Source organism: Falsochrobactrum shanghaiense (genome assembly GCF_003149535.1).
GTDB lineage: Bacteria > Pseudomonadota > Alphaproteobacteria > Rhizobiales > Rhizobiaceae > Brucella > Brucella shanghaiense.
Map to the genome: position 1 here is coordinate 55,483 of NZ_QGDB01000008.1, position 49,247 is coordinate 104,729.

Sequence of the window (49,247 nt, forward strand, 5' to 3'; positions counted from 1 at the left end):
GAAGATTGGCCGGTTATTTGGTTTCGGGATTGGTTTCGTCCCAAGAAACGGGTAACGGCCATCATCACTGAGGATTCCGCGTTTTCACATCGGTCACGCTGGAAGCGATGAAGGAAGTCATCGACGAGGTTGAGATTCTTGGGTTCCTCAATGGCATGCTGCCTGAACCGATCGGATAGCGCCGTTCCAATTCCCGCATCCTTGGGCAGATCGCCTTGGGATAGCTTGTCCCAGGTAAATTGCCTTGTGAAAGGCATCGCCGCAATTTGCAGCGGTCGATAAGCAGTATAGATGTCAATACCGCAGATATCCAGAATACTATTTCAAATCGTGTGGAAGAAAACAAATGGCCGGTGTGATCCGCTTGTCTTTGCTGTAACGGATAAGTCCGTGAGCGGATGGGGCGTGGGGTATTCGGATTGCGGGCGGTTGAGTTGTTTTGCGGGGCAGGGGGCATGTCCCTTGGGTTGAAACGTGCAGGTATCGAACTGGTCGGAGCATATGATGCCTGGGATCCCGCCGTTGAGACCTACCGTCATAATGTCGGGCGATATGTTCACAAACATGATCTGAAAGATATTTTCGCTGTTGCGCCTGTGATCGGCGGAATGGCCCCGGATCTGATCACTGGCGGACCGCCATGCCAGGATTATTCGGTTGCGGGCAAGCGTGTGGAAGGAGAAAACGCGTCGTTGACCCGGGCTTTTGCAATGCTCGTCTGTCTCGCCAGACCGCAATGGTTTGCAATGGAAAACGTTCCACAGGCAGCCCGCTCCGAAGCGTGGGCGGATGGGCGTAAAATGCTGGTGCGGGCTGGATACGGATTGAGCGAATGCAAGCTGGACGCTTCCTGGTATGGCGTTCCGCAGCTCCGAAAGCGTCTGTTCGTTATTGGGCGTCTAGGAGAACGGCATGGGTTCCTCGATTCAAGCCTTGTTAAGGCGCGGTCGGAACGCCAGACCGTCATCCGCGACGTACTGGATATTCCGGAAGGCTGGGTCTATGCGCGGCCTTTCCGTGCCGGGCGCGGGGTTCGTGGTATCCACGAACCATTTCCAACCGTGACGCGCACAGCCTGGGAACGGCTGACGGATCGTTATCTGAACAATCCCCATCCAGCAGATCCGGTTCCAGCCTCGCAGGCAGCGATGCTGACGACCCGACAACTGGCGATGCTACAGGGTTTTCCGGAAGGCTGGCAGTGGAAGGGCGCGACGCGACAGGACATTCATCAAATGATTGCCAACGCCGTGCCTTCCCCACTGGCCGAAGTGATTGGTCGTGTCATTCTCGCGCGAGAGAACGGTCGAACCATTCCCGAAGTCGAAGGCCGTTTCATGAACTGGCTGATGGAAACGGGACGTTCGCCCCAATCGGCACGCAATGTCAAGTCACAGGTCAACCGTGCGCGCCGTCTTTTAGGAGGAAGAACATTTTCTGACACGGGCTTGGAATTGGCCCGCTTGGAACTGACTGCCGAATTCGAAACACTGACGGTCCGGACGAAATCGGATCTGCGTACCGCTCTTCGTCTTTATGCAGAGTATCTCGATCGTAAAGGCAAAGCTGCCCATTCCCGCATTGCGAAGATTTCAAGAATGGCTGCATAAAGATCGCATCCATCGAACGTCGGGAGGTAAGAGAAGTTAGGAGACTTCTTCATAACCGCGTTTGCGACGAACCGCGACAAGTCTGCGAAGAAGGGCACTGGCGGATGCTTCGTCGAGAACAGTCTGCTGCAGGGATTGTCCGAGTGTCCCGATCCGCCCCCAGGAACGCATGACGCACCATTCACCGAACAAATTCGGTTGAACCGATAAGGTGTAGAAACGTCGCATATTGCTGTGCGGCTCGATTTTGTGAAAATGTATCGGAAACGAATGCTGGTTCGACATGCCAGCAGAATCCGGCATTCCGACGGGAGCGTCCAACGCATTCTATGAATCGATCCTCGCTGATCGATTCATGCCGTTGATGAAATCGCAGGGGTCTATGGCGATATAAAAATCCGGCGCAATTTTACATGCTATGACGGAAGGGTTCCCGGAAATGGTGCGATCGGTGCAGAAGCGTTTCTTGTCACGCTCCTGTCGCTTGTCTGGCGGTAAAGGCTGGGCATTTCGGGTCGTGATGCCTTGGGATACGCTGATATGATTTGCCGGTGGGGCAACTTGATGTGCTGCTACCGTATTTCAGGGTACCCACATAGCATATCAAATCAGGCTGATTTGCAGTCTTGCGATTCCAGCTTTTGGATTAACGTTGCGGGCATCCGGAAAACTGTTACGAAGCCGAATATATCCGATTCATCGACAAACGGCGTTTGAGAGTGGGGAACCGATGCAGGACGGTCCCACCGTATTCGAGGGAGCGTCAGGGGCGTAGAGCAAAAGAATCTGGTCGACAGGCGTTTTCCCAGGGAGGTCCTCCAGATTCAAACGCCGTTTGACGCCATATTCATTCCCGTAGGGATGAATGGATTTTATAGAATTTTACGTCTTGGGCATGTCGTCATGAGTTGCCCGCAACGTACCACAACGTGTCTGCACGTCATTCCAATTTGCCAGCAACGCATTTCAAATCGAGATAATTTGCATTAACCCGATTCAAAACCTCAGAAAAGCGTTGCACGTTTCCGCACAAACGTTGCCAGATTTGAGATTTCCGTTTCAGCTGCAAACGGCGACAGACTGGTAGAAGACGGAATGGTTGCGTAAATAATGGGAGTGATAGGGGGGTGCCGACGTGCTTGAAGACAGCCGCCCCTACTAGTTCGGTGGGATGTGATATGGTGCCTATACGAGCAGGACTAAGGTGCAAGCCAAAACTGGGCGCAATGAACAGATCACCCGGCGCGAGGCGCTGGAGCTATCGACTGACCGCTTACAGTCTAAATATACAGGCTGAATGAGAAGCTGTGGAAGAGGGCTATACCAAGATCCGGCATTGCTATTCTCCCCGCAGCTCACCATAGGTCGATAGCGTAGACGTTCTGCTTTTTTCATTTGGCGAGATTAAATGCATTCAGCCCATTCTTCGAATCAATTGACGCCGGGCGATACCGCCGTCTGAGCGGTGTTTGAACGTGGCATCATGGCCGAATCCAGTGCCTGCTGGCAAAATTCGTCGTCGCGCAGGATAGCGTGGCGATTCAGAGCATCCAGAAGCAAGGAATCGAATTGACCACTACGAGCGCTGAACCGCTCCTGCACATAAGAGGTCTTAAACTTCATTCCAAAATAGACGCATTGCTCCGCGTCCGACCAGGTTGGATCAAAAACCTTACCTTCACTGTTAACGAGCCATGCATGGTGCAGCGGGATCGGCAATTCGAGATCGCAAGCGTAGCCTTCGACATAGCAGAACTGCTCTTGACGATGGTTGCGAGGCGAAATCACTTCGGCCTGCGCATTCGCGAAACAGGCCTTAGGAATTGAGAAACGGGCGTTTTCGGATTGTGCCGACACACGCCAGAACTTGCCATGAGACAGGAGAGTGGTTGCCACGCCCCAACCCGGTTCTGTATTGGCAGAATCTGTTATGTATTTTTTGAGAAGCGTGGCGATAGCCACCAGCTCCCCGCTATAAATCTGCATGAAATATTCCTTTTAAATAATATAGGCCCGATGAGTAACACGTCATCGTATGTAGAATGACACCATCAAAAGGAAGGGTAGGCAACCCCTGATTCAAGCAAACTGCGATACGAGCGGGATATTGGCCGCATCATGTTTTTATGAACGGCGATGTGATTGCGTGCCGAACCATTCGTAGAGCCAAGCAGTCGCTGACCCGTTTACCGATCCTGCCTCCACGATCAGTTCCGGTGCCATAGTCAGGTGGGCTCCAGGGCCGACTGGTTGTCCGTTTCTCTTCTGCTGAAGCCCGCGATTTCCGCATGGTAATGTTCAAGGGTCGCAACCTGCATTGATCACGGCCTGCGGCCCTATAATCGAAGAACCGTGAACGAGCTTTAGCCGCTGTATCTGTTGTGAACAGTGCCATTGTTTTCCGTAACTGAAGAATGCTGCAGAAAAAGTCACCTGTGTTCCGGAAACATCAGGTGTTCAAATCGATCATGGCGACGCGAACGGCGTTTGCGGTGGCTAGCCCTGCGAGCGATACAGATTGCAATGATTTTCCGGCACAGCATCTGGAATTGCGGATAGGGCATCGCAACGCATCGGCAAGTCATTCCAATTTGCCCGCAACGCACTTCAAATCGAGATAATTTGCATTAATCCGATTCGAAGACTGGGAAGAGCGTTGCTGAACCCGAGATTTCCGATTCAGGGGCAAACGACGTTTGCGGGCAGGCGCGGGGCTTGGCAGAAAACGCTTTGCGCCGACGGTGTTCGGGCACATGCTTTGATTGTGGGCACGTAATCTGGAGAAGTGATGGCATCGAGCAGGCAGCAGTCCGAGCGTTTGCGCAAGCAGCGCGAACGGCAGAAGGACTATCGCGATCGTTTGAGAGCAGAGCGCAAACCGACGCGTGACGACATCGCACGAGTGTTGCTACATTTCATGATCGTTAAAGCGGTGAAGTCTGGCAACCAAGACGGGACGGAGAAGCTGATTGATATGCTTCTTGATGCGCTGGCGGATCAGGGCTTCGATAAAGATGCTTCATTAGAAGTCATTGATGACCTGATTGTCAGATACACAAAAAGCGGCTGGGATTTCCGCCGCAAGGTACATCTGAAGTCCGGCAGAGCTTCTGATGGGACCAAACATTGAAGATCGTTTTCCAAACCATATTGTTTCGATTTCAACCTGACGATTTTACAAACGCAGTTTGTGTTTTTTGTCTGTCGTCCCCCCATTACTTCATGAAACGCCGTTTACCGATGAATCGGATTTTTCAAGATTGGCAGGGAAACGGATGGGGTTGATCCCCAGCACGTTTCTCCCAATGTCATGAAACGGTGCATGGAAGAGAAAAAGAGCGAGCCATTCTGCGACCTTTGATGATTTATCTGTGTTGACAACAAAGAAAACCCCGGCAGTGGGGGCTGTGCCGAGGCTACGCTGGATTGAAGCGGGGGCTTCAACCGCGCCTCTCAATCATCTCATAAAATAGCGAATAAGCAATCGGTTGGATGTGTGGGTGTCAGAGTGTCATCCATATAAGGTGAGAACGGCTATCAACGGAACCAAACACTGACCATCCGCTTCCACCGGTCTGCGGCTCAGCCTGTGGATAACTTTTTGCCTTGCTTTCAACCGCGCGGATCAGTCGCCGACCAAAGCAGAAGCCTTACGGCGACTGGGTTTTGAAGCAATTGGGGCTAATCCAAAAAAGCCGGTGATATCCGGGACTTAGATAAAAATACCGACTTGGGATCTTTTTTTTGTTCTGGATCCTTGCAGCGCAATTCAGATCCTGCAATAGTCACCTTGCCTGATTGATCAGGCGTCTCCATCCAGGTGCTGGTAACACCAGAATGGAGACTAACTTAGCCTGCCAACACAGGAGCCAAGCTATGCTGGTTATTATCGACATTCGTCTCGGATTAAAAGATCTGCGGCCTGATAATCTTATCAGCTTGCGGCTCCGCAGCGGAAATAATTTCCGCTTCTGACGCGTTCGGCGCTCTTCAAAGCCTGAACTCCCAAATTCCCATTCTGGCAGCCTGGTCGTGTGCGTTTGCGCGTAGCGTCATACGCTTTGCTATCTTCAGGCTGGCTTCGCTCTGACGCGACGTCGAAGGGATAACGCTTGTCTTCATCTTCATTCAAAACAAAACCGGCACGGAATGGCACGTGCGGGAAGGGAGAAACTATGTTTGCAGAAACGGTCATCGGTTATATCGATCTCATTGAACACCAGTTCCCGCAACGAAGCTACACACGTGAATTAAACGCGGCGCTGCAACTGTCGTTATATTTTCATCTGATCGACCGCGCTCATGACAGAGCAAGCCAGAAGCGAGCTTTGTCAGAGCAGATATTCCGTTGCGCATTGTGGAACAAGGGCGAAAAGATTATCGGTTTGATTGAAGAAGCTGTAGCAAAAGCGGCTGTGAAGGTTCAAAAAGATTTCCGTTCGTCTCATTCTATGCCGCTGACACGCGATACGTTCAATAACGTCATAGAAACTATCGCATCGAAATCCATCCCAGATGAAAACGATATAGACCGGAAAGCCTTGGAACTCCCGGCAGGCCCTTACACATTCGAATTGATGTTTTACGAGGAGGAGAGCAGGCGCATCCGTGTGTTCAGTCTGATTTATGGCATCAGCGCCCATGAAGGAGCTCTTGATCAATGGCGGGTTGAAGCATCAAATACCTCGGCATTGTGGGGGCGGCTGGCGCAACAGTATTATGGCATTGATATTGATCACTGCGAATTTGCGTTGATCGACCCGTTGCTTGCTGAAAGCCGGGTTGAAGACGGGATTTGGGCGCTTGCTGATCTTGATAGTTTGATCGGTACTCCCGGGATCGCAGAGAAAGCCCTCAATGTGCAGGAAGCGCTCAGAGAAGAACTGATCATCTGGCTCGGGGACACATTTGCCAAGACCGAAGCAGAGCAAGCGCAGCTGATCGATGAAGAGATAGCGAAGATTGCAATTGAAGCACTCGACAGCAAGACTACGCCGGAGCTTCAGATTTTGACGCCGAATAACGTGTCGTGTTGACGAGACGCAGCTGGAGCGGTTCCGGTTAGTACGGAGTTGCTGGAGCCGCGCTATCTCCTTGCTGTACGCATGTCTCGATCCCAAAACCGGTCCCTGCGTTTCGGGATGTGCTCTGGAATTCACTCTCTTTATATCCATGAGGTCACTACATGACCACTTCACCACCCGGCGCGAGCCGGATCGGGCTACATCTGCTTGCTCGTCTGAAACATGCGACCTATCGCGATCTGCGACAGGTGTTCTGCGAACTCGATCTTCTGTCTCACACCGAAGTCGACGTCGATGGTTTTTTCGCGATGCGCTTCGATATGCCGGAACCGACGCCTGATCCCGACGATGAAAGCCGACCGGTACTCCCTTTGACCGGTCATCCTGTTCACGATCTGCGTTCATTGAACGCCCATCTGGGCGCTGGCTTCACTCTGAATGTTGCCGGCGTGAAACACCAGTTTGGTCTCTCGATGCCGTTTCCAGTGTTCCTGGCCGATATGCCCCACCATCCGGTCGAGCGGCCATATCTTTTGAAACTCTTACGTTGTTTTCGTGCAGAGCCTGACATCGGTGATGTCGCGGTCTGTTATCTGCTGGCGCGTGCCCTGGAGAATAGGGATTCTGGACGGAACCAGCTGATGGAGCTCGCGCGCGGACGGCCTGGACTTGTTATCGTGCGCACCGATATCGAAGGTTTTGAAGATATCCTGTTACGGATGTTACGAGAACAGCGGCTTTATCGCGGGCAGGTTGTAGCGCGACCTCTCGATCATTGGGGGACGACAACGGTCCGACAGTTGAAGCGAACTAGGAGCCGCATCCGTCAGCCAGACCTGATCATCAATACTGTCGATGCTGACGCATTCGAGAAACTCGCATTGATCGACGAAGATAGCATTGGGGATGCCCTGTCACGCGGCGAATGGCTCCTCGGTATCCTTGATATGCAATACGAGATTCCGGCCAAACTCAAGGTGGCAGCAGACATTGTTCTCGACACGGGCCTGCTTGATGGCGTTCTTCTCAACAGGCTACTTGATACGGTGACAACACACGATGCCGACACCGTCTTTCCAGAGGATTTCGCACTCGGTTCATTGCGAGAGCTGAGACGTTCGTTCCGCGAGGCAAACACACGACAGGAAACCTTTGCTTATTTGCTGGCACAATGGGAACTGGAGGGGAGAAAGCAGGCACGTCCGGTAAAGAAGCAGAAGCAGGAAGAGGCTGACAAAAAGAAGAACAAGTCTGATGACAAGAAATCGTTCTCGACTGAAGAACGCGGCCGTCATGGCAGAAAGATTGTTTCCGACAGCCGATTGATTGAACCAGAACCGCTCGATGATGGCTTCAGTGACGTTGGTACGGCGGGGATCGTCATTCGTCGGACACCAGCTCTATACATTGAGACCTTGTCTGGCTACGGCGTGGCGGCTGATTGGGCGCTGGCGCTTAAGGAAGACCTTGCGCTGTGGAACACAGCATCGCTCGCCTGGGCTGACATCAGCGCGCGGCTACTTCTATCTGGCCCGCCCGGTACCGGCAAGACCACTTTTGCACGGGCGCTTTGTAATAGCCTGCGCGTTCCTGTCCTCGCGACTTCTATCGCGACATGGCTGCGGATGGGGCATCTTGGTGATGTGTTGCTGCGCATGAAGACTGCTTTTGAGGAAGCGGCGTCTCATGCCCCCGTCATCCTGTTTATTGACGAGATCGACAGCATCGGGCGACGCCAGGATCCGTCCCGCGATTATGCGGATTACTGGAACGCTGTCGTCAATCAGTTCCTGGAATTGATGGATGGTGCGGTCAAACAGGAAGGCATCATCATCGTGGGTGCCACCAACCGGCCCGACGATATTGATGAGGCATTGTTACGGTCAGGACGACTGGAAACCCATGTCCGGATACCGAAACCTGACACGGATGCCCTGATAGGTATTCTCGCGCATCATCTGGGCGCTGATCTCGATGCTGTGCTGGAAACACGACAGGCGGAGCAACAGCGATGACAGACACCAAACCAGATGAACGTATGAGAAGTTCAAGCGACCTGCGTCCGCTGGCGCTGAAGGCACAGGGCATGACCGGAGCCGATATCGAGCGTATTATGCGTCAGGCTCGCCAGCTCGCACGCCGTGAGAAGCGTCGGCTTACCTGGAAGGATATTGAAAAGGGCATTATCGGCAATCGTCGGCCGGTCCTGCCGGAAGAACGCTGGCGTATGGCGGTGCATGAGGCGGGCCATGCCGTCATTCGACATATATTGCAAGTCGGCCATCCACTGACGCTGAGCATTGAAGAACAGGTGGGGTTCGGCTTTGCAACGGAACGTCGCAAGCTTATTCCGCTGGAAAAGGATTGCGAAGACAATCTTGCCGTGATGCTGGCGGGAAGGGCGGCGGAAGAGCTTGTCCTTGGGGATGTCTCTGTCGGCTCCGGCATACGGCCCGGCAGCGATCTCGCGAATGCAACCGATCTGGCGCTCGCAATGGAAACAACATTCGGCTTTTCCAGAAAACGGCCACTACTGTTTTGCGACGGTCTGACACGAGGGGAACTGGTCCATGCAAACCATCCCGTAACCAACCGTGTCAATGAGCGGATGCAAAAAGCTTATAACATTGCCCGTCACGGACTTGTCCGTTACGCGGCAGCGCACAGGACGCTTTCCAAAACACTGCTCGAACATGGCGTTCTGGAAGGCGACGCTGTCACCGCCATTCTTGACGATGCCATCCGGCGACAGGATCAGCAGGGCAGTCATGTTTCGGTGAGCGTAGCGGATAACAGCTCTCTGGAGACGAACGCACCCGGCCCGACCTGAACGACCGTTCCAGACCGACCAACAATTCGAATTCATTCCAAAAACGCGCTCGTCAGCACGGGCACGAACGATCCCATATATCCAGACGAAAGGAATATCCCATGGCAATCATCGCAAACGATGGCACATTCAACCGGCAAAGACTGGCAACAGAGATCGAGACCCTCAAAGCCCTTGTTCGTGATCTCGAGCGTCTGCTCAACGGTGAGGACCCGCACCAAAGCGAACTGGCGGATGCACCATTGATCAACAACTGGGATTTTGATCGTCGGGACGCCGTATGCCTCGTCGGCACGTTCCTGGATCATCCGCGTCTGGGACGCATGGTGCCCAACGGCATTACCTCCGAACTCTGGTATATAAACCCGGACGCAGGATATGCGCGTACATTCAGCCGCTTCTACCGTCTCGGTAAACCGGCCCGGTTTCGGAACGGCAATCGTTGAGGCTGACCGGCAAGAACAGAACGCAAGCCTATCGGGAGAGTAACCAGGGTCTGGATCGCGTAGACAGGCGGGGAGGAGAAAACCGACCCGCCTGACGGCCATATTTTTTTTGTCAGTTGCGAACCGCGGTTTTTGAGCTGCCGCTTGCTGGAACGACAATCGTCGTGTTTTCCAGCAACGATGGCTGTACGGTTATGCGTTCTGAAGAAGCCAAATCACCCGGATAAAAATGGTCGGCCAGTCGTGAAAACGTGGCATAGGCTGAACAACCTTGAGGGCCGCCCTGTCAAAGCAGTTGCAAGTTCACAATTTGGGAACTCGCGAAATTCCCAAATTGATAATTTGCTGACATTTGGGGCTGTCAGTGTGACGTTTTCATTTTGCGGGACGAAGCGAAGCGTTGAGCCTCCCGGTCGATTGATTTTGCTCCTCGCTTTTCGGCTTGGACAATCTTCCTGGCAACATACTTCTTGGCACGCTCGGTCATAGTACGAGGGACGGGAATACCGTGTTCTCTCATTTTGCTATGCGCCCATTTTTCAGCCTGAAATTCCTCTACGTGACGTGGCAACCTCGTTCCGCCGAAGTGAAGATGAGCATGGGCGCACTCGTGTAAAAAGATGTAAAGGCTTTTGCGTGTTATTGGTCGCGGGGCCTCTATCCGGCGTATCTTACCGCCATATGCAACCCCCGACAGGCTTTTCCTGAATTTTACAGTGTAACCGTCCGGAACATAAGACATGCCGATTTGGTAGAACCTGTCGGCAGCAGCGCGACGCGCAGCTTGTAATTCCAGGCCTGTCATAGGTTTCATGCGAGCCTGGGTGGGTTTATTATCAATCATCAAATACTCCTTGTTTTAAAATGACTGAGCATCAGCTTAAAAATGCTGACTATTAAATTAAAGCATAAAATACTAACAATATCAAATAGTTGGATGTATATAGGCCGCTGAAATGCCCTGAAACAGGTATAAATTACCCTGTTTTTACCCCCTTAAAAATGCAAATAAATGACATATTGTCGCACTTCCTCTGAAGAAGGAATACGAAACATTCAAAGGTCGATTTGACGAACAAAATGGATCGATGAGCCGGCAACGGCTCGGATGCAATGACGAAGGAGAGATAACCTGGACTGAACCGCCCAGCGAGAACGTGCCAGACGAAGCTTGTGGGTACCATTGCCTCAATTCAGGGTAAACTTCAGCGGCGACAACAGGATATGCCGTGATCCTGAGTGCGCTTTATCTGCCGCTGATGATGATGCTCGCGGGGCTGATCTGGCGCGGCGTTGCCTTCGAGTTCCGCTTCAAGGCGGATGAAGCGCATAAGCCGTTCTGGGACAAGGCGTTCATGTGGGGGTCCTATATCGCGACCTTCTCGCAGGGGCTGGCGCTCGGCGCTTTCATCAACGGGTTCAAAGTCAGCGATGGCACTTATGCCGGCGGGTTCTTCGACTGGCTCTCGCCATTCAGCCTGTTTACCGGCTTTGCGCTGCTGATCGGCTATGCGCTGCTGGGCGTAACCTGGCTTATCATGAAAACCGAAGGCGCGTTGCAGCAGCGCATGCGTGCGCTCGGAAGGCCGATCACCCTGGTCGTCCTCGCAGCAATCATTATCGTCAGCCTGTGGACGCCATTTGCCCATGCCGACATTGCGGCCCGCTGGTTCTCCCTGCCCAATCTGTACTTCCTTGCTCCGGTTCCGGTGCTGGTCGTTCTGGCGACATGGGCGCTTTTCAAGTGTATGGATGGCGAGAACCATGCCGCGCCATTCTTCCTCGCGCTGTTCCTGCTGTTCCTCGGATATACCGGGTTCGGGATCAGCCTGTGGCCCAACATCATCCCACCGGCAATCTCGATATGGGATGCCGCTGCCCCGCCGCAAAGCATGGGCTTCACACTGGTTGGCGCATTGTTCATCATTCCCTTCATTCTCGCCTATCCGATCCAGGGATACGCGGGCAATGTCGTCGTCGGTGACGAGGTTCATCTCCGCGCGGATGTGAGTTCTTGCTGAAGCGCGACTTTTGTGGTTCTGACATGCCACGGAACTTTCATCCAGCGGTAGCTAGAGCCTCGGCAGTTTTACATAGGCCAAATGGCGGGGTGGGAGCAACCGGCGGCCGGAAATGGTTGTGATCGTCCGCCCGTTCGGCGATGGTATTGCGGACATAATTGAGACCGAAAAGCAGGCTCTTGTTTAGTAGCTCCTCGCGCATCCGCACACGGAAGTCGTCGGATTTCAGAATTGAAAATGCTAAGATGAGCGACCCGAAAGCCTTCATGAACTTCGCTGCTCTTGTAGCCATTGCGGCTGTCACGGTCACCCAGATACTGCGTGCCCGCGACAATCCGTCAGGACAGGTACTGGCCGATACCTTTGATCCCGATGAGAGACCCTTGCTTCTCGCCATCTGCAAGGGCTACGAAGGCGAGGTTCCAACCTCGTGCCCCAGAAAAACCCTCATCCGCCGGACCCTTTTATATTCAAAGTCGAACGTCAAAGAATGGGTTTGCCGCCGGTAACCGCGATGGTCGCGCCCGAAGTGTAGCTCGATAGCGGATCGGCCAGCATAACATAAGCAGAGGCCAGCTCAGCGGGTTGCGCTGGACGTTTCATTGGCGTTTGCTGGCCAAACGATGCCACAGCTTCTTCCGGCAGTGTGGAGGGGATCAAAGGCGTCCACACGGGGCCCGGTGCAACTGCATTGGCACGAATGCCTTTCTCCGCCAGCAATTGTGCAAGACCTGCCGTAAAATTTTGAACGGCGCCTTTGGTCGTCGCATAGGCGAGCAAAGTCGGATTAGGCATATCCGAATTAATCGAAGCCGTATTTATAATGGCTGCACCTGGCTTCATGTGCGGCAACGCAGCTTTCGTCAAATAAAACATTGCGTGGATATTCACGCGAAAGGTCATGTCCCATTCCTCATCGCTGATATCCTCCAGCTCAAAAAAACTTGCCTGATGCGCCGCGTTATTGACCAGAATGTCGATCTGTCCAAATTCATCTACCGCGCGTTGCACGATTTCCCGGCAATTCTCGGCACGCTGGATATCACATTTCATCAAGATGGCTTTGCGGCCCTCTGCCTCAATCAATGAACGGGTTTCGAGTGCATCGGCCTCTTCCTGAAGGTATGCAATAAGCACATCAGCACCTTCGCGCGCGAACGCAATTGCAACCGCTCTACCGATGCCGCTATCGCCGCCCGTTATGATCGCTTTGCGGCCCTCAAGCTTGCCGGATCCTTTATAAGATTTCTCACCGTGATCGGGCTTCGGAGTCATACGCTCGGTCAAGCCCGGCATAGATTGATGAGGCGTGTCAAATGGCGGCACGGGGTATTGTTTATTCATGACAGTCTTCCTTCCTTAGCGAGACTTGCTGAGGATCTAACCATCAGACACTGACTGGGTTCCCTCGGAGCTAATAAAGCATGGGGTATTGACGAAAAAGTGCTTCCGCGATGACAGCAAGATGGTGGCCGTGTTGGCTCAGTACAAAACCGGCAAAGCCTATATTGCTCGCTGAGGAATTGGCGGGCAGCGCGAAAACAAATGGCGGTCCACTCTTTTCAAACGCTTCGACAAGCGGCAGCACCGCTGCCGGTTCAATCGTGACGTCCAATATAGCTGCGTCGACCATACCACTTTCGAGGTAGTAAAGCTCATGCTTCGTCGAATGAACAGGGCCGATGATGACGGGAGAATAAAGCTTTTGTGAGATTTGTCAGACACGAAAAAAAGCCGTCTTCAAAAACCAGGATATGTTTGTCAGTAAATGAATGCATCCTAGGAAGTGGTTTCCTAACATAATCAAAGCCGTTCGACCGACCTCACGCCGCTTCTGGATCAGGCTGATTGATGCCTTCAGTACCGGAGGGACTGTTTGCAGCTTGGATATGGTCAGGTAGACCCGATAGCAGCAGTTGCAACCACGACCGGGTCCTTATCAGGCTTACTACGCAGTGTAGCCCTCGGTATCGGTGATCGTCGCATAGGCAAAGCCGAGCGCCGACATCATGGCGGCATGGACGGAGGCCGCTGGAACGATAACGCCCTCATGTTCCAGATCGCGCGTGGCGCAGGCATCCTGAACGACGGTCGTCTTGTACCCGAAATCACTGGCGGCGCGCGTGGTCGCGTCGATGCACATATGGCTCATCGCGCCGACAACCACGACATCCTCGATCCCGTCAGCGTCCAGGATTTCCTTCAGCTCTGTCTTAAGGAAGGAGTTCGGGTAGTTTTTGACCACGACCGTTTCGCCCTCACGCGGCGCCACGACCGGATTGATCGTGATGCCCTCGGAGTCAGGCGTGAAGAACGGTGCATCCGGGCTCGGGAAGATGTGCTGGACGTGGATGACGCGGTCGCCCTTCTTGCGGGCTGACTCGATCACCCGGGCTGCATTCTCAGCGGCCTTGTTGATGCCGACAAGTTCATACTTCCCACCGGGAAAATAGTCCTTCTGGAGATCGACGACGACAATAGCGCGTTTGCTCATGGCTTGACCTTTCTCTGGGTTGTTCAAGTTGCAATGACTGGACAATAGGCATTGGTCTGATCTATGCCCATTGGCGATATCGACATAATCAAGGGTAATAGTGACAAATGACTGCTGAACAGGAGACAGAAGTCGGTCTGCTGATCTATCCGGGAGCGCAGATGTCGGCAGTGCTTTCGATGGCCGATCTCTTTCTGGTCTCCAACCGGTTCTCATCGCCGCACGCCAAATCCGAACCGAACCGGATCGCCGTCAGCCATTGGCGCACCGAGGCGGAAGGAAGCCTGCCGCAGCGGGTCCATAACACCGGCTCATCTACCCGCGCGGGCCCCGATGTTCTGATCCTGCCGCCCAGTCTGGGGGTGCCCGTAACGGCCGGGATCGCCGCTCCCTATCTCGATTGGCTGCGTGATCGCTATGCGATGGGCGCCATTCTGGCCTCGGTGTGCGCCGGCGCGTTCCTGCTCGGAGAGACCGGCCTTCTCGACGGTCGGCCATCGACGACGCACTGGATTCTTGAAGGCCAGTTTCGCGACCGCTTTCCGCGCGTGCCGGTCGACGTGGACCGACTGCTGATCGATGGCGGCCAGATCCTGACGGCTGGAGGTGTCATGTCCTGGACCGATCTATGCCTGCGACTGGTGGAACGCCTGCGCGGCGCGGAGGTAATGACCCAGACGGCGCGGTTTCTGCTGGTCGATCCGCCGGGGCGCGAGCAACGCTATTATAGTATCTTCTCGCCACGCATGGGCCACGGCGATGCCGCAGTGCTGGAGGTCCAACGCTGGCTTCAGGAAACCGAAGCGAAAGATATTTCATTAAAAACGCTGGCGGCGAGGGCAGGGCTCGAACGGCGCACGTTCCTGCGCCGCTTCCGCAAGGCGACGGGCATGACCACGTCGGAATACGGGCAGCGGCTGCGTGTCAGCAAGGCCTGTGAACTGTTGCAGTTCAGCGTCCTCACGGTCGACCAGATTGCCTGGGAGGCGGGCTACGCCGATCAGGGAGCCTTCCGCAAGGTCTTTGCCAAGTTCATCGGGCTGACACCAGGCGAGTATCGCCAACGTTTTGGTCACGCCGTCTGAGGCGCGGGCAGCCTATCGCCGCGCCAGTGGCATGTTTTCATGCGGCCGTAGGATGATGTTTGCGCTCGGCCGGATAGCCTACTTCGCTGAGCGCGGCGAGAAGCGCCTGCTCGTCCGCCTTTGTGGTGACCATTACGTTACGAGCAGGTGGATCGGTGACGATCTGCACGTCCTGCGTTTCTGGGGTCAGCTCGAAGATGATCCGCCAAGAACAGACCTGCCTGATCCCGCAAGCGGCGCGACGTGACAGCGGCTATCGCGATTATGACGATGCCGACGTCCATCGCCTGTGCTTCATCCGTAGCGCGCGATCCGGGCTTCACCCTTGAGCAGATTAGCGACCTGCTGGCCCTGTGGAGCGACCGCACGCGCCAGCGCCGACGTGAAGGCATTGGCCCTCGGTCATGTCGATGCGCTGAAACAGAAGCAGGCCGAGATCGCGGCAATGATCGCGACGCTGGAAAACTTCGCCAAACGCTGTCATGGCGATGATCGGCCTGACTGCCCGATCATCGAAGGGCTGACCGAAAACGATAGTGGCCTGCCTGCCAAGTCCAAGCCTCGCCGCTTCGGCAAGGTGGGTGAATTGCGAGCCTGATCCGGCCTGGCTTGCGAGTGATTTCGGTTCCAGTCGCCGACACGCGACAATTGTGGTTCAGCTTATAAAGCTTGGCCAAAAACTCACCGACGATGCGGTAGCCAATGAGCCACGTCATCTTGACTATGTACGAAGTTTTTATCGTGACTCATTCAATCTTGCTGATATCGACGAAAGACTACCTCTTGAACCTTCCATGATGCGAACTGCAAAATGCCGCAGATGATGATCGCGAAGACTTTTAATGAGAACGCCATCGTTCAGAATATATTTTCCTCATAAGATAGACCCGGTTCGGGGGAGGGTGTAAAGCACGAGCAGTATTTTTGCTTTTGTGGTGGGAGGAGGTGGAATGAACGCGATAGTATCAAGTTCCGCCCGGATACGTCCGAAGTCGTATATCGTCGTTATGCTCGTTCTGGGCTTTACGCATCTTCTGAACGACTTGATGCAGTCCCTGATTTCCGCATCCTATCCCATCCTCAAAGATGCCTATGCTCTCGATTTTGTGCAAATCGGGATGATCACCCTCACCTTCCAGATTGCAGGGTCTTTGCTTCAGCCCGTCATCGGGATGATTACTGACAAGCGTCCGGCCCCTTTCTCGCCTGTAGCGGGAATGATGTTTACGCTATCTGGACTGGTCAGCCTTGCATTCGCGCATAGTTATGCAGTCATTCTTGTCTCTGTTGCGCTGATCGGCATTGGATCGTCGATTTTCCATCCGGAAGCTACACGCATGGCTCGATATGCGGCTGGCGGACGCCAGGGTCTTGCGCAGGGTATTTTTCAGGTAGGAGGACAAGCAGGCGGTGCACTTGGACCTGTTCTGGCCGCCTTGATCATTGTACCTTTGGGACAGCAAAGCCTTGCCTGGTTTGCCGTCGTGGCCTTGCTCGCGATGTCGCTTCTTCTCTGGACAGGCAGCAAGCAAAACGAAATTCGGGCGGCATTCATTGCTATGCGTACTGGCGGCAGCACAAGCAGCGAACATATCCGTCATGCCCCTGCCACTATCGCAGTCGGACTCGTCGTATTGACTTTCCTGATGTTTACGAAGAACGCATATGGGGAGAGTTTTCGCTCGTTCTATACGTTCTATCTGATGGATAAATTCGGGCTATCAATCCCGTCTGCACAAATGATGCTGTTTATCTTTCTGATGGCCTCTGCGGCGGGAGCTTTGATCGGCGGTATCGTTGGAGATAGGATTGGTCGTTATAAGATCATCTGGATTTCTGTGCTGGGGCCACTCCCGTTGACCTTGATGCTTCCCTATGTCGATCTTTTCTGGACCGGGGTGCTGACCGTTTTCATCAATCTGATCATGGCAAGTGCATTTGCATCGATCCTCATCTACGCGATGGAACTTCTGCCCAATCGCATAGGGCTTATCGGGGGTCTCTTCTATGGCCTGAATTTCGGGCTTGGTGGCATTGCGGCAGCTATCCTTGGAATACTCGCTGACCAATATGGTGTAGAGACAGTATATCGATTGTGCTCCTATTTGCCATTATTTGGGCTTTTGACCTGGTTCTTGCCCAGAATAAATGAAAACCCGTCGACGCATTGAAAAATGTCGGATTCATTGAGTGCTGTCAGAGCCCTGATTTTATCGGACCAGATCGCGCAGCATTTTCATCATACCTCTTCCATTACCGGACCAAGTCAAAGCTTCTTCCAGCATGGGGAATGACCCGCACGAAAGATGGTAATCTCTGCTTAGAGCCCGACTCAAAATTCTAACCTTGCGATACGGCGTGTCATTCGTCTGATGGATGATATGAACATCCAAGCCTCTGACGATGCAATGGAGGCCTCCCAATCTTTTGCCAACCGACGGTAGCGGTTAAGCCACGCAAAGGTCCGCTCAACGATCCATCTTTTGGGCAGGATTACAAAGCCTTTGGCCTGATCAGAGCGCTTGACGATTTCGATCGCGAGCGCTTCGATATGTGCTACAGCGGTTGTCAGCTTTTCGCCAGCATATCCGCCATCGGCGAAGAGTCTCTTCACGGAGGGATAGTTCGCGCGGGTTCGCTCGATCAGATCCGGCGCGCCGTCCCGGTCTTGAACATCGGCACCATGCACGATGCCTTCCAGCATATTGCCGGTCATATCAGCTACGATATGGCGCTTGCGCCCTTTTATCTTTTTACCTGCATCATAGCCTCGTGGACCGCCAGCTTCCGTCGTCTTGACCGACTGGCTATCAATAATAGCGGCTGTCGGCTCCGCCTTGCGACCTTCCGCCAGGCGTGTCACCGCAACCAGCATCTCATTGATAAGATCAAGCAATCCGCTGTCTCGCATCCGGTAAAAATGGTACTGCACCGTCGTAAACGGCGGAAATTCCTTCGGCAATTGCGCCCATTGGCAACCCGTCGTCGCGATGTATTGGATTGCGTTCCACAACGTGCGGGAATCGTGCTCGCGCGGACGACCGACTTTGCTCATCGGCTGTAAAAGCGGCGCAATGATAGTCCACTCATCGTCCGTGCAATCGCTTGCGTAACGCAAGCCTCGTCTGGCAAAGTCACGCCGAGTGGTTTCAGTCCAGGCCATGTGATCCTCCGTAGTCTTGGTAAACCACAGAGAATCATAAGCTACTGAAATCGCTCAACTTAATTTTTGGTTCGGCTCTTAGGCTTGATTTTGATCTTGGTGCCTGATCCAAAATGAATGCAAGCAAATTAAACTCTTGCGATGCGCAGGGCAAGTAGGCGGATGTTTGCGATGCCTTCAAGGCAGTGTAACTAGCTTATTTATCACATCCTGATCCGTTTCAGCATTGGGCAACTCGGAGTTAAGTTCAACCGCTCCTCAATAAAGCCAATAAATTGGTGTGCATGCAAATGCGCGGGATGTGGCGATGTCAAATAATATAATAATAACATTTTTTTGGAGAAGCCAGCCCAAGTGCATCATACCGTTGGTGAGGTTATCTGATTATGTTGCTTCCTGCAAAAGTCTGGCAAAGACCTCTGCTGGTGTTTGAATCCGAGACATTTGCGCGGGGTCGCATTGAGATTATGGGCGAGAGCGGTCAACAGCGCCTGATTGACCGGCGCCAGATCAGTGTTGGCGGGCAAATACCTCGAATGCGCTTCTGCCACGGTACGTTTGGATCGCAAAATCAGCTTCTGTGACGCTGACCTTGTTGTGGCAGGAGTATCGCGCCGCTTTCCGCAGGACTAACCCGAAACTATTGTCGACCGCCTCTTCGACCTGTGGGAAAAGGACTGGGTAAGGTCTCTGGCAAGTCCAAAACCGCCGAGGCGATCCGCTAGGCGCTCACCCCGCGCGAGGCCATGGAGCACTTCCTCACTAATGGCCGGGTCGAAATCGACTCCAACATTATTAAGTGCGCGATCAAGCCCCAGACAATCACGAGGAAAAACAGTCTGTTTGCCGGAAGCGAGGGCGGCGGACGGACGTGGGCCGCCCTGGCGACGCTTCTCCAGATATGCAAAAGGACCTCAATTTCGAGGCCCTGACGGCGCTACGTCGATAATGCCTTGTCGTGATCATATTCACCATCACATCACTGGCCACGGGAATTGGTAGCAGTCTGCAAATCAGCTCGATCCCGAACACCGAGCGGTGTACATCGATGAAGGGATCATCGCTGCAGTGGGCGGTCGTGCTTCTCCGATAAAGTCGGGATGGTTCAGATTGACATCCCGACTATTTCGAACTGATCGCAATTACTGTTTGATCAAGCCAGGAAGAGAGTGCCTGCATCTCTGCAGGCACTTTCCAGCCCGGATCAATGCCCTCCATATTCGGAAGCTCATGAGCGATACCTTTATGGCAATCGATACACGTGGCCTGCCCCGACAAGAGGTAGCGCGTATGGATCATCGCCGCGCGTGAAGTCTGCTTCGACAAATCCATCGCTACTGAGGAGTGGCAATTGCGGCATTCGAGACTGTCATTGGCTTTCAGCCGGTGCCATTCATGCTGGGCAAGTTCCAGACGCTTGTCCAGAAACTTCCGGCGCGTATTGATCGTGCCGAATATTTTGCCCCAGACCTCCTTTGAGGCCTGCATCTTGCGGGCGATCTTGTCGGTCCATTCGTGTGGAACATGGCAATCGGGACAAGACGCCCGTACGCCGGAGCGGTTCGAGAAATGCACCGTGCGCGTCAGCTCCTGATAAACATTGTCCTGCATTTCATGGCAGGAAATGCAAAACCGTTCGGTATTGGTCACCTCGAGGGCCGTATTAAAAGCACCCCAGAAGATAACCCCGCCTACAAATCCGCCCAGTGTCAGAAAGGCGAGGCTGAGCGTCGCCGCGGGACGCCTGAGAAAATCCCATAGCCAGGCGACAAGCTGTTTGATCCTGTGCATCGCCTAGTTTTCCCCCGCATGCTTCACGCCCATCTCGCTCATGTCGCGAAATGTATTGCCTATAAGCGGCACGGTATCCGCTTGCGGCACATGGCAGGCGGTGCAGAAGTAGCGGCGGGGCGACACATCCGCCAGCATTTGCCCTTCGCGCGTAATGTAATGCGTCACGCTGACCATCGGCGCGCCGGAACTTTCGGTAAATTCGCGCCGGTGGCAAGACAGGCAGCGATTGGTGTTCACCGAAAGCTGGTAGCCTTCGATCGAATGAGGGATAACAGGAGGCTGGTCAGGATAGGCGCGCATCTTGCGAATGTCATCAACAACCCATTTGGGAACAGGTTTGGCGGGGGGGTGCTCCGAAAAGTTCACATTCCCCATGGTTTCGATACGCATCTGCGCCAGAGCGACGGACGCGCTCGTTGCCGCCAGGGCAAACGCCACGAGAACGAGGCGCGATTTCAGATGCGGACAATCTTGACTGCGCATTTTTTGAAATCCGTCTGCTTCGAGATTGGATCGGTTGCGTCGAGGGTTACTTTATTGATCAGCTTGCTGACATCGAACCATGGAACGAAAATGACGCCTTTGGGCATTCGATTGCGTCCGCGCGTCTCAATGCGGGCACGCATTGCGCCGCGCCGCGACTCGATCGTCACTTCGGCACCCTGATTAATACCCCGCATGCGGGCATCGTCCGCATTCATGAAACAGACCGCGCCGGGAAATGCCTTGTAAAGCTCCGGTACACGCATCGTCATTGAACCGGAATGCCAGTGCTCCAGAACCCGGCCCGTCACGAGCCACAGGTCATATTCCTCGTCGGGGCTTTCTGCAGGCGGCTCATAGGGCACGGCGATGATCTTCGCCTTTCCGTCCGGATTGCCGTAAAATTTCACGCCTTCCCCGGCTTTGACATAGGGGTCATAACCCTCCCGGTAGCGCCACAGGGTTTCCTTGCCATCAACCACCGGCCAGCGAAGGCCGCGCTCCTGATGATAGGTATCGTAAGGAGCAAGGTCATGGCCATGCCCGCGACCGAAAGCGGCATATTCCTCAAACAGCCCCTTCTGAAGATAGAAACCGAAGTCTTTTGCTTCCTGATTGTCGTATTCGGCATCCATTTCCGACAGGGGGAACTGGTCGACATTCCCGTTTCTGAAAAGAACATCGTAAAGTGATTTGTTTTTATAGTCTGGATTTTGCGCAAGAATTTCCGCCGGCCAGACTTCATCTGTTTTGAAACGCTTGGAGAACTCCACCAATTGCCACAGGTCGGAGCGCGCCTCGCCCTGAGCCTGCACCAGCTGATGCCAGACATGGGTGCGGCGCTCGGCATTTCCGTAAGCGCCTTCTTTTTCCACCCACATCGCAGCGGGAAGGATCAGATCGGCATTGACCGCTGTGATGGTTGGATAGACATCGGATACGACGATGAAATTTTCGGGATTACGATAGCCGGGATAGGTCTCATTGGCCGTATTGGGCGCCGCCTGAAGATTATTATTGACCTGTATCCAGTACCAGTTGAGCTTGCCGTCCCTGAGCATCCGGTCCTGAAGGACGGCATGATAGCCCGGCACGGCAGGCAGAAGCCCGAAGGGCAGTCTCCAGATTTCTTCCGCAGCCTTGCGATGGCCGGGATTGGTGACCACCATGTCGGCGGGCAGGCGATGGGCGAAAGTACCCACTTCACGGGCGGTTCCGCAAGCCGATGGCTGGCCGGTCAGGGAGAAGGGACTATTGCCCGGCTCGGAAATCTTGCCGGTCAGAAGATGGATATTATAGACCATCTGGTTGGCCCAGACGCCGCGGACATGCTGGTTGAAACCCATGGTCCACAGCGACATCACCTTGACGGAAGGATCGGCATAAAGCTCGGCCAGCTCCTTAAGAAATTCCGGTTCCACCCCGGAAAGCTCGGAGACCTTTTCCAGCGTATATTCCGACACCATTTCCTTGAAGGCTTCAAAATCGATCGGCTCCGTCTTGCCGGGATCGGCGGCGTTGGCCGCTGCCTGTTCCAGTTCGTGTTCGGGACGCAGGCCATAGCCGATATCGGTTACACCCCTGACGAAGACCGTATGCCTGTCGACGAAATCCCTGTTTACCCGGTCGGTCGTGATGATATGGTTGGCGATATAGTTGAGGATCGCCAGATCGGTGCCGGGCTTGAATACGACGGGTATATCGGCGAGGTCCATGGAGCGGTGGGTAAAGGTCGAAAGCACCGCGCAGCGCACATGCGGATGGCCAAGACGCCGGTCTGCAACCCGTGTCCACAGGATGGGATGCATTTCGGCCATGTTGGAGCCCCACAGCACGAATGCGTCAGCGGCTTCAAAATCGTCGTAGCAGCCCATCGGTTCGTCCATGCCGAAAGTGCGCATGAAAGCGAAGGCTGCGGACGCCATGCAATGGCGGGCATTGGGATCAAGATTATTGGAGCGGAACCCCGCACGCATCAGTTTGGTTGCGGCATAGCCCTCAAAAATCGTCCATTGTCCGGAGCCGAACATGCCCACGGCTTCCGGTCCCTTGTTCTTCAGCGTCGCCTTGAGCTTTTCCGCCATCACGTCGAAAGCTTCATCCCAGCTGACGGGTTCGAACTCGCCATTCTTGTCGAATTTGCCGTTGACCTTGCGCAACAAAGGCTGGGTCAGGCGGTCTGCGCCGTACATGATCTTGGAAAGGAAATAGCCCTTCACGCAATTGAGGCCGCGATTGACCTCGGCCTGCATGTCGCCATGGGTGGCGACGACCTTGCCCTCCTTCACCCCGACCATGACGCCGCAGCCGGTGCCACAGAAGCGGCAGGGTGCCTTCGACCATTTGATCTCGAGCGCGCTGACGCCGCCCGGAATAGACTGGGCCGCGGCGGGCGCCGCAATGCCAGCGGCGGCGGCGGCGAGGGCGGCGGCATTGGCTTTAAGGATTTCGCGGCGCGTCATCAAACTGGTCATGATGCACTTTCTTCCTCGTCGCAGATTTGTTCATATACGAGATTGGCGCTCAACACTCCCTCAAGGAGATTGATCCGCATCAGCCTTTCACCCAGCACGCCCGCGCTCGGCCCTTCGATGACGGCAACGATCTTGCTGCCTTCTGCCGCGTGGACCTCCACCCCCTCCATATCGTCAATATGGACGCACACTTGCTCCCTGTGCCGTGGCAGCACGGAAATGACGGCGCTTGAAATATGATGTCTGAGGGGAAGCCTGTCGGCGAGGCCATTGCCGCGGAGCAATTCACGACGGGTTATGCCTGAACGCTGTTTCATGGCACCTCCTAGTGAAATCCGCCCGAAGGCGGGCCCGGAGGGCCGAAAATGATCTGCCACATCCACACCAGAAAGCCATAGCCGCCGACAACCCCAACGGCGAGGATGGGCCAGATTCCAAAAGCAAGGACGAGAAAAGCGATTAGCTCGCGCCGTCGCTGCGCGGGAGGCCGGGGGGAAGAAGCTTTGTCTACATGGACCTGGGTCATGATTTCCTCATGGGCCTGGGGATGTGATATTCAGCTTATATTCAAGTATAGGCGATAGTTTTGCGAAATTGCAAGGCTAATACCATTTTCTTTCGAGACTGATTCTGCGATCTGCTTGCCGTGGCAGCAGGAATTGTTGAAAACTTGCAACAAAAACTCGCCGCTCGCTCTGTTCGCTAAAACCGGCACGTTTTAGTTGGCGTTTTCGGCGCTACTTTCCTTGCGGCGCCTGTTTGCAGCGCGTGAAGCAGCTCACAAGGCCCTGGCTCTCTCTACCCAACCCGCTAAAAATTATGAGCTCTTTGTGTCAGCGCAAAGAAGAACTCTCCCATCCGGATAATATCTGACCGAGAGATATGCCTGCTTGGTGCATCAAACAATGTGACAGCACCGTGCCTGGTAAGGCTCGCTTCGTGCTGAGCTGATTTTTGCAACGCAACCTTAAGAGATTCCTTGTTCGCAAAGGGAAAGCCCGAAGTAACTTTCACCCGCTGGATTGGCTCGCAGAAACACCTTGTGTCAGATCATCGTGTTCATATCGACGTCAGCTAAATATCATTACGTGTTTGAGGAGCCGGCTAAAGGCCATGTTTGCGTTTTGGCGCGAGCGTTTGGTTGATCTGTACGGTACCACGTTCAAAAGCCAGCGCGCAGCCGGAAAGGCGAAATTTTCGCGCAGGTTGTCGACATCATATATCTTGACGCCGTGCCCTTCGCGATTTTCGATAGTCATGCCCAGATGATCGAGTTCGCCGCCGGGGAAGATATACTTTACCAATGCAAAATGCTCATCGTTTTTTCGCTTGAATGCTTTTTTATTTTTCTTCATTCGCCGTTTGAGCGCGGGATGCGATTATAGAAAATAAGTAAATAAAAACAATATGTTATTAAAAATCAGATAAGACCAATTATGGAACTTACATTATAACGCAGATACAGCCCACCACACCAACTGATTGCCAGTCGGAATCTCGTCAGCCTCAAAGCTCGCTACCTCCCGAGAGAAAAATTGATCGAAACACCGTCAGATAATTGAGTTTATCGTAGTCAAATGCGTGCACAATAATGATTGGATCCAATGGGTCGACCTGTAAACACGCGTTATAAAAATGGCCGACCGTCTAAGTAAAAATCCCTTCACCGTCTGCACAGGAAGGGACTTTTCGCTTAGCACAGACTGAATCTATCTACGGTAGGCTAAACCGCTCCAAATTCTACCCTCGTCTCGGTGACGACCGCCGTGCACTGCACCGATATAGGCGGCCCCTGCGGCAACCAAGGCTGAAGCAGCCAAAAGGAAGGCGCTCAGAATGCCAGCTATTTTGGTCTTCTCAGCAGTCTCCAATGCTTGTGCTTTTGCTTCCTCAAGCGCCTTGCTGGCTTGTTCTTTTGCATCATCAATTTGCTTTCGCGCTTCATCGAGCTTCTTCTGCGCTTCCGCTCTCACGGTCTGGACCCGCTCGATTGTCTGATTGACGCGATTTTGGGCGTCGGTCTCACTCATTTCCGTTTGAGCCGTAACCTGACGGACGAGCCAAGCTTTATCTTCGTCGGTTATCTGGCCTGTCGAGAGCAGGTTGGAGAAAATGCTGCCTGCCTGTCGGGTGAAATCAGCAGCATTTTGACCCTCCGCACCAGATGTGGGTGCTCTATCATTTCGCAGCAACGTATCTGTAAAGTAGTCGACGGGATTAGCCTTCAATCCCTGGGGAAGCATTTGCTCAATGGAGGGTGCTGCTGCTTGCCCAGTGCCTTGGATAATGCCGCCGGCCGCACTGCCAGCCCCAGATATTAGTCCTCCAGCCAATTGGCCCGCTCCTTGCGCCGTTCCTCCAATGACGGTTCCTGCTGTTTCTGCGACAGTTTGGGCAGCGCCTCCAACTGCTTTAACGCCGCCAGATAAAATTGAAAGTGCAAATAGCGCAGAGATTAATGTTCCCAAGCCCCAAACAGCCAGACCGTTCAAGCCATCACGAACGGTCAGTTCGTCCCGAGTAGCGGTACCCGCAGGTCTTCGCATGCGGCCGGCGATATAGCCTCCCAGCATATAAGAACCAACCATCGAGATGATGACAAACAGCGCAGTAATGACCAACCACGCTATGCTTATATCGCCTCCGTTATCCAACGATATCGAACTAAGACCAAGTCCGCTCGCGAAAGTTGTCAAGACTGTCATAGTAGCCGATGCAACAACTGTTCCTGCAAAAATTGCCGGCCAGTCTACATATCCGCGATCACCGTCGTTCTGTACTGAAGTTTGATCAACCATTAGCGTAACCCCAGAAATGACAGGATAAACAAAACAATCACAACCAGTCCTACAAGATAGATTATTGAGTTCATTATCGTCTCTCCTTTGTAACGGATCGTACTAATGAACAATTCTTGAGGATAAAAAGTTCCAGGTTTTTAAAGATGCTAACTAAATAAGCTGCGCGGCCCAGTTTCAGTTTTTAGGGAACATATCTTCCGCGAAATAGTTCGATTGGCTTCGGTTAAGAAGGAAAACGACTATGAAGTTAATATTGCTTGCTTTTTCGACCTTATTGCTAGCGCCAACACCAGTTTATGCACAGTCGACCGCTGAAAAAACTGGCGTCAACTCGCTGATTGGAACAGCACCCACCACGCAGGACTTCGTGACGCTTAGCGGAAGCAGTGACATGTTCGAGATCGAATCGAGCAAGCTCGCGCTGGATAAGGGTGATCCTGCGACCAAGAGCTTCGCCCAGCAAATGGTTACCGATCACGAGAAAACGTCCGCCGAACTCAAGGATTTAATCGCTACGAAGGTGAAGTCAGTTAAAGCTCCCGCGGCACCGACGGAAGATCACCAAAAAATGCTAGACGATTTGAAAAAACTTCAAGGCGATGAATTTACCACGCAGTATCGAAGCGATCAGGAATCGGTGCACGAAAATGCTGTCGATCTATTTAAGCGATATGGAGAAAACGGCGATGATGCTGACTTGAAGGCCTGGGCAAATGCTACTCGCCCGACCCTTGAGCATCATCTGAAGATGGCTAAGGAACTGAATGAATAGAAATATTGTGATGCGGCTGCGCCCGGGAAAGGGGAGCTCCTTGGCGGCGCACGGAGGTTAAAAGTAAGCGCCGTCTGCGTCCCATTGGGTCCGCTGCTTTTTGAGCATGGTTTCTCATGCGAGAAGGCTTCCAGACGTATCTGGAAGTTGAATGATGGATAATGGATTTGTTGGTCGCTATGAGGTCGTTGAGCCGCGCCGCGGTAACCGGCGATGGCCGGATGACGTGAAGGCTCGCATTGTCGCGGAAAGCCTTGAGCCTGGTGCGCGCGTTGTGGATGTCGCGCGTCGTCACGGTGTTGTAGCAAACCAACTTTCCGATTGGCGACGTCAGGTGCGCGACGGCATTCTGGCCCTGCCGTTTGCGGCGGCAACGACGCCGTCGTCGCACGATGGTGCCGAGCCCGCATTCGTGCCTCTGGCAATCGCTGCGGAGCCGCCTGAGCCTGGCAATCCTTTGTCGCTGCCAAAGCTGGCCTGCGACAGGCCGCAGGCGGGATCAGCGGTGTTGACGTTGGAAATTGGCTCAGACGTCGTGATGCGGATTCCTGGCGATGTGCCGGTGGAACGGGTCGCTGCTGTGGTTCGCGCTGTACGAGGAGCGTCATGATCGTCGCTGGCCAACGCTTGCCGATCCTGATCGCGACGCGGCCGGTTGACTTCCGCTGTGGGCATCACGCGCTGGCTCTGATGGTGCAGACCGAGTTGAAGCTCGATCCGCATTCCGGGGTGACGGTGATCTTCCGGTCGAAGCGCGGGGATCGCCTGAAGATCCTGGTGTGGGATGGCACAGGGCTGGTGCTCATCTACAAAATTCTTGAGCATGGAAACTTTGCCTGGCCCAAGGTTCAGGATGGGACGATGCGTCTTTCCAGGGGTCAATATGAGGCTTTGTTCGAAGGTCTTGACTGGCGACGGGTCATGGCGCAACGGGTGAGCGCGCCGTCGGCGGCAGGGTGAATATCCGGCGGTCTTTGCATTGTTTTATTTGGCTTTTTTGTACTGCCTTGCTATAAAGCCGCATGTCGTCGCCACTTGATCTCAGCCTGTTTCCGGACCTTCCGCCAGAGGTTGTCAAAGCCTTTGCGGCGATGCAGTTCGAGCTGTCGGTGGAGCGTGCCGCACGTCAGCATGAGCAGGCTGTGGTTGCCGAAAAGGACGCCTTCATCGCCGAGCTGAAGGAACTGATCGAGAAGCTTGAGGGGCAGGTTCACGACTATCGGCGCACGAAGTTCGGGCCGAAATCGGAAAAGCTCGATCCGGCGCAGATGGAACTGGCGCTGGAAGACCTTGAAACGGCGATCGCCGAAACACAGGCACGGATAGCTGCCGTCGAGAAGAAGATCGAAGCCAGCGCATCCGATCCGGAAAAAGTCGCTCCTCGCCAGGAGCGTAAGGCCCGTGCACTGCCCGAACACCTGCCGCGGGTCGAGCGGGTGATCGAGCCCGGGAGCATCGTTTGTCCCTGCGGTTGTGGCAACATGGTGTGGATCGGCGAGGATCGGACGGAACGGCTCGACCGGGTCCCGGCGCGCTATGAGGTGATCGTCACGATCCGCCCGAAATACGCATGCCCCAAGGGTCGAACGGGCGTCATTCAGGCCAGAGCGCCGGCGCATCTTTTGGAAGGGAGCTGGCCGACGGAAGCCCTTCTGGCTGAGATTGCCGTCTCCAAGCATTCCGAACATATGCCGCTCAACCGGCAGGCCGAAGTCATGGCGCGACATGGGGTACCGATAGACCGCACGGTCCTTTCCGATTGGATGGGGCGCACGGGCAGCGAAATCGCACCGGTGGTCGACCACATGGCAAAACGGCTGCTGTGGGAAAGCACGCGGCTCTATGTCGACGAGACCACCGCCCCGGTTCTGGATCCGGGACGAGGCAAGACGAAGACGGGTTATCTCTGGGCCGTGCTGCGCGACGATCGTGGATGGAATGGCTCTGCGCCGCCGGGCGTGGTGTTCCATTATCGGCCTGGACGTAAAGGCGAATATGCCGCTGAAATCCTCAGCGGGTTCAATGGCACGATCCAGGTCGATGCCTACGGTGGTTACTCTCACCTCGCCACGTCGGACCGGGTGGGTGGCGACCCGTTGAAGCTGGCTTTCTGTTGGGCGCACGGGCGCAGAAAGCTGATCAAGGCCACGCCAAAGAGTGGATCGCCCATCGTCGACGAGGCGCTGTTGCGGATCGCCGCGCTCTACAAGATCGAAGACAGTATCCGGGGCTCAGATCCCGAACATCGTCGTGCAGTCCGACAGGACCTGTCCCTCCCGTTGGTGGACGCGTTCTTTACCTGGATCGCAGCCCAGGCTTCGCGTGTCTCACGCAAGTCTGACCTCGGAAAAGCCCTGGCCTATATGCTGACGCGGCAGGACGGCTTCCGGCTGTTCCTGGACGACGGCCACGTCGATATCGACTCCAACCTCGTGGAAAACGCGATCCGCCGACCGGCGATGAACCGCCGCAATGCGCTCTTTGCCGGGCACAACGAAGGGGGCCGTAATTGGGCCCGGTTTGCCAGCCTGATCGGCACTTGTAAAATGAACGGCGTCGAGCCCTATGCCTACCTGTGCGACCTCTTCACCCGTCTCGCAAACGGCCACCTCGCCAAAGACATCGATGCCCTGATGCCATGGGCATACGCCGCCCGCATCAAAGCCTCACAATGAGCTCGCCAGATACTATCCGGTGAGCTCACATCCGGCACGCTGGTAGCTTTGCACCGTAGCCAAAATTGTAAAATCAATGGGGCGTAGACGGCGCATACGGTTAAAATGGAATACCGGGATAAAAACGTCTTTAATAAGTGGAAAGAAACACCAGATAACGGCGTCAAGGTTGAAACCGATTTTCGGTGCTACGCCTTTCTGCTTGTTCCATCGTCGGGAGATGACAATGAATTGGCTCTCAAACGTGGAACGGTTCTGGTATCTGCCCGCTCAGAAGCTGACGCAAGGGTAGTAGCCACTCAATATGAGACGGCTGCTCTCCCTGGACAAGTGGCGATTGGAGACGTTGACCTTACAACCAACGAATCAAGTGCCTTTCGCGACGTAAAGTCCTATCAGGTCCACCGTGTCAGCGACGAACCGATCAATGTGCCGAGAGGCTTGATCGATATGAAAGAAGGCGACTTCGAGAGTTGATTGCGTCCGGTGCGGCTCGCACAGAAGTCAGTTTTTACGTCTGTCGCCCTTCGTCTAACTGCTGCGCATGCTCTTGTTCAATGCGCTCCAGGATCGCAAGAGCCTCTTTAGCCACATCTTCTGTAAGCGAAACTTGAAGCCGACCTTTAAATGTTAAGGGCTGTCTCGTTGCCTTGTCTACGATAGACCAGGTGCCGTCGCCTTTGTGTAGCATCTCATAAGTGGTCACCATTTCTATCTCCCAAAAAGATCAATGCAATGCCCTGATTTCAATTTTCACTGCCTCACCGATCCGAATACGAATCCAACAACAATTAGTGCTAGGATAAACAAGCAGAACAAAAAGGCTGGGCGTTTTCGCATGCTTCCGTTTCGCCCGGAGGAATGAGTGGATTCCTCGGAATCCCACCCCCGGAGGCCGGACGCGTGACTGGAGGCGTTACTTTCAGTGGCTTTTGTTGGATTTCCGTCTGATCGCGGTATTGCATCGTTATCCGGAAATGAGGATCCTCCAGCTTCTGCGTCGGTTTCCATCGGTGCCGCTGCCGGATCAAAGCCAGGAACTTTATCCCCGGTCTCGCCTTTTTGGACAGATCCCCTTATACGAGCGCCAGCGCTTTTCTTTGGTGAATTAGTTTTCATCACTAAGATCCTCCGTGGTCCAACTTCTCGCCGGATCAAATGTTCCCCCGAAAAGCAAAAAGTATAAGCATACGGAATTGGTTACGTGCTGGTCAGGGAACAAATGCCCATTCGCAAATGTGGCACCGTTACCTTAATCAAAGCGTAAACATCAGCAGCGATAATAGGGTATGACAGAACCTCGTGCCTCGCTTTATCGTCGCCATCGCTATCCAGCTGAGATTATTGCTGAGGCGGTGTGGTTGTATTTCCGCTTTCCACTGAGCTTTCGTATGGTCGAAGATATGCTGGCTTATCGCGGGATATTCGTCACACATAAGTCAGTTTACGAATGGGCGGAGAAATTCGGACGGGCTTATGCCAGTAATATCCGTCGTCGCACACCGCGCCTTGGCGATAAATGGCACTTGGATGAGTGCGTAATATCTATCAAAGGTGAGCATCACATTCTTTGGCGAGCGGTCGATCAGGACGGTTTTGTGTTAGATGTTTTGGTCCAGAAACGCCGCAATACCAAGGCCGCCAAGCGTTTTATGTGCAAGCTTCTCTCTGCTCAGGGCTGTGCACCGCGGGTTATGGTCACCGATAAACTGCGCTCGTATGGCGCTGCGAAACGAGTGATAGGCCTTAGCGTTTGCGATCATCGCCAGCATAAGGGTTTGAACAATCGGGCAGAGAATTCGCATCAGCCGATCCGACGACGCGAGCGGGTTATGAAGCGCTTTAAATCGGCGCGACATGTGCAAAACTTCACGTCGATACATGACCCGATTTACAATCTTCATTATTTCCCACGCAACCAAATCAGTTCAGCCAATCACCGAGAGCTACGACAAGCCGCCACTGACATGTGGCGTGAAATCTCGTGCCTGAAATCTGCATGACAGAGGCCACAAAGAATGAGCCATGTCTGCACTCTCGTTAAAGTAACAGTGCCTGACCCGCTGGTGATGTGACACGCGGGTCAACCTGAAGTTCATCCCACAAGCAGATGGCTCATCGCCGGGTCGGGAATGACGACGATGCGGCTGCCATCTCTTGCCTCGTCGTGAAGATGGATCACATCCTGATTGATGAGCCGAATGCAACCTGAGGAAACGGCCTTCCCGATGCTGAACGCCTCAGGCGTGCCGTGTATCCGATACAGCGTGTCCTTCCCGTTTTCATGGATATAGAGGGCGCGAGCACCGAGTGGATTTTTGAGTCCGGGATCCATGCCTCCATTTGCAATGCTGTAGGGCTCCAGCCCTGGCTGCCGCGCAACCATTGAATCAGGCGGTGTCCAGCGCGGCCATTCCCGCCTGTAAGCCATTATGGCCTCCCCAGCCCAGGCGAACCCCTCCCGTCCTACTCCGATTCCATAGCGGGTCGCGCGGCCACCTGCCTTAACGTGGTAGAGATATTTGGCTGGCGTATCGACGACGAGGGTGCCTGGCTTCTCGTTCGTCGGATAGTCCACCTCGGTTCGCCAGAACTGCGGCGGTAGCTGGCTGATGTCGACCTCCGGGATCGGAAACCTCTCATTGGGCATTGCATAGTACATCGGCGGCACCACCGGCGCAGGCGCTGGCGGAGGTTCGGCGATCGTCACGACGGGCGGCGGTTGGGTCGATACACAGCCAGAGACGGCGATCGCCCCTACACCAAGGATGAAGGAGCGCCTTGGCAAGCCTGCACCCACCCACCGTCCATTTGAGCTGCTCGTTCTCTCTTCAGTCTGACTGTCATAGGCCATGTCGGTACTCTCTGTTAATCTCGCGGGCTGCTTCCAAGCCTGCCCGCCTTAGGGCAACCTTAAGTGACGAATGGCGGAGGCCAGTGCGCCGTGGAGCCACCCGCTCAGGCCGCGCGGGCCTCTGCGATCGCCTTCTTCAGCCCCTTCTCATCCAGCACACCTGCGAACGTGGTCCGGCCGATGACGAAGGAAGGCGTACCTGCGAAGTTGAAGGCGAGCGCCTGGCTGTAGTTGCGGTCGAGCAGCCCCGAGATCTTGGTGCTGTGCTTGTTCACGGCGGCAGCAATTTCCTTCATCGTGAGGCCGGTGCTCGTGAGCGCCTTCTCCACGGCTTCTTCAGTCAGTTTGCCCGTCGTCTTCATCAGCGCCTCCATTGCAGGCTCGTACTTGCCGATCTGGGCGGCTCCGAGAACTGCCTGGGCAGCAAAGATCGAGGCACCGCCGAAGACGGGCCAGTCCTTCAGCACCAGCCGGACATTGCCGTCCTCGCGAACGACCTTCTCGAGCATGGGATGGATCTTCTTGCAGTAGGGGCACTGGTAATCGAAGAATTCGACGACCGTGACGTCCCCTTTGGGATTGCCGAGAACTGGTGCGTCCGGATCATGGAAGACGGTCTTTTCGGTGATCTCCTGGCCGAACGCCAGGCGCGGGAGGACGGCAGCCACTGCGGCAGTGCCCGCGGTGACGGCGAGCAGGTTTCTGCGGGTAATCATTCATACTTCTCCTTTTCGCGATTCTTCAGGTCCGAGCACGACGACCTTGGAGCCCTTCGGCACGCGGCGATGCAGGTCGATGATGTCGTGGTTCAGCAGCCGGATGCAGCCGGACGAGACCGACTTGCCGATGCTCCAGGGTTCATTGGTCCCGTGGATTCGATAGAGCGTGTCCTTGCCGCCCTGGTAGAGGTACAGGGCACGTGCTCCCAGAGGGTTCTTGATGCCACCCTCCAGGCCCGATGCTAAAGGGCCGTAGCGCTCCGGATTGCGCTTGATCATGTTCTGGGTGGGCACCCAGCCCGGCCACTGCGCCTTACGGGCGATATCGGCCTCGCCCTCGAATTCCATGCCGGCCTTGGCGACGCCGACGCCGTAGCGCATCGCCTTGCCACCCTCCATGACGAGGTAAAGAAAACGGGAGTGGGGATCGACCACGATAGTGCCTGCCGGATAGCCGGTCTTGTAGTCCACAACCTGGCGGACATTCTTCGGATCCATCTTGGAGACGTCGACGCCGGGGATGGTTTCGTCTCCATCCTTGATCGGCGCATACATACTGGCCAACGACGGGTCCGCTTTCGGGGCTTCGACCTTTGCGGGCTCCGCGGCGGTCTGCGCGCAGGCCGACAACCCCATGACGAAAAGCGAGGCGGTCAACGGTCGCCACAGATCGGCCGCTCGGGCAGGGATCATTCGGATATTCCTTCTTCAGATTTGAGTTCCTGGATCTTCTGCGCGAGAACCTCGCGGGAAATCTCGCCGAGGTGAGAGCCGGCCAGCGTGCCGTCGGCTGCTAAGAAGAGTGTTGCGGGCAGACCGACCGCCGAATAGTGGCGGCTGAGCAGAAGCTGCGGATCGAGCACCGCCTGCGGCAGATCGAGGTTCGCACTCCGGAGGTAGTCAGCGATCTTGGCCGCCTGCTCGCCCTGGTTTGCAAAGACGAAGTCGACATCGGCCATGTTGGCAGCGAGTTCCGCCATCATCGGCAGTTCGCGGCGGCAAGGCGGGCACCACGTCGCCCACATGTTCAGAACCGTAGGACGACCGTTGGCACCGATCCCTCTTTCGGCACCATCAAGTGTCCGGAAGCTGGAGGTGACGGGCGCTAGCTGCGGGTCAGAATAGGTCAACGCCAGCGTCGCCGCTGTCGCAACCATGCCAGCGGCAAGGCTAGCCACGGCCCATCCGACAAGCTTTCGGCTCTTCAGGAACAGCAGGACCAGCACCACGGCGACGCCTGCGGCCCCTCCGCTCCAGGAGAACCCGCCTTGCCACACCGCAAGGATCCGCCAAGGCTCCGAAGCGAAGCTCCCGGCATGCTGCAGAACATGCCCCAGGCGCGCCGCCGCCAGTCCGACCAGAGCCGTCCAAGACGACCAGCGTCCGAGCCTGTCGTCGACCCGGTGGGCAAGAACGGACGCTGCAGCGAGAAACACGACCATGCCCACGATGGCAGCGAAGCGCTCGGCGTCGAACGCGAAGGGACCGAAGGAGACGGCGTTCATCGAAGGGCGCTCTTGGCTGCTGATGCAGACGTCGTAACGGTGTCTGCACTGATCTCTCCCACCAGCCTGCTGTCGGCAATCTCATCGTTGTTGCCGTCGAGGAACAGCATTGTCGGGGGCCCGACGACCTGAAGGTCCTTCATCAGCGACTGGTTGGCCTCGGTGATCTCACTGAGATCCACCGAGATCAGGCGGATGCCGTCCAGCGCGTTCACCACCGTCGGGTCCGGAAAAACGGATCGCTCGATCACCCGGCAGGTGACGCACCAGTCGGCCGTGAAGTAGACAAGCGAGGGGGTGTCTCCCGCGTCGGCTGCCAGCAGCGAGGACAGTTCGGAGGAGGAGGCAGCGAACTGGAAGGAATCCTTGTCAATCGCTTTCGTTGGTGTTGCGTCTCCGGAGCGCGCGACAGTGATGGGCGCGAGAGGCTTCAGAGGATCGGTTGCGCCCGAAAGGCCGCCAATCGCTAGCATGACGCCGTAGAGAGCGGCCAACATGCCAGCAGATTTGGCAAATCGTGCAGCGCTGCCGGCCTCAGGTCTCATCTGATCGAAGGCTCCGATGAAAACCCCGAAGGTGATCGCCAGGATAGACCACAACAGAAGACCAGTTCCGGCAGGCAGCAGACGGTCCACGAGCCAGACCGCGGTGGCGAGGAACAGGAAGCCGAAGACCTGCCGGACCCGTTCCATCCATTGTCCTGCACGCGGAAGCAGGCCCGACCCGAAGGTCCCCATCAGGATCAAGGGGATGCCCTTGCCGATGCCGAGCGCGAACAAGGCCGTCGCGCCGAGGACGACGTCTCCGGTCTGCGCAATGTAGAGAAGCGCGCCGGCGAGCGGAGCCGTAACGCAAGGTCCGATCACCAGAGCGGATGAGAATCCGAGCGCTGCCGAAGACGCCAGTGAACCTCCTGAATCGCGGCGTGGGGCGAGCCGGTTCCTGAGAAAGGAGGGAAGCTGGAGTTCGAATATCCCGAAGCTTGAAAGTGCCAGAGCCACGAAGATGGCTGCAACGACGAGTGTGGCAGCGGAAGACTGGAGCGCGATCTGGAAGCTCTGACCCCACCATGCAGCGACCACGCCGAAGAGACTGAAGGCAGCCGCCAAAGAAAGGACGTAGGTTGACGACAATACAAATCCACGTCCAGCCGACAGGCTCTCGCCCTCCCTCGAAAGGGTCGCGGCGAGGATAGGGTACATGGGAAACACGCATGGCGTGAAGGCCAGCAGGACGCCGAGCCCCATGAAGCCGGCGACCAGCAACAGCACTCCACCGCGATCGAGCAGAGATCCCACGAGTCCGTTGGAGGACTGGTCAGAGATACGGATTGCAGCCGTGTCGGCGGGTTCCGGCGCGGCTTTGGACACCAGAGGAAAGGCTGCCTGTGACTGAAGCGCAGTCTGAAGACCAGCCGGTTTTTTGCTGGCTACAGGCGTCAACGCAGCAGGGTCGAGATCGACCGTGGTCGGAGGATAGCAGAGACCGCCATCCTGGCAGCCCTGGTAGGTGACCTTGACGAAACCAGTGATCGGTCCGGCGATCGTTGCCGTAGCCGTCCCATAATAAACCTCGGTGCTTCCGTATCCGGGATCCTCCTTGATGACGCCCGGCGGGGTTGTCATTTCGAGAGGTCTGCCGTCGGCGTCTTTCACACTCAGGTATTCTCGGTAGAGATAGTAGCCGTCTTCAAGCTGCCATCTTAATGCGATGTCAGGACCGTCGCGTCCTGCCTCCATGCGAAAGGCCTGATCCATTGGAAGCGGCGGTTCGATAGCTGACGCCACCGCCGAGACGGCTAAGGCCACGATGAAAGATGAAACCGACAGGAAGAAACGCAAGGTCCGCTCCGTTGCTTGGGTTGGAGCGGCGGTCTCTCCTCCCAACCTTAAGGCAGCCTTAAGGTAGCCGGCGCAGGGAGGACGCGAAGTCAGATGAGGATGTGATGCGCCTGCTGGTCGTGGAAGATGACGAGATCCTGTTGGACGGCCTGAAGGTCGGGCTGCAGATGTGCGGCTTCACGGTCGACGCCGTGACATCGGTTGCCGATGCCGACGCTGCGATCGAGGCCGACAGATTTGATGCCGTCATCCTGGACCTGATGCTCCCGGACGGAACTGGCCTCGATGTACTGGCAAGGATGCGACGGTCCGGCGACCGCACCCCTGTTCTCCTGCTGACTGCGAAGGACGAAGTTGCCGATCGAATAGCAGGGCTGGACTCGGGAGCCGACGACTATCTCGGAAAACCTTTCGATCTCGACGAGGTCGCTGCCCGGCTCCGTGCCATCGTCCGTCGTGGACACGGCAGGGCCACAGGGCTTCTCGAATGGAAGGACGTGAGCCTCGACCCGGCGCGCATGTCCGCATCGCGTGACGGCATGGCGATCTCCCTCTCGCGGCGGGAGTTCGTCATCCTGCAGGCGCTGATGGAGACGCCCGGCGTCATCCTGTCCCGGTCTAATCTCGAGGAGAAGCTTTATGGATGGCAGGAGGAGATCGAGAGCAATACGGTGGAAGTTCACGTCCACAAGCTCCGATCCAAGCTGGGCGCGAGCTTCATCGAGACCGTTCGGGGCGCAGGCTATCGATTGAGGGCGGCACAATGAACTCCATACGGATCCGGCTGTTTGCAATCCTGATTGCCACGACCGGCGCGGTGTGGCTCTTCGCTGCCGCCTGGATCTATGCGAGCACGCAAGCCGAAGTCGAGCGCGTACTGGACGCGCGCCTGATGGAAGCGGCACGCATGGTGAGTTCGCTGATCACGGATCACCAGATCGATCCCTCCGCGGCAGCCAATGCGGCAACTGCCGATACTCCCCCTCCGCCATTTAAGGAAGCCGGCGGCGGCTATAGCCGTCAACTTTCCTGCCAGATCTGGTCGCTTCAGGGCAGCCTCGTCAGCCGCTCTGAAAGCGCGCCTGCAACCTCGCTGGCGAGCCATACAGATGGCTTCGAAGAAACGGAGATCGAAGGAGAACGGTGGCGGGTCTACGCCGTCGTCAATCCCACGCTTGGCGTCCGTGTGCTGGTCGGTGACAGTCTTGAGATCCGAGACCGGCTGATCGGCGACGTCATCAAGGGACTGCTTCTCCCCGGGATCGTCATTCTCCCCGTCCTGGCAGCGTTGATCTGGTTGAGCGTCGGGCGTGGCCTTGCTCCACTGACGCGTATTGCCGAAGGGCTTGCCGGCCGTTCTGCATCCGAACTCCACCCGGTGGATGCGGGATCGGTTCCGCGGGAGGTTCGGCCGGTCATCCGGGCGCTGAACAGCCTGTTCGGTCGCGTGGCTGAAGCGCGCGACCGCGAACGGAGCTTCACCGCCTATGCAGCGCATGAACTGAAGACGCCGCTCGCAGGTCTCAAGACCCAGGCGCAGGTGGCCCTTCGAACCGACGAACCGAGCGTCCAGCGTGACGCGCTGTCTCGCATCTCCACCAGCGTCGACCGAACCAGCCGGATGGTCAGGCAGCTTATCGATCTTGCCGCCGTAGATGCGTCGCAGGACGTCACGAGCGATGAGGAGGTCGATATCGCAGTCCTTGTCGGGGAAGTGGCCTGGGAGTTGGAGAACCAGCTCGCAGCGAACGACGTCCATGTGGCGATGGAACTTTCAGACCAGGCTCAGCCACCCACCGTCATCCGGGGCGACAGGATCCTTGTTCGTCTGGTCCTCCGCAATCTGCTTGAAAATGCCATCCAGCATTCCCCAAAGGCCGGCGAAGTCAGGTGCCGCGTCCTGGCGAGGACAAACGAAGTCTGCGTTGAAATCCTGGACCAGGGACCGGGAATTAAGCAGGAGGACGAAAAGCGCGTCACGGAACGCTTCTTCCGGGGATCAAAGGCGCATGGTCATGGTAGCGGGCTTGGATTGTCGATCGTCCAGATGGCGCTCGCCCGTCTAGGCGGAAGCCTGACCTTCGAGAGAGGTGCTCGCTGGTTTGTTGCGAGGGCGTCGTTTCCGATCTGAGCCCTTGGCGGCTGGCCCTGTCCTGTTGCGCTTATGGACCCCGTCTGACCCCGACGGCTCGTAGCGCAGCATCGAGCCTGTTGCCGCCCTTGGCGTCGAAGTCACCTCTGAGCGCTTTCAACGCATATCGCTCCTGGTTGATTTCCTCCGCCGTCCGAAACCCCATGCGGCGCAATACCGGCAGGGGCGGACACCAGCCTTGGATGGCGTGCTGGAACAGGAAGCCGGTTACGATTGCCGGCAATGCAGCCATCGTTTGTCTACTGTCGCCGCCAAAATGGTCCCTGTGAATGCCAAAGAGGAGGCATTTGCTTCGAGCGTCCGCTCGATGTCCCACTCCCGATCAAGTTCCGCGAGCCTCGCTGCGATCTGGTCGGGGTGGGCTTCGTAGTAGGCGAGCCTCTCTTCCATCTGCCAGCGAAGGCGGTTGTTGATCTCGTCGGATGTCTGGGCGCTGACCCGGTTCGCTGTCGTGGCCATGGTTTTGATCTCCTTTGCGCGGGAACCCCAGGGGAAGCACAAAGTTCCGTGACCGGCCTTGAAGGTAACTCACTATATAATATATTAGAACGTATAACGATATTTACGCGGAGCTAGTTATGCCTGTCACCAGTGTATCCGAGAAGCTTTCGGTCTCGTCTCAGCCAAGCGTCGAAGACATCCGTTCGCTGCGCGCGAACGGGTTCAAGACACTTATCAATAATCGCCCGGATGGCGAGGAGCCCGGACAGCCGGGAACCGAAGCCGAAGCGCAGGAAGCAAAGCACTGCAACCTGTCCTATGCGTTCATTCCAGTCACCGGAGCCACCATCACCGAGGCGGACGTGCGCGCCTTCCAGCGCGCGATCGATGAATCTGAGGGCCCCGTCTTCGCCCATTGCAAGACCGGCACCCGGTCGCTGAACCTCTATGTGATCGGAGAGGTCCTCGACGGCCGCCTGCGTGCCGACCAGGTCATGGACTTCGGACGTGAACGCGGCTTCGACACAAGGGGCGCTGCAGCCTGGCTGGAGAAGCAGGCCCCCCGCCGACCGCAGGTCAAGGGCTTCTTCGACAAGCGCACCTGGAGCGTCCAGTATGTCGTCTCCGATCCGGAGACGGGCAAGTGCGCCATTGTCGACCCGGTTCTCGACTTCGATGAGAAGGCAGGTGCGACGGCGACGCTCAATGCCGACGCCATCCTCGACTACGTCCGCGCCCAAGGACTGACGGTCGAGTGGATCCTGGACACCCATCCGCATGCCGACCACTTCTCGGCCGCCCAGTACCTGAAGGAGAAGACCGGCGCGCGCACCGCCATCGGCGAGCGCGTCGTGGACGTGCAGAAGCTGTGGAAGGGTATCTACAACTGGCCCGAGCTTGCCACCGACGGATCGCAATGGGACCAACTGTTCGCCCACGGCGATACGTTCAAGGTCGGGTCTATCGATGCGAAGGTGATGTTCTCGCCCGGACATACGCTCGCCTCCATCACCTATGTGATCGGCGACGCAGCCTTCGTCCACGACACGCTGTTCATGCCCGACAGCGGCACGGCGCGTGCCGACTTCCCCGGTGGTGATGCACGGGTGCTGTGGAGGTCGATACAGGACATCCTCGCGCTCCCGGACGAGACGCGGATCTTCACGGGCCACGACTATCAGCCGGATGATCGGGCGCCTCGGTGGGAAAGCACCGTGGCCGAGCAGAAGAAATCCAACCCGCATCTTGCCGGCGTGAGCGAGGAGGAGTTCGTCGCTCTCAGAACCAAGCGTGACAAGACGCTGCCTATGCCAAAGCTCATCCTGCATGCCCTGCAGGTGAACATCCGCGGCGGGCGTCTGCCGGAGCCGGAAGCCAACGGCAAGCGCTACCTCAAGTTCCCGCTCGATGCATTGCAGGGGGCGGCATGGGAATGAGCACCGACCTGAAGGCAATGTTGAAGGCAGGGCTTTCCCCGGTCGAAATGGCGAGCCGCGCCGAAGAGGTGGCAAACCTCCTCAAGACGCTGTCCCATCCGGCGCGGCTGATGATCGTCTGCACGCTGGTGGAGGGAGAATACTCGGTCGGCGAGCTTGAAGAGAAGCTCGATCTGCATCAGCCACATTTGTCGCAGCACCTCACGGTGCTGCGTGGCTCCGGCATCGTCGAGACACGGCGGGACGGCAAGCAGATCTTCTATTCCCTGACCGAGGAGAAGGCGGCCCAGCTGGTCGCCGCCCTCTATGACATCTTCTGCGTGAAGGACCACACATGAGCCAGTATCTCCCATCATTGACCGGCGGCATGCTGATCGGCCTGTCAGCGGTCATGCTGCTGCTCCTCAACGGCCGGATCGCCGGGATCAGCGGCATCGTCGGCCGTCTTGCCCAGGGTGTCGGCCTGACCACCAACCTGGCCTTCGTGCTCGGCCTGCTGCTCGGGCCATTGGCCTACCTCGTCATGTTCGATGGTTGGCCAGAGGTCGAGATCACTGCAGGCTGGCCGCTGATCATCGTCGCCGGGTTGCTGGTAGGATTCGGCTCGCGGATGGGATCCGGCTGCACCAGCGGGCATGGCGTCCTCGGGCTGGCCCGCCTGTCGCCGCGCTCGATGGTGGCTGTCGCCACCTTCCTGACAGCCGGCGTGGTTGCCGTTACCCTTCTGCGAGGTCTTGGATCATGAACCGGAATATCTACCAGTTCGCTGCCGCGCTCGCATCAGGCATCGTCTTCGGTTTCGGCCTGTCCCTCTCCGGGATGCTGAACCCGGCACGCGTCCAAGGCTTCCTCGACATCTTCGGCACGTGGGATCCAAGTCTTGCCTTTGTTCTCGGCGGTGCCGTCGTCGTCGCCTTCATCGGTGTTCAGGTGATGAAGCGGATGCGACACCCGGCCTTCGGCGACAGCTTCCATGTCCCGACCAATCGGCAGATCGACCCGCCGCTCATCATCGGATCCGCCCTGTTCGGCCTCGGCTGGGGGATCGGTGGCTTTTGTCCCGGCCCGGCGGTCGCGTCGCTGCCCATCGGCATCCCCCAGACGGTACTGTTCGTCATCGCCATGCTGGTGGGCATGACCTTGCACGACCGAGTATGGAGCAGACGGACGTGACCACCTCAATTCTTGCGGCAGTCGGCTCCGGCGGGATCGTCGGCTTCATGCTCGGCCTGCTCGGCGGCGGTGGGTCAATCCTGGCGACGCCGCTCCTCCTCTACGTCGTCGGCGTCACGCAGCCGCATGTTGCCATTGGAACGGGCGCGCTTGCGGTTGCCGTGAACGCCTTTGCCAACTTTGTGAGCCACGCGATCAAGGGGCATGTCTGGTGGCGGTGCGCGGCCGTCTTCTCCGCGCTTGGCGTGGTTGGCGCGCTTGCCGGCTCAAGCCTCGGCAAGGCGATGGACGGAGACCGACTGATCTTCCTGTTCGGCATCCTGATGGTGGTTGTGGGCGCTCTGATGCTCAAGCCCAGGAAGGCAGTTGCGGTCGAATGCCGTCCTGTCGACCTCCGGATGTGCCTCGCCACCGCGGCCGTCGCATTGGCCGCGGGCGCGGCATCCGGCTTCTTCGGCATCGGCGGAGGCTTCCTGATCGTTCCCGGCCTGATGCTGGCGACCGGCATGCCGATGATCAACGCGATCGGTACCTCGCTCCTCTCCGTCGGCGTGTTCGGGCTGGCGACCGCCTTGAACTACGCCAGCTCCGGTCTGGTGGATTGGTGGCTTGCCGCCGAGTTCATTGGTGGTGGCATCATCGGCGGCGTGCTCGGAATGCTCCTCGCCACACGCCTCAGCGCCTACAAGAACATCCTCAACCGCCTGTTTGCCGCGCTGATCTTCGTGGTCGCAGCCTACATCCTCTATCGCAACTGGGGGACGTCGATGATTGGCTGAGGGCGGCCAATCTCAATGTGGCGACCTCCTGGCGCCTCATAGCGGTGCCGGCGCCGAGTGAACGTCTATTCAGGACGCCGTTAACAAAGCGACACTTACTCGGACAGAAGCAAGGACCGGCGCTGCCACATGCACAGGGGCCGCTCCTTAAGGCTGCCTTAAGGTGAGCAGGTCAAGCGACAGCTTTTGAAGGAACTCCAATGCGCCTCTTCATTGTCACCAATCTCAGACCCACCCTGATGCTGTTCACAGCGCTGCTGTTCGGTTCTGCACCACAGATCGCCGCAGCCGAGGATGTCCCGCAGCCCCAAGAGTATCCCCGGATCCTGAAGGCGATCGAGCAGCAGGGACTGACAATCCTTGGAGAGATGAAGGTGCCAGGCGGTCTGAGAGCATTCGCCGCAAAAGCTGGCGCTCAACCTCTGGCACTTTACCTCACCCCGGATGGCGAACATGTGGTCGTTGGCACACTTGTCGACGCAGCAGGACAGGACATGGCGGAGACCCAACTCAAGGAGATGGTAGAAGCGCCGATCTCGGAAGAGGGCTGGCAAAAGCTTGAGCGATCCACATGGGTGAAGGACGGAAGCCCAAACGCGCCAAGGATCGTCTACGTGTTTACCGATCCAAACTGTCCCTACTGCCACCAATTCTGGAAGTCTGCCAGACCATGGGTCGAAGCGGGCAAGGTGCAGTTGCGGCATGTCATGGTCGGCGTGATCAGACAGGATTCGCCTGCCAAGGCGGCTGCCATTCTTGAGGCTAAGTCTCCTGAGGAGGCATTGGCCGAAAACGAACACAAGTACGAGGACGGCGGCATCGCCCCTTTGGAAACGGTCAGCCCCGCAATGGCGGAAAAGCTTGAGCACAATGCCACCCTGATGACCGAGCTTGGCTTTTCCGGCACCCCTGCGATTGTCTTCAGGAAGGCAGATGGCAGCATCGGACAGATGGCTGGTCTGCCTCAGGATGCCGCGCTCGAGATGATCTTGGGTTCGAGATAGCTTAACCCGCTCCGCTCTTCTATGTCTGCAATGGGCCGACGGGCGTCATGGCGCAGAAGCGCCAATAGGAGACGTGAATTTCGGTTTGGAGGCTGGAATGGGCCATAAGCCGAAGATGAAGCAGCCGCACCAGAGAACAGACAGGGATTCTTCTCCGGCTTTACCGCTGGTACTAGACATAGCCCCAAAGCTATGGCAGGCCAAACGCAGATGGTGGAATAATGCCAAAGTTCGAAAGCGTGCTAGGGACAAGATGGGCCAGAGTAACAACAACGGCGTCAGCGCCCCTTCTTCCGAGGGAAAGAATGAGTCAGAAGGCCTGAGAAAGGCAGTCGAAGGCCTTCGTGAACTGCGGCAGATTGCTGGTAAAGGCCAGGCAGACATCGCCTCCGCACTCAACATCAAGCAGCCGTCCGTCTCAAAGATCGAGAAGCAATCAGATATGTATTTGTCGACGCTTCGCAGCTATGTCGAAGCGGTCGGGGGAAAACTTGAGCTGACCGTGAAGCTACCGAAGCTCCCCGCGCTTCGGATTCACCATCTGGGCGACCATACCGCCGCGAAGACGCGAGTCGGAGGAAGAGGCGCTGCGTCGACGGCAAGGCGACGCCATGGATGAATTGCAGCGGTCAATCTATGTGGACCGTTTTCGCCTCGCGTTCCACACTCAAAAGGGCACGGCCTTCCAGGACTGGTTTGTTCGGCTCGCCGGCTACGCATTCGGCGCGGATTTCGAGGAAGTTCGCCCTTACGGCCCCTATGGCGACCTGAAGTGCGACGGCCGCCGCGTCAGCAGTGGCTCCGTCTTCCAGTGCTATGCACCGGAGGCGATGAAGGAAGCTGACCTCATTGCCAAGATCGATGAGGATTTCCATGGTGCGCGCACCAATTGGGGCAGCGGCATGAAGGAATGGGTCTTCGTTCACAACGATGGCCGCGGTCTGCCGCCAAACGCCGTCCAGCATCTGGACGGCCTGCGCAACGCGCATTCCACAATCCAGATATCGACGTGGTCCGAACCCGAGCTTCATGCCCTCGCGATGGGCCTTGATATCTCCGCACTGCAGGCTCTGTTCGGCCTCGCGGCTTCCATCGCCATTGTCGATCGACTGGTCCTGTCCGACCTCATGCCGATCATCGACGCGTTGCAACGCCAGGATAGTCCGCCAAATCCGCCCCTGACTCCCCCGTCACCCAAAAAGCTCGAAAAGAACGCGCTCTCTGAAGAGACCGGCCTGTTCCTGCGGATCGGGCGGCGGAAGTCCAGCCTCGTCGACACCTTCTTTCGGAAGAGCCCGCGCCCTGACCTCGGCGAACGCATCGCCGAGGCGTTCCGCACGCGCTATGCAGAGTTGAAAGCGCTCGACCTGCCCGCCGACACGATTTTCAAGCACCTCCAAGACTATGCCGGTTTCAACGGCGAGCCGAAGCGCCAAGGCGCGGCGCTCGCCGTCCTCGCCTATTTCTTTGACAGCTGCGACATCTTCGAAGATCCGGTCGCCTCGGTGGGGGCGCTATGATCCTTCCGACCAAACATGTTCGACCGGATCGCGCGCTGATCGGCGTGGGCGCGGAAGTGCTCGATATCCTGAAAAGGCCTATGACCATGTCAAGGCTGTGGGACGAGGTGCGCGGTCGGCGAACCCTTCACGCCCCGAACGCTCCGATCGACTATCAGTGGTTCGTCCTCTCGCTGGACCTGCTCTACGCGATCGGCGCACTCGAATTCGAGCGCGGCTTGGTGCGGAGGGTTCAGCCATGATCCGCCGCTTCGGTAGTGACCTGGCGCCCTTTAAGACACTGACCTTCGGCCCGGGCCTCAACATCCTCCTGGCCGACAAGAGCGAAGGTTCAAACGATCGACAGTCGCGTAATGGTGCCGGGAAGACCAGCTTCATAGAGCTGGTCCATTTCCTGTTCGGCGCCGACGCGCGCAAGGAGAGCATCTTCCGTTCCGAAGCGCTGTCTCCGTCGACGTTCGATGTTGCCGTCGACGTCGCTGGCGAAACCATTTCGGCGGCTCGCAGTGGCGCGAAACCGAGCAAAATCTTCGTCAACGGCCCGGTCGAGAACTGGCCTGTCCCGCCGCAGTTCGACCAGCGTGCAGGGCTGTTCGAACTGTCGAATGAGAATTGGAAGGCCAATCTCGGTCATCTCTGGTTCGGCCTGCCGATATCGGCGGGGGATGAAGCCGAACGCTTCCAGCCCTCATTCCGGTCACTTTTCTCCTACTTCGCGCGGCGCCAACTTAGCGGCGGGTTTCATCAGCCAATGCAGCATTCGACCATGCAGCAGGCGTGGGACCAGCAGGTTTCCATCTGCTATTTGCTCGGCCTCGATTGGACGATTCCGGGCCGTTTTCAGGAACTTCGCGGCCAAGAAAAGGTCGCTCAGGAGCTTCGCAAGGCCGCGCGCAGTGGCGACCTCGGTCGTTTCTTCGGTAAGGCCGCCGATCTACGGACACGTCTGACCATCGCAGAAGCGCGCACCGAGCGGTTGCGGGCTCATCTCGAGAATTTCGAGGTCGTGCCGGAATACAAGGCTCTCGAGCGTGAAGCGAACGAGATCACGCGCGAGATTGACGCTCTCAACGTAGAAAACGTGGTCGATGGTGACCTGCTCCAGCAACTTCGCGCATCGCTTGGCGAAGAGGATGCGCCCGATCTCGACGACGTCACCAAACTGTACGCCGAGGCTGGTGTGGTGCTGCCGGACATGGTTCGCCGGCGCTTTGATGAAGTCGAACGCTTCCATCGAACCATCATAGAGAACCGCCGGGCGCATCTTAATGCCGAAATTGCCTCGGCCGAGACACGGATGAGCGAGCGAGACCAGCGCATCGCGGACCGGGACCGGCGCCGCCGGCAAATTATGGGTGTGCTGCGCTCGGGCGGCGCACTCGAACATTACACCACCTTGCGGGAAGAGGCTGGCAGGGCCGAAGCCGAAGTCGAGGGCCTGCGTCAGCGGCTTGAAACCGCCGAGCGCATCGAGAGCACGAAGGCCGAGCTCGATATCGAGCGGGCCAATCTGACCAAAGCGCTGCGGGACGACATCCATGAGCGCGCTGACGTGATCCGCGAGGCCATCCTCGCCTTCGAAGCCCTCTCGGAGTCGCTTTACGAAAAGGCTGGTAGCCTCACCATTTCCGAAACCGCCGGCGGCCCACAATTTGAGGTCCATATCGACGGACAGAGGAGCAAAGGGATCACCAACATGCAGATCTTCTGTTTCGATCTCATGTTGACGGAAATTAGCATCAGGAATGGGCGCGGACCACGCTTCCTCATCCACGACAGCCATCTCTTCGATGGTGTGGACGAGCGACAGGTGGCCAAGGCCCTTCAGCTTGGCGCGGAGCGCGCCCAGGCCGCCGGCTTTCAATACATCGTTACCATGAACTCGGACGCGCTGCCGCGGGAGGGATTCCAGCGGGGCTTTGACGTCCAAGCGCATGTCATCGACACCAAGCTGACCGATGCGACAGATACAGGTGGCCTGTTCGGCCTACGCTTCGAGTAGGCTTCCCATGCGATCTGCGCCGTTCACGCGACCGACCCTCCTTGCTGCAGTCGAATTGCTCGAATTGCACAGCCAAGCCAAGTTCAATCAGATGGTGCTGCGGCTCGGGCTTGAGGATGAGATTTCCTCAAGCACCGCCCTCAGTGTCGCAAAGAAATGCGATCTCCTCGCGCGCGCTGTCCTGCAGCGCGCGGACGTGATCCTCGACACGCTCGACGGCCGCATGACCTTGGGCGAAGCGGTGGTCCGGCAGGCAGCACAGCTGGCTCAGCAGGATTCTGCGCAGCCTCTCCAGACGGGGTTCGCGCGCGGACTTGCGCGCGACGGCTACGTTTTGGTGTGGGACGATTACGGCCGGAACGCTTCAATCCGGGCTGCCCTTCCCGGCGAGATTCAGCTCCCGGAGACCGACGACGAAGTTCATCAGCTCCTCAAACACTTCAGCTTCGTCACCCCTCTAGGGCACCTCGACCAGGCAATCGAAGCGCACACGCGCGGCGATTGGGCCGCCTGCAACGGGCAGCTTCGAACGTTCATCGAGAGCCTGTTCGACGACATTGCGCGGAATGTGCGGCCCGCGGAATCGGCGACACGTCCCAGTTCAGAAAACCGACGCGCGCTCCTCGCTGAGATCGGCTTTCTTGCAACGGATCGGAACGAATGGACCCAGGACGGAAAGAACTACATCAACGGCCTCTTCAAAATGCTGCACACCGAAGGGTCGCACCCGGGCCTATCCGATGAAGACCACAGCACCTTCCGGCTCCACGTCGTCTTGGTGACCGCCAGGACGTTCTTGCGGCGCCTCGCGAACGGCCAGTGAGAAGCCGATGGCATTCTTTTCCCAAGATCAACTGGAGGCGATTGCAGGTGCGCTGGGAGCCACCAATAACGGTCTGACCGGCCCGGAGATCGAGCACCTTCTCGCCTCTTCCAAGATTGATGATCCCGGACCCGCGACGAAGCGCATTCGCATCTACAACGCCTTTGCCGCGTGCCAGAACACAAAGCGAAATCGCACCAACATCCTCGAGTTCATTCGACTGGCGATGAAGCCGGCGCGCTACAGCCGGGAGCCTCACCGCTACGAGCCAATGCGGGCTCGGCTTAACCAGGCGTTGGCGTTCGCGGGCCTTTTCGTCGATCAGTCTGGGGAGCTGAAGATGGCTGACGCCGCCCAGACCTTACCCGAAGCACAGCGGCGTGCTCGCGATTTGCGCGCGGATCTCGAAGGACGTGGCGTGCACGCAGATGTTCTGAAATTCTGTCGCGCCGAACTTCTTGCCGATAACTATTTTCATGCGGTGCAAGAGGCCGTCAAAAGCGTTGCCGACAAGATGCGGACGCGGACCGGACTGACCGACGACGGCGCTGGGCTTGTTGACCGTGTTCTCGCAGGTAGTCCGCCCCTTCTGGCGATCAACCCACTTTCCACGGCCAGCGAGCGCAGTGAGCAGAGTGGGTTTGCCAACCTTGTCCGCGGTACGTTTGGCATGTTCCGCAATCCGACGGCGCACGAAGCCCGCATTCACTGGTCAATGTCCAAGGAGGATGCCGAAGATCTGCTGTCGATCGTATCGCTGATTCATCGGCGCCTCGACGCAGCCCATATGCCGGCACGCTTATAGCTGACCAATCCATGCTGGAGGGCAATCTTTGCTATTGGCCAAACAAGCAATATCTCTGCTCCGTGAAAGACTGTTTTCATTGCTGATATGAAAGCACAAAGCGGCATCATCACATCTGGCTGCCAATTACGGGTTTGGCGCCAAAGACGACTTGAATCAACGCACTGAGAAGGGAGAAAGGCGCTCTGCCCTCTCTCCCCCACAAGCACTAAACCGGTCTCCCCATGCTTCGGCCTGCGGCCTGCAGCACCGGCCGCATTTCCATGAAATCCGTCTCGGCCCTCCCGGTGGGTGATCCCCCTCCGGTTTAGCGCTTGTCCCCCTCTCTCCAGCTGTTCCGCACGAGCTCGGGAGCAGGAGCTGGGCTCCTGCCCTCCCTTCGATTTCGGGAGGTCAAGGAGTGATCGCTTGCGCTTGTGGAGAGGGAAAGATGTCAATCAGCATCCAAACGGGACCCCTTATCGGCGTCCAAAAAGTACCCCTCCTTTAAGTTGCAACGGTTAGCGCGCGCGGCCCTGAAG

At 56.6% G+C, this 49,247-nt stretch carries 52 protein-coding genes and 4 pseudogenes (1 of these 56 running past the window's edge); 34 read left to right on the forward strand and 22 right to left on the reverse strand.

The genetic code is table 11. The annotated features are described in order from the left end of the window. A protein-coding gene (locus DKP76_RS16575) for a helix-turn-helix transcriptional regulator (RefSeq protein ID WP_109707801.1) crosses the window boundary here: on the forward strand, positions 1–55 show its end. The gene continues 224 nt to the left of window position 1, outside the view; the window shows 55 of its 279 coding nt (coding positions 225–279); its start codon lies off the left edge, out of view; it ends in the stop codon at positions 53–55. A 400-nt stretch (positions 56–455) separates the two neighbouring features. Then, complete coding sequence (locus DKP76_RS16580; RefSeq protein ID WP_245410258.1) at positions 456–1,610, forward strand: DNA cytosine methyltransferase; 1,155 nt, start codon at positions 456–458, stop codon at positions 1,608–1,610. Positions 1,611–1,646: 36 nt separating this feature from the next. Here DKP76_RS16580 and DKP76_RS16585 read toward each other — a convergent pair whose 3' ends face one another. After that, entirely contained in the window at positions 1,647–1,913 is a 267-nt protein-coding gene (locus DKP76_RS16585; RefSeq protein WP_342587845.1) for a WGR domain-containing protein, read from the reverse strand. A gap of 1,128 nt (positions 1,914–3,041) precedes the next feature. Then, on the reverse strand, positions 3,042–3,596 hold the full coding sequence (locus DKP76_RS16590) for a hypothetical protein (RefSeq protein WP_109707802.1): 555 nt from the start codon (positions 3,594–3,596) through the stop codon (positions 3,042–3,044). An 802-nt stretch (positions 3,597–4,398) separates the two neighbouring features. Between DKP76_RS16590 and DKP76_RS16595 the strand changes: the two genes are divergently transcribed. The 5 genes from DKP76_RS16595 to DKP76_RS16615 all read left to right on the forward strand — a co-directional run bounded on the left by DKP76_RS16595 (position 4,399) and on the right by DKP76_RS16615 (position 9,910). Beyond that, on the forward strand, positions 4,399–4,740 hold the full coding sequence (locus DKP76_RS16595; RefSeq protein ID WP_109707803.1) for a hypothetical protein: 342 nt from the start codon (positions 4,399–4,401) through the stop codon (positions 4,738–4,740). A 1,045-nt stretch (positions 4,741–5,785) separates the two neighbouring features. Further along, positions 5,786–6,646 carry a hypothetical protein gene (locus tag DKP76_RS16600; RefSeq protein WP_109707804.1) on the forward strand — a complete coding sequence of 287 codons (861 nt, stop codon included), beginning with the start codon at positions 5,786–5,788 and terminating at the stop codon, positions 6,644–6,646. Positions 6,647–6,795: 149 nt separating this feature from the next. After that, a complete protein-coding gene (locus tag DKP76_RS16605) occupies positions 6,796–8,649 on the forward strand; it encodes an AAA family ATPase (RefSeq protein ID WP_109707805.1) in 1,854 nt (617 codons plus the stop codon). After that, complete coding sequence (locus DKP76_RS16610; RefSeq protein ID WP_109707806.1) at positions 8,646–9,464, forward strand: ATP-dependent metallopeptidase FtsH/Yme1/Tma family protein; 819 nt, start codon at positions 8,646–8,648, stop codon at positions 9,462–9,464. The genes DKP76_RS16605 and DKP76_RS16610 overlap by 4 nt, the downstream gene beginning before the upstream one ends. Before the next feature lie 101 nt (positions 9,465–9,565). After that, positions 9,566–9,910, forward strand: coding sequence for a DUF6634 family protein (locus tag DKP76_RS16615; RefSeq protein WP_109707807.1), 345 nt, complete (start codon positions 9,566–9,568; stop codon positions 9,908–9,910). A 361-nt stretch (positions 9,911–10,271) separates the two neighbouring features. On the opposite strand, the gene DKP76_RS16620 is transcribed toward DKP76_RS16615, so the two are convergent. Beyond that, positions 10,272–10,754 carry a hypothetical protein gene (locus DKP76_RS16620; RefSeq protein ID WP_109707808.1) on the reverse strand — a complete coding sequence of 161 codons (483 nt, stop codon included), beginning with the start codon at positions 10,752–10,754 and terminating at the stop codon, positions 10,272–10,274. A 385-nt stretch (positions 10,755–11,139) separates the two neighbouring features. Here DKP76_RS16620 and DKP76_RS16625 point away from each other — a divergent pair, with 385 nt between their 5' ends. Both DKP76_RS16625 and DKP76_RS19480 read left to right on the forward strand, forming a co-directional pair. After that, positions 11,140–11,931: a cytochrome d ubiquinol oxidase subunit II gene (locus tag DKP76_RS16625; RefSeq protein WP_280953584.1), complete on the forward strand. Its 792-nt coding sequence runs from the start codon at positions 11,140–11,142 to the stop codon at positions 11,929–11,931. 245 nt (positions 11,932–12,176) lie between these two features. Beyond that, positions 12,177–12,440, forward strand: coding sequence for a hypothetical protein (locus DKP76_RS19480; protein WP_199224841.1), 264 nt, complete (start codon positions 12,177–12,179; stop codon positions 12,438–12,440). Here the strand turns inward: DKP76_RS19480 and DKP76_RS16640 are convergent. The 3 genes from DKP76_RS16640 to DKP76_RS16650 all read right to left on the reverse strand — a co-directional run bounded on the left by DKP76_RS16640 (position 12,415) and on the right by DKP76_RS16650 (position 14,425). Continuing rightward, positions 12,415–13,275, reverse strand: a complete 861-nt coding sequence (locus tag DKP76_RS16640) for an SDR family oxidoreductase (protein ID WP_109707810.1) — start codon at positions 13,273–13,275, stop codon at positions 12,415–12,417. The genes DKP76_RS19480 and DKP76_RS16640 overlap by 26 nt on opposite strands. A gap of 70 nt (positions 13,276–13,345) precedes the next feature. Continuing rightward, positions 13,346–13,564, reverse strand: a complete 219-nt coding sequence (locus tag DKP76_RS16645; RefSeq protein ID WP_109707811.1) for a response regulator — start codon at positions 13,562–13,564, stop codon at positions 13,346–13,348. A 315-nt stretch (positions 13,565–13,879) separates the two neighbouring features. Next, the gene (locus DKP76_RS16650; protein ID WP_109707812.1) at positions 13,880–14,425 is read right to left on the reverse strand and encodes a cysteine hydrolase family protein; all 546 of its coding nucleotides are present in this window, start codon (positions 14,423–14,425) and stop codon (positions 13,880–13,882) included. 107 nt (positions 14,426–14,532) lie between these two features. Here DKP76_RS16650 and DKP76_RS16655 point away from each other — a divergent pair, with 107 nt between their 5' ends. The 4 genes and pseudogenes from DKP76_RS16655 to DKP76_RS16665 all read left to right on the forward strand — a co-directional run bounded on the left by DKP76_RS16655 (position 14,533) and on the right by DKP76_RS16665 (position 17,681). Next, positions 14,533–15,510 carry a GlxA family transcriptional regulator gene (locus DKP76_RS16655; RefSeq protein WP_109707813.1) on the forward strand — a complete coding sequence of 326 codons (978 nt, stop codon included), beginning with the start codon at positions 14,533–14,535 and terminating at the stop codon, positions 15,508–15,510. A gap of 52 nt (positions 15,511–15,562) precedes the next feature. Next, positions 15,563–15,757 carry a hypothetical protein gene (locus tag DKP76_RS19075; protein WP_146198940.1) on the forward strand — a complete coding sequence of 65 codons (195 nt, stop codon included), beginning with the start codon at positions 15,563–15,565 and terminating at the stop codon, positions 15,755–15,757. Further along, positions 15,708–16,108: pseudogene (locus DKP76_RS16660) on the forward strand (MerR family DNA-binding protein). Before DKP76_RS19075 ends, DKP76_RS16660 begins: the two are co-directional and overlap by 50 nt. 352 nt (positions 16,109–16,460) lie before the next feature. Further along, positions 16,461–17,681, forward strand: a complete 1,221-nt coding sequence (locus DKP76_RS16665) for an MFS transporter (RefSeq protein ID WP_109707814.1) — start codon at positions 16,461–16,463, stop codon at positions 17,679–17,681. A 161-nt stretch (positions 17,682–17,842) separates the two neighbouring features. On the opposite strand, the gene DKP76_RS16670 is transcribed toward DKP76_RS16665, so the two are convergent. After that, positions 17,843–18,673 carry an IS5 family transposase gene (locus tag DKP76_RS16670; RefSeq protein WP_109707815.1) on the reverse strand — a complete coding sequence of 277 codons (831 nt, stop codon included), beginning with the start codon at positions 18,671–18,673 and terminating at the stop codon, positions 17,843–17,845. A 384-nt stretch (positions 18,674–19,057) separates the two neighbouring features. After that, positions 19,058–19,244: pseudogene (locus tag DKP76_RS19880) on the reverse strand (IS30 family transposase); the annotation flags it as partial. A gap of 71 nt (positions 19,245–19,315) precedes the next feature. On the opposite strand from DKP76_RS19880, the pseudogene DKP76_RS16675 reads away from it, so the two are divergent. After that, positions 19,316–19,593: pseudogene (locus DKP76_RS16675) on the forward strand (IS66 family transposase); the annotation flags it as partial. A gap of 202 nt (positions 19,594–19,795) precedes the next feature. Here the strand turns inward: DKP76_RS16675 and DKP76_RS16680 are convergent. The 7 genes from DKP76_RS16680 to DKP76_RS16710 form a co-directional block, all read right to left on the reverse strand. Further along, positions 19,796–20,464 carry a NapC/NirT family cytochrome c gene (locus DKP76_RS16680; RefSeq protein WP_109707816.1) on the reverse strand — a complete coding sequence of 223 codons (669 nt, stop codon included), beginning with the start codon at positions 20,462–20,464 and terminating at the stop codon, positions 19,796–19,798. A gap of 3 nt (positions 20,465–20,467) precedes the next feature. Then, positions 20,468–20,857, reverse strand: coding sequence for a nitrate reductase cytochrome c-type subunit (locus DKP76_RS16685; protein ID WP_109707845.1), 390 nt, complete (start codon positions 20,855–20,857; stop codon positions 20,468–20,470). Positions 20,858–20,922: 65 nt separating this feature from the next. After that, on the reverse strand, positions 20,923–23,424 hold the full coding sequence (napA, locus tag DKP76_RS16690; RefSeq protein ID WP_109707817.1) for a periplasmic nitrate reductase subunit alpha: 2,502 nt from the start codon (positions 23,422–23,424) through the stop codon (positions 20,923–20,925). Beyond that, on the reverse strand, positions 23,421–23,741 hold the full coding sequence (locus DKP76_RS16695) for a chaperone NapD (RefSeq protein WP_109707818.1): 321 nt from the start codon (positions 23,739–23,741) through the stop codon (positions 23,421–23,423). Before DKP76_RS16695 ends, napA begins: the two co-directional genes overlap by 4 nt. Before the next feature lie 8 nt (positions 23,742–23,749). Beyond that, entirely contained in the window at positions 23,750–23,950 is a 201-nt protein-coding gene (gene napE, locus DKP76_RS16700; protein WP_109707819.1) for a periplasmic nitrate reductase, NapE protein, read from the reverse strand. Between the two features lie 544 nt (positions 23,951–24,494). After that, complete coding sequence (locus DKP76_RS16705) at positions 24,495–24,779, reverse strand: class I SAM-dependent methyltransferase (protein WP_245410259.1); 285 nt, start codon at positions 24,777–24,779, stop codon at positions 24,495–24,497. 354 nt (positions 24,780–25,133) lie between these two features. After that, positions 25,134–26,222: a F0F1 ATP synthase subunit B gene (locus DKP76_RS16710; RefSeq protein WP_109707820.1), complete on the reverse strand. Its 1,089-nt coding sequence runs from the start codon at positions 26,220–26,222 to the stop codon at positions 25,134–25,136. 244 nt (positions 26,223–26,466) lie between these two features. On the opposite strand from DKP76_RS16710, the gene DKP76_RS16715 reads away from it, so the two are divergent. The 5 genes from DKP76_RS16715 to DKP76_RS16735 all read left to right on the forward strand — a co-directional run bounded on the left by DKP76_RS16715 (position 26,467) and on the right by DKP76_RS16735 (position 30,149). After that, positions 26,467–26,997: a DUF4142 domain-containing protein gene (locus DKP76_RS16715; RefSeq protein WP_109707821.1), complete on the forward strand. Its 531-nt coding sequence runs from the start codon at positions 26,467–26,469 to the stop codon at positions 26,995–26,997. A gap of 151 nt (positions 26,998–27,148) precedes the next feature. Next, a complete protein-coding gene (gene tnpA, locus DKP76_RS16720; protein ID WP_109707822.1) occupies positions 27,149–27,607 on the forward strand; it encodes an IS66-like element accessory protein TnpA in 459 nt (152 codons plus the stop codon). Further along, entirely contained in the window at positions 27,604–27,957 is a 354-nt protein-coding gene (gene tnpB, locus DKP76_RS16725; RefSeq protein WP_109707823.1) for an IS66 family insertion sequence element accessory protein TnpB, read from the forward strand. Before tnpA ends, tnpB begins: the two co-directional genes overlap by 4 nt. 62 nt (positions 27,958–28,019) lie before the next feature. Continuing rightward, positions 28,020–29,672, forward strand: a complete 1,653-nt coding sequence (gene tnpC, locus DKP76_RS16730; protein ID WP_109707824.1) for an IS66 family transposase — start codon at positions 28,020–28,022, stop codon at positions 29,670–29,672. A 105-nt stretch (positions 29,673–29,777) separates the two neighbouring features. Then, positions 29,778–30,149: a hypothetical protein gene (locus DKP76_RS16735; protein ID WP_109707825.1), complete on the forward strand. Its 372-nt coding sequence runs from the start codon at positions 29,778–29,780 to the stop codon at positions 30,147–30,149. A 34-nt stretch (positions 30,150–30,183) separates the two neighbouring features. On the opposite strand, the gene DKP76_RS16740 is transcribed toward DKP76_RS16735, so the two are convergent. After that, positions 30,184–30,381, reverse strand: a complete 198-nt coding sequence (locus DKP76_RS16740; protein ID WP_109707826.1) for a hypothetical protein — start codon at positions 30,379–30,381, stop codon at positions 30,184–30,186. A gap of 580 nt (positions 30,382–30,961) precedes the next feature. Here DKP76_RS16740 and DKP76_RS16750 point away from each other — a divergent pair. Next, a complete protein-coding gene (locus DKP76_RS16750; RefSeq protein WP_109707828.1) occupies positions 30,962–31,675 on the forward strand; it encodes an IS6 family transposase in 714 nt (237 codons plus the stop codon). A 92-nt stretch (positions 31,676–31,767) separates the two neighbouring features. On the opposite strand, the gene DKP76_RS16755 is transcribed toward DKP76_RS16750, so the two are convergent. From DKP76_RS16755 to dsbD, 5 genes are all read right to left on the reverse strand, one after another. Beyond that, the gene (locus DKP76_RS16755; protein ID WP_077549660.1) at positions 31,768–32,526 is read right to left on the reverse strand and encodes a L,D-transpeptidase; all 759 of its coding nucleotides are present in this window, start codon (positions 32,524–32,526) and stop codon (positions 31,768–31,770) included. 104 nt (positions 32,527–32,630) lie between these two features. After that, complete coding sequence (locus DKP76_RS16760; RefSeq protein WP_077549659.1) at positions 32,631–33,242, reverse strand: DsbA family protein; 612 nt, start codon at positions 33,240–33,242, stop codon at positions 32,631–32,633. Further along, on the reverse strand, positions 33,243–33,938 hold the full coding sequence (locus tag DKP76_RS16765) for a L,D-transpeptidase (RefSeq protein WP_097142929.1): 696 nt from the start codon (positions 33,936–33,938) through the stop codon (positions 33,243–33,245). After that, complete coding sequence (locus DKP76_RS16770; protein ID WP_109707829.1) at positions 33,935–34,750, reverse strand: TlpA disulfide reductase family protein; 816 nt, start codon at positions 34,748–34,750, stop codon at positions 33,935–33,937. The genes DKP76_RS16765 and DKP76_RS16770 overlap by 4 nt, the downstream gene beginning before the upstream one ends. Then, positions 34,747–36,591, reverse strand: a complete 1,845-nt coding sequence (gene dsbD, locus DKP76_RS16775) for a protein-disulfide reductase DsbD (protein WP_199224835.1) — start codon at positions 36,589–36,591, stop codon at positions 34,747–34,749. The genes DKP76_RS16770 and dsbD overlap by 4 nt, the downstream gene beginning before the upstream one ends. 104 nt (positions 36,592–36,695) lie before the next feature. Here dsbD and DKP76_RS16780 point away from each other — a divergent pair, with 104 nt between their 5' ends. Then, positions 36,696–37,358, forward strand: a complete 663-nt coding sequence (locus DKP76_RS16780; RefSeq protein WP_077549657.1) for a response regulator — start codon at positions 36,696–36,698, stop codon at positions 37,356–37,358. Next, positions 37,355–38,722: an ATP-binding protein gene (locus tag DKP76_RS16785; protein ID WP_077549656.1), complete on the forward strand. Its 1,368-nt coding sequence runs from the start codon at positions 37,355–37,357 to the stop codon at positions 38,720–38,722. The genes DKP76_RS16780 and DKP76_RS16785 overlap by 4 nt, the downstream gene beginning before the upstream one ends. 31 nt (positions 38,723–38,753) lie before the next feature. Here DKP76_RS16785 and DKP76_RS16790 read toward each other — a convergent pair. Then, a pseudogene (locus DKP76_RS16790) lies at positions 38,754–39,202 on the reverse strand (hypothetical protein). Between the two features lie 119 nt (positions 39,203–39,321). Between DKP76_RS16790 and blh the strand changes: the two are divergent. From blh to DKP76_RS16850, 12 genes are all read left to right on the forward strand, one after another. Continuing rightward, on the forward strand, positions 39,322–40,620 hold the full coding sequence (gene blh, locus DKP76_RS16795) for a bifunctional sulfur transferase/dioxygenase Blh (RefSeq protein ID WP_109707831.1): 1,299 nt from the start codon (positions 39,322–39,324) through the stop codon (positions 40,618–40,620). Further along, positions 40,611–40,958, forward strand: a complete 348-nt coding sequence (gene bigR, locus DKP76_RS16800; protein WP_097142925.1) for a sulfite-sensing transcriptional repressor BigR — start codon at positions 40,611–40,613, stop codon at positions 40,956–40,958. The genes blh and bigR overlap by 10 nt, the downstream gene beginning before the upstream one ends. Then, positions 40,955–41,365: a YeeE/YedE family protein gene (locus DKP76_RS16805; RefSeq protein ID WP_077549654.1), complete on the forward strand. Its 411-nt coding sequence runs from the start codon at positions 40,955–40,957 to the stop codon at positions 41,363–41,365. The genes bigR and DKP76_RS16805 overlap by 4 nt, the downstream gene beginning before the upstream one ends. Next, entirely contained in the window at positions 41,362–41,793 is a 432-nt protein-coding gene (locus tag DKP76_RS16810) for a YeeE/YedE family protein (RefSeq protein ID WP_077549653.1), read from the forward strand. Before DKP76_RS16805 ends, DKP76_RS16810 begins: the two co-directional genes overlap by 4 nt. Beyond that, entirely contained in the window at positions 41,775–42,572 is a 798-nt protein-coding gene (locus DKP76_RS16815; protein ID WP_077549652.1) for a sulfite exporter TauE/SafE family protein, read from the forward strand. The genes DKP76_RS16810 and DKP76_RS16815 overlap by 19 nt, the downstream gene beginning before the upstream one ends. Positions 42,573–42,772: 200 nt before the next feature. Then, a complete protein-coding gene (gene dsbG, locus DKP76_RS16820) occupies positions 42,773–43,576 on the forward strand; it encodes a thiol:disulfide interchange protein DsbG (RefSeq protein WP_077549651.1) in 804 nt (267 codons plus the stop codon). A gap of 97 nt (positions 43,577–43,673) precedes the next feature. Then, entirely contained in the window at positions 43,674–44,195 is a 522-nt protein-coding gene (locus tag DKP76_RS16825) for an XRE family transcriptional regulator (protein WP_425349416.1), read from the forward strand. After that, positions 44,188–45,096: an ABC-three component system protein gene (locus tag DKP76_RS16830; RefSeq protein ID WP_109707832.1), complete on the forward strand. Its 909-nt coding sequence runs from the start codon at positions 44,188–44,190 to the stop codon at positions 45,094–45,096. Before DKP76_RS16825 ends, DKP76_RS16830 begins: the two co-directional genes overlap by 8 nt. Further along, on the forward strand, positions 45,093–45,338 hold the full coding sequence (locus DKP76_RS16835; protein ID WP_109707833.1) for an ABC-three component system middle component 6: 246 nt from the start codon (positions 45,093–45,095) through the stop codon (positions 45,336–45,338). The genes DKP76_RS16830 and DKP76_RS16835 overlap by 4 nt, the downstream gene beginning before the upstream one ends. Then, positions 45,335–47,098: an ABC-three component system protein gene (locus DKP76_RS16840; protein WP_109707834.1), complete on the forward strand. Its 1,764-nt coding sequence runs from the start codon at positions 45,335–45,337 to the stop codon at positions 47,096–47,098. Before DKP76_RS16835 ends, DKP76_RS16840 begins: the two co-directional genes overlap by 4 nt. A gap of 7 nt (positions 47,099–47,105) precedes the next feature. Next, entirely contained in the window at positions 47,106–47,921 is an 816-nt protein-coding gene (locus DKP76_RS16845; RefSeq protein WP_109707835.1) for a hypothetical protein, read from the forward strand. Between the two features lie 7 nt (positions 47,922–47,928). Next, positions 47,929–48,726 (forward strand): TIGR02391 family protein, encoded by a 798-nt coding sequence (locus tag DKP76_RS16850; RefSeq protein ID WP_109707836.1) that lies wholly within the window; start codon positions 47,929–47,931, stop codon positions 48,724–48,726. The last annotated feature ends 521 nt before the right edge of the window (positions 48,727–49,247 follow it).

What these genes read in the sequence shown, in the direction of transcription:
- DKP76_RS16825 (WP_425349416.1), top strand. Translation starts at nt 43,674, where the DNA reads ATGGGCCATAAGCCGAAGATGAAGCAGCCGCACCAGAGAACAGACAGG.
- tnpA (WP_109707822.1), top strand. Translation starts at nt 27,149, where the DNA reads ATGATGGATAATGGATTTGTTGGTCGCTATGAGGTCGTTGAGCCGCGC.
- DKP76_RS16585 (WP_342587845.1), bottom strand. Translation starts at nt 1,913, where the DNA reads ATGCCGGATTCTGCTGGCATGTCGAACCAGCATTCGTTTCCGATACAT.
- DKP76_RS16835 (WP_109707833.1), top strand. Translation starts at nt 45,093, where the DNA reads ATGATCCTTCCGACCAAACATGTTCGACCGGATCGCGCGCTGATCGGC.
- DKP76_RS16750 (WP_109707828.1), top strand. Translation starts at nt 30,962, where the DNA reads ATGACAGAACCTCGTGCCTCGCTTTATCGTCGCCATCGCTATCCAGCT.
- DKP76_RS16850 (WP_109707836.1), top strand. Translation starts at nt 47,929, where the DNA reads ATGGCATTCTTTTCCCAAGATCAACTGGAGGCGATTGCAGGTGCGCTG.
- DKP76_RS16605 (WP_109707805.1), top strand. Translation starts at nt 6,796, where the DNA reads ATGACCACTTCACCACCCGGCGCGAGCCGGATCGGGCTACATCTGCTT.
- DKP76_RS16580 (WP_245410258.1), top strand. Translation starts at nt 456, where the DNA reads ATGTCCCTTGGGTTGAAACGTGCAGGTATCGAACTGGTCGGAGCATAT.
- DKP76_RS16650 (WP_109707812.1), bottom strand. Translation starts at nt 14,425, where the DNA reads ATGAGCAAACGCGCTATTGTCGTCGTCGATCTCCAGAAGGACTATTTT.
- DKP76_RS19075 (WP_146198940.1), top strand. Translation starts at nt 15,563, where the DNA reads ATGATGTTTGCGCTCGGCCGGATAGCCTACTTCGCTGAGCGCGGCGAG.
- napE (WP_109707819.1), bottom strand. Translation starts at nt 23,950, where the DNA reads ATGACCCAGGTCCATGTAGACAAAGCTTCTTCCCCCCGGCCTCCCGCG.
- DKP76_RS16760 (WP_077549659.1), bottom strand. Translation starts at nt 33,242, where the DNA reads ATGATTACCCGCAGAAACCTGCTCGCCGTCACCGCGGGCACTGCCGCA.
- DKP76_RS16840 (WP_109707834.1), top strand. Translation starts at nt 45,335, where the DNA reads ATGATCCGCCGCTTCGGTAGTGACCTGGCGCCCTTTAAGACACTGACC.
- DKP76_RS19480 (WP_199224841.1), top strand. Translation starts at nt 12,177, where the DNA reads ATGAGCGACCCGAAAGCCTTCATGAACTTCGCTGCTCTTGTAGCCATT.
- DKP76_RS16705 (WP_245410259.1), bottom strand. Translation starts at nt 24,779, where the DNA reads ATGAAGAAAAATAAAAAAGCATTCAAGCGAAAAAACGATGAGCATTTT.
- DKP76_RS16805 (WP_077549654.1), top strand. Translation starts at nt 40,955, where the DNA reads ATGAGCCAGTATCTCCCATCATTGACCGGCGGCATGCTGATCGGCCTG.
- DKP76_RS16620 (WP_109707808.1), bottom strand. Translation starts at nt 10,754, where the DNA reads ATGATTGATAATAAACCCACCCAGGCTCGCATGAAACCTATGACAGGC.
- DKP76_RS16645 (WP_109707811.1), bottom strand. Translation starts at nt 13,564, where the DNA reads ATGGTCGACGCAGCTATATTGGACGTCACGATTGAACCGGCAGCGGTG.
- DKP76_RS16785 (WP_077549656.1), top strand. Translation starts at nt 37,355, where the DNA reads ATGAACTCCATACGGATCCGGCTGTTTGCAATCCTGATTGCCACGACC.
- DKP76_RS16695 (WP_109707818.1), bottom strand. Translation starts at nt 23,741, where the DNA reads ATGAAACAGCGTTCAGGCATAACCCGTCGTGAATTGCTCCGCGGCAAT.
- DKP76_RS16755 (WP_077549660.1), bottom strand. Translation starts at nt 32,526, where the DNA reads ATGGCCTATGACAGTCAGACTGAAGAGAGAACGAGCAGCTCAAATGGA.
- DKP76_RS16670 (WP_109707815.1), bottom strand. Translation starts at nt 18,673, where the DNA reads ATGGCCTGGACTGAAACCACTCGGCGTGACTTTGCCAGACGAGGCTTG.
- dsbG (WP_077549651.1), top strand. Translation starts at nt 42,773, where the DNA reads ATGCGCCTCTTCATTGTCACCAATCTCAGACCCACCCTGATGCTGTTC.
- DKP76_RS16770 (WP_109707829.1), bottom strand. Translation starts at nt 34,750, where the DNA reads ATGAACGCCGTCTCCTTCGGTCCCTTCGCGTTCGACGCCGAGCGCTTC.
- DKP76_RS16590 (WP_109707802.1), bottom strand. Translation starts at nt 3,596, where the DNA reads ATGCAGATTTATAGCGGGGAGCTGGTGGCTATCGCCACGCTTCTCAAA.
- tnpC (WP_109707824.1), top strand. Translation starts at nt 28,020, where the DNA reads ATGTCGTCGCCACTTGATCTCAGCCTGTTTCCGGACCTTCCGCCAGAG.
- bigR (WP_097142925.1), top strand. Translation starts at nt 40,611, where the DNA reads ATGGGAATGAGCACCGACCTGAAGGCAATGTTGAAGGCAGGGCTTTCC.
- DKP76_RS16665 (WP_109707814.1), top strand. Translation starts at nt 16,461, where the DNA reads ATGAACGCGATAGTATCAAGTTCCGCCCGGATACGTCCGAAGTCGTAT.
- napA (WP_109707817.1), bottom strand. Translation starts at nt 23,424, where the DNA reads ATGACCAGTTTGATGACGCGCCGCGAAATCCTTAAAGCCAATGCCGCC.
- DKP76_RS16845 (WP_109707835.1), top strand. Translation starts at nt 47,106, where the DNA reads ATGCGATCTGCGCCGTTCACGCGACCGACCCTCCTTGCTGCAGTCGAA.
- DKP76_RS16740 (WP_109707826.1), bottom strand. Translation starts at nt 30,381, where the DNA reads ATGGTGACCACTTATGAGATGCTACACAAAGGCGACGGCACCTGGTCT.
- DKP76_RS16765 (WP_097142929.1), bottom strand. Translation starts at nt 33,938, where the DNA reads ATGATCCCTGCCCGAGCGGCCGATCTGTGGCGACCGTTGACCGCCTCG.
- DKP76_RS16600 (WP_109707804.1), top strand. Translation starts at nt 5,786, where the DNA reads ATGTTTGCAGAAACGGTCATCGGTTATATCGATCTCATTGAACACCAG.
- DKP76_RS16780 (WP_077549657.1), top strand. Translation starts at nt 36,696, where the DNA reads ATGCGCCTGCTGGTCGTGGAAGATGACGAGATCCTGTTGGACGGCCTG.
- DKP76_RS16715 (WP_109707821.1), top strand. Translation starts at nt 26,467, where the DNA reads ATGAAGTTAATATTGCTTGCTTTTTCGACCTTATTGCTAGCGCCAACA.
- DKP76_RS16830 (WP_109707832.1), top strand. Translation starts at nt 44,188, where the DNA reads ATGGATGAATTGCAGCGGTCAATCTATGTGGACCGTTTTCGCCTCGCG.
- blh (WP_109707831.1), top strand. Translation starts at nt 39,322, where the DNA reads ATGCCTGTCACCAGTGTATCCGAGAAGCTTTCGGTCTCGTCTCAGCCA.
- DKP76_RS16815 (WP_077549652.1), top strand. Translation starts at nt 41,775, where the DNA reads ATGGAGCAGACGGACGTGACCACCTCAATTCTTGCGGCAGTCGGCTCC.
- DKP76_RS16710 (WP_109707820.1), bottom strand. Translation starts at nt 26,222, where the DNA reads ATGGTTGATCAAACTTCAGTACAGAACGACGGTGATCGCGGATATGTA.
- DKP76_RS16595 (WP_109707803.1), top strand. Translation starts at nt 4,399, where the DNA reads ATGGCATCGAGCAGGCAGCAGTCCGAGCGTTTGCGCAAGCAGCGCGAA.
- DKP76_RS16810 (WP_077549653.1), top strand. Translation starts at nt 41,362, where the DNA reads ATGAACCGGAATATCTACCAGTTCGCTGCCGCGCTCGCATCAGGCATC.
- DKP76_RS16680 (WP_109707816.1), bottom strand. Translation starts at nt 20,464, where the DNA reads ATGCACAGGATCAAACAGCTTGTCGCCTGGCTATGGGATTTTCTCAGG.
- DKP76_RS16735 (WP_109707825.1), top strand. Translation starts at nt 29,778, where the DNA reads ATGGAATACCGGGATAAAAACGTCTTTAATAAGTGGAAAGAAACACCA.
- DKP76_RS16685 (WP_109707845.1), bottom strand. Translation starts at nt 20,857, where the DNA reads ATGCGTATCGAAACCATGGGGAATGTGAACTTTTCGGAGCACCCCCCC.
- tnpB (WP_109707823.1), top strand. Translation starts at nt 27,604, where the DNA reads ATGATCGTCGCTGGCCAACGCTTGCCGATCCTGATCGCGACGCGGCCG.
- DKP76_RS16640 (WP_109707810.1), bottom strand. Translation starts at nt 13,275, where the DNA reads ATGAATAAACAATACCCCGTGCCGCCATTTGACACGCCTCATCAATCT.
- DKP76_RS16610 (WP_109707806.1), top strand. Translation starts at nt 8,646, where the DNA reads ATGACAGACACCAAACCAGATGAACGTATGAGAAGTTCAAGCGACCTG.
- DKP76_RS16655 (WP_109707813.1), top strand. Translation starts at nt 14,533, where the DNA reads ATGACTGCTGAACAGGAGACAGAAGTCGGTCTGCTGATCTATCCGGGA.
- DKP76_RS16615 (WP_109707807.1), top strand. Translation starts at nt 9,566, where the DNA reads ATGGCAATCATCGCAAACGATGGCACATTCAACCGGCAAAGACTGGCA.